Raw genomic sequence first — 57671 nt, forward strand, 5'->3', positions numbered from 1 at the left:
CCGATAAGGACGATATTGTCGTACCCTACGACCGGCATGACCCTGTGTTCTGATCCTTCTCTCAAACCTGTGCCTTCTTTCAGTCACGGGCTTCCAAACAGGAAACGGCGCCTCTGGGGCGCCGTTTCCTGTTGTTCATAACCAGACCGCAAGCAGTCTGGGCAAATGCCAAACCTTATTTGATTTTGGCTTCGCGGAACACGACGTGCTTGCGAGCAACCGGGTCGTACTTCTTCAGTTCCATCTTGCCGGTGTGGGCACGGGCATTCTTCTTGGTCACATAGAAGTAACCGGTGTCCGCCGTCGAGACGAGACGAATCTTGATAACGTTGGTCTTGGCCATGACTTCCTCAGCAGCACATCGTAACGGGACCAGACAACACGGCCCCTAGGTGTTCAAGTGTCGGCAAAATGCGCATAGACGATGAAAAGGTCAAGCTTTCTTGCAGCAGACACCCCACAAGACCACAAATAATCAGCCAATCATCCCCGCCACGCCACACTGACCGACACACAGGCAGGGTATGCCCGACCCATGCCAACAAGACCCGACACCCGCGACCACGCACCGGCAACAAGTTGAATCGTCAGGCTTTACATTGACAAAAAACAAGAACCTACATAGAACAAAAAGAAACACGACAGTGCTACTTTACTCATGACTTGCCGGGGGCGAGATGCTGACACGCAAACAGCACAAGCTGCTTCTTTTTATTGACTCGCACCTCAAACAGACAGGGTTTTCCCCCTCCTTTGATGAAATGCGCGAAGCCATGGGCCTGCGCTCCAAATCGGGCATTCACCGCCTGATTTCCGGCCTTGAGGAACGGGGCTTTCTCCGCCGCCACCACCACAGGGCTAGGGCGCTGGAAGTTATCCAACTGCCTGAAATTACCGAAGACCTGCCCTCCAACGTTATCCGTGGCAGCTTTGCGCGCCAGAAGAGCGAAATGCTCAAGGTGCCGCTTTACGGCCGTATTGCCGCAGGTACCCCGATTGAAGCTCTGGCAGACCCCGTGAGCAGCCTGAGCGTGTCCTCCGACATGCTGGGCAGTGGGGATTACTATGCGCTGGAAGTCGTGGGCGACTCCATGATCGAGGCCGGTATTCTTGACGGAGACCAGGTTATTATCCGCAAGACCGACAGTGCCGAAAACGGGCAGATTGTCGTAGCACTGATTGACGAGCACGAGGTCACGCTCAAACGTCTGCGCCGCAAGGGGGCCATGGTTGCTCTTGAACCCGCCAACCCGCGTTACGAGACACGGATTGTCCCGGCGGAAAAACTCCGCATCCAAGGGCAACTGGCCGGGCTTTTGCGTCAGTACTAACGACTCACACACCGGGAGGGCGCGGACACAAACGCCCCCCACGTTACCCATCAGCCCCACCATCACGGGGCATCCCGCTGAGAAAGTGGGGTTTCAAACCCTTCCATCTCAGCGGGCAGACTGAATCACATCAGCCCAGGTCGGCAGGCGCTTTGCCAGATTATCCACTGTCTGGGGCGTGATATCCGCACAGTGTGGAATTTCCGCCAGAACGCGCACCCTGCCCTTTTCCTCAATCGTCAGCCGGTTTTCAGGGTTTTCGGGGCCGTTGAGCACAACGCCTGCAACCGCTATGCCCCGGGCACGCATGGCCTCAAGGCTCAGCAATGTGTGGTTGAGCGTGCCAAGCCCACTGCGGGCTACCAGCACCACCGGCAGCCCCCACATGATGGCCAGGTCAATCATCATCAGCTCAGGTGTTGCAGGGACCATCAGGCCCCCAGCCCCTTCTACGACCAGAGGTGTCTGAGCACCCGCCCCCGGCAGCGTTAACCGTGCTGGGTCCACCTCAACCCCTTCCGCACGGGCTGCGGCCTCGGGGGAAAGAGACGCCTGACATGCCAGAGCAGGCGGAAAACACACCGGGTTGCCAGCGAGCCATTGTACGGTTGGTGTATCACCTGCCTCGTCCGCCAGCCCACTTTGTAGGGGCTTCCAGTATTCAGCCTGCCAGCGCCGGACAAGACAGGCTGAAACCAGTGTCTTGCCCACGCCTGTATCCGTACCTGTCACAAACACACCCGCCCTGGGGGGCTTGCGAAAGCACCCGTAAGCCAGTTCCCACGTAACAGCCGCCCCTGCGGCATCCAGCCTGCGTACTGCGCGGCGGAACTGCCCTGGACCGAGAGCAACAACATCTGCACGCGGCACGGCAGCCCCTGTCGCCTTGAGGTGCCTTACAAACTCCAAGCTTGATGCAAACGGCTGCACACAGCTTTCCTGCTGCCATACCCCCGCACAGGGATACGGTACAATAGCCTGCATGCTGGTCAGGCTTGGATACTCGGGCGTTGCGGCCTGCCCCCCTTCTGCCCGGCAGGCAGCCTGCCATTGAGCAAATGTTCCCTCCAGCAAGGTAGACACCGCCAACAGCCCACCGGGCGCCAGCAGGGCTGACAAGTCCTTGAGAATCTGCCCGGGCTCGTCCATCCATTGCAGCACAAGATTGCCGCATACGAGGTCAAACGGCCCGTCCACATCCAACCGTGTCAGATCCATACGCTCAAAGCGCACCCGCTCCAGCCCACGCTGTTGAGCACGCTCAAGCATGCGGGGGGCATAGTCCGTGGCCACGATCTCGGCCTCTGGCCATAAACCGCGTAGGATTTCTGTCAGAAAACCTGTTCCACACCCCACTTCCAAAATGGTCCGGGGGATCTGCCCGCCAAGGCTCTGGCTGATATGGGCGCCAAGCCTCCTGGCTGCCAGCCGCTGCACTGTGGCGGCACTGTCATAGGCCACAGCCGCGTCAAAACTCGCTTTTATGCGTTCGTTGCGGGTCATCTGTGTCATGCAGAATGCTGCTCCATGCTCTGGCGTATGGTCTCAAGGTAAGCGGCACATTCTGCCGGGTGGGTTTGAGGCAGCAAGTGCCCGCCCTCCTGCCATGCTAGCGGAACACCGTGCGGCACTGAGGCCTCAGTCATGTCAGGCGGCACCAGCCCATCCTGCCGCCCACCCAGCAGGTGCACATGTTCGGCCCTTTCACGCAGGTTTTGGCGAACATCACCTGTTATCAGCAGGTCCAGCCCATGCTGCAAAGCCTGAGTGTGTGGCGTGACCCCGACTGGCAAGGTGGAGGCTCCACACCGCTTCCGAAAGTCATCCACCACTGTAACAGCATCAGCCGCAAGCCCGCGCCGCATACGTTGGAGCACTCTGACCGGCACACCCTGCTCAAAGTCTGGTGCAGCGGCGAATCGTCCAAACGCATTCACCCCCACCAGCATGCTCCCCGCTGGCAGGGCCGCCTGCCCGGCCAGCCACAGGAACCCAAGCGAGTGCCCAACAGCAAGCACCGGCCTGCCTGCCTGCCGCAACCTGTCGAGCGTTGGCTCCGCCGTGTTCCCTGTTGCCCCGACAAACCCCAGGTCCGGCGCGCACGTGTTTGTCCAGTTCAGGGTATCCAGCACCGGCTGCCAGAAATCCGCGCCAAACCCCCAACCATGCAAGAAAACGGAACAAACCTGTGGCATCAGCCCCTCTCGTGTTGGGCGGCCAGAATGGCGGTGGCCAATGCCTCCATCTGCTCTGTCGTGTGGTGCGCATGAAAAACCACACGCAGGCGGCAACTCCCCGGTGGGACTGTAGGGGGGCGGATGGCCACAGTCAGAAAGCCCGCATGCTCTATCGTGCGCGCCAGATTCAGCGCCTCATGCTCTGCCCCAACCAGCACAGGTACAATCTGCGTGGTGGAAGGCCCGACATCCATGCCACCAGCAGTCATGCGCACCCGAAACTGCTGGGCCAAGGTTGCAACATGGGTCCGCTCCTCCTCCATACCCGGCAGGAGGTCCAGAGCAGCATCCGCAGCCCCCCAAACCAGCGGAGACGGAGCGGTTGAGAAAATAAAGCCGGAAGCCGTGTTCTCAATCCAGGTGCAGGCTACCTCGGACCCTGCGACAAACGCCCCCATGCCCCCGAGTGCCTTGCTGAATGTACCCACCACAAGGTCGGCCAGCCCACAGGCCAGCCCCTTGCCGCCGTCGCCCAGAATACCGGTTGCATGGGCCTCGTCCACGCACAGCAGGGCATTATGCGCATGCGCCAGAGCATGCAGAGCCTGCATGTCCGCACGATCACCATCCATGCTGAAAACACTTTCCGTCAGGATAATGCGTAGGCCATCTCCCTTATGGCTGGCCAGCAGTTCGGCCAGATGGACCATGTCGTTATGTCGGAACCTGACCGGCCGTAGCCCGGCGGCAGCGCACCCCTGATACAGGCTGGCGTGCATGAGGCGGTCTGCAAAAATGGTCGCCGGTGCCCCTGTCTCCTGCACCGACAAACGAGCCAGGGCGGGCACGAGTGACGCATTGGCCTGCCAGCCGGAGGAAAAAAAGCGGGCATCAGGCATGGCTTTCAGGGCCGCCACGCGCCGCTCCAGCATCCGCATCTGCGCTGTGGTGCCCGTCACCAGCCGGGAGGCACCGCTGCCACTGCCATCATCCTGCGCGCACAGAGCTGCCCGCTCAGCCAGCAGAGGGTGTGTGCGCAACCCCAGATAGTCATTGGAGGAAAAATCGACCAGTTCTGCCCCGGTCTGGACACAGCGCACCAGCCCCGGACCAATGCCCTGCAATGGCCTGCACGACCGCAGACGCCCCTGGCCTGCCAGGCTGTTCAGCCCTTTGTGAAAAAGTTCATCAAACCGTATCATGGCATAAACTGGTGCCGGAGCCCGCGCCTTCGGTCAATCATCAACGGAAAAAGCGACAGTATGACGGCTCCCTCTCCCACTCCCGACTGGTACCAGCAAGGGCTGCCCCACATCTGGCTGCCCTATAGCCAGATGCAGACAATATCCCCCCCCATTGCCGCAGCAGCCACCCATGGCAGCCGGATTACCCTTACCGATGGGCGGGAGCTGATAGACGGGGTCGCAGCGTGGTGGACAGCCTGCCATGGCTATAATCACCCCCATATTCGCACCTGTGTGCAGCACCAGCTTGAAACCATGCCCCACGTCATGTTCGGCGGCATGGTGCATGAACCGGGGCTACGTCTGGCCAAGCGCCTGTGTGACAGGCTGCCCGGCGACCTTGAGCGTGTCTTTTTTACCGATTCCGGGTCTGTCTCGGTGGAGGTTGCCATGAAAATGGCCATCCAGAGCAGGCTGAACAAAGGCGAAACACGCCGCACCCGCATACTGGCCTTTCGGGGCGGCTACCACGGGGACACTCTGGCCACCATGGCAGTGTGCGACCCGGAGGAAGGTATGCACCACCTGTATGGTGATGTGCTGGCACAGCAGATCATTGCCCCTCTGCCCTGTGATGACGCCAGCACACAGGCCTTTCACGCTATTCTGGAACGCCACGCCCATGAACTTGCGGCGATCCTTGTCGAACCACTGGTGCAGGGAGCCGGAGGCATGCTGTTCCATGCCCCCGAAGTCCTACGCCCCCTGCGTGAGGCCGCAGACCGCTACGATGTGCTGTTGATCCTGGACGAAATTTTTACAGGCTTTGGCCGCACCGGCACTTTTTTTGCCTGTGAACAGGCCGGTATTGTGCCCGACATCATCACCCTGTCCAAAGCGCTGACAGGTGGCACCATGGCGCTGGCGGCCACAGTGGCTCGCCGCCATGTTTTTGAGGCTTTTCTGTCCGACAATCCCGAACACGCGCTGATGCACGGGCCAACCTTTATGGCCAACCCTCTGGCCTGTGCCAGTGCCAATGCATCGCTGGATCTGTTCGACACCGAACCACGGCTGGAGCAGGTGGCAACCATCAACACCGCCCTGACAGACGGCCTGAAAGCCTGCCGTACATTACCCGGCGTGCGCGATGTACGTACACTCGGGGCCATAGGCGTTGTCGAACTGGACCGCATCAGCAACCCGGACAGACTCCGGCAGGCCTTTATTGCTCAGGGCTGCTGGGTGCGCCCCTTCCGCAATATCGTCTATCTGACCCCCGCCTTTACAATTAGCGAGAGCGAACTGCACACGCTGACACGTGGCATCCATACTGTCCTCAGCGCCTGAGGACAGGTCTCACTCATATATGCCCCCAGCATGACGGACGCATGAAGCCAAACAGGCGCAAAAATAGGGAATGTCGCCGTCCCTTAATGACTTGGGGTAATTGTGTGCCCATCACGCACAGTGCTGGCGGTGCCATCAGGGTTGATGACCGTCATTGTGCCGTCCCCATTGGGGATAACAATAGGGGCAGCCGCCCTTAGGCGGGGCGTGGTTGCGCCCTTGGTTGTTTCTGCCGACAGGGGCTGAAGAACGGGGGCATCCGCCAGAGGTGCACCTTTACGGATACTTTCCTTTTCCCCCAGGCTCATTTCCTCCCCATCATGCAGGAGTGGGCCTGTGGCGGGGCGCGTATCACTTATAGGCAGGCCGTCGCGTTCACGCTCTGCATCTTCCAGCGTGGGCAGGGGTTCGGGCGGGCCGGGCCAGATATTGCCGTTTTCCGGCAAAATTGGCTGCTCCGCTGCGGACAGTCCCTGCACCCTGCGCATGTTCAACGCCTGCCCCGCAGGCGCGTTGGGGTTTTCCCCCGGCAGGGTTGCCGTGTCGGAGATAAATTTGTCAAAACCGGTGCAACCGCTCAAGACCACACACATACCCATAAGGGCGGCTTTCCGCATGCCCTAACTCCGACTCATCCAGCACGCAGCACAGACTGCCTGCTCTGTCCGATATGATAGCGTGAAAAAACTAAGTAACCGTTTGCAGACCCATGCCACAGCAAGGGCTGGGTCTCAGCCTTACAGTTCAACGTAGCGCAGCCCGGTGGTCAGGTAATCCCAACCGGTGATCAGGGTCAGCACCGCTGCGATCCAGAGCAGGCAGGCCCCCGTCATGGCCACATGCAGCCAAGGCATTTGCAGCAACAGCCCGGTGCCATCCCCCGCAAGCAGGAAGCCTATAGCTGTCATCTGGAAACCGGTTTTCCATTTGGCAAGACGGGTCACAGGCAGGCTGGCCTTACGCTCAGCCAGGTATTCCCGCATGCCGGACACCAGAATTTCACGGCACAGGATAATAATGGCTGGCCACAGGCTGGCGTACGGCAAGCGGGCATAACCGGCCAGCACCATCAGGCAGGCCCCCACCAACAGCTTGTCGGCTATGGAATCAAACATCCGGCCAAAGTCGGACAGTTGCTGGCGTGAACGCGCCAGCTTGCCGTCCAGATAATCTGTAATCCCTGCCAGAATAAACAGGATGCAGGCCAGAGCATCCCCCAGCGGCGTACCCCACGCAACACAGCCCACCACCACAGGGATGGCGACAATTCGCGACATGGTCAGGACATTGGGCAGATCGGTCAGCATCGCGAGTATGCTAGCGCATTCCGCCGGGAACGGGAATGGCTTGTCCCCCGCGAAAATGCCCATAGGCTCCCATCTCGCTGTTTTTTCAATCTGGCGTCCAGTCCGGGTGGAAATGCCCATAGACAGCCCGGGCCGTTTCCCGGCTGATCCCCGGTGCAGCTTCCAGCTCTGCCAGCCCGGCCTGACGCACCGCCCGTGCTGACCCGAATGTGTTGAGCAGAATTTTTTTACGGGCGGGGCCGACACCCGGCACCTCATCCAGTTCAGACCGCACCAGGGTTTTGGAACGCCCGGCCCTGTGGGTGGTAATGGCAAAGCGATGGGCCTCGTCACGAAGGCGCTGGAGATAGTACAGTACAGGATCACGCAGATCGAGTTGGAAGGGCTCAGAATCCCCCGTGTAAAACCACTCCCGTCCGGCATCCCGGTCCGGCCCTTTGGCAATCCCCACCAGCTTGACGCCGCTGACACCCAGATCATCCAGCACACTCCGCACGGCGGAATACTGGCCTTGCCCACCGTCAATCAGCAGCACATCGGGCCAGTTGGCGGTGTTTCCTTCATCCGCTTCCTTCAGGGCACGACCAAAGCGGCGCTCCAGCACTTCGCGCATCATCCCGAAGTCATCCCCCGGTGTGACCGGGCCTTTGATGCGGAACTTGCGGTACGCCTTGCGGTCAAACCCCTGCGAGCCTCCGACAATCATGACCCCATAGGCGTGAGAGCCCTGAATATGGCTGTTGTCGTATACCTCAATCCGCTCTGGTGGAGCCTCCAGCCCCAGCACCTTTGCCACGCCCTCCAGCAGGCGGGCCTGTCCGGCACTCTCCGCCAGCTTACGCTTAAGGGCATCGCGCGCATTGGTCACGGCATGGGCCAGAACCTGTTTTTTCTCACCCCGCTGAGGGGTGATAATTTCCACTTTCCGTCCCCTCCGCAGGGACAGAGCTTCGGTCAGCAGGTCATGTTCCACCAGTTCATGGCTGACAAGGATGCTCGCAGGGCATGGCTTGTCATCATAAAACTGGGCGATAAAGGCGCTGAGAATATCCCCTGCGGTTTCATCCTGCGTATGAGCCGGAAAGAATGAGCGGCTGCCATTGTTGCGCCCCCCACGGATGAAGAAGACCTGAATACAGGTCTGTCCCCCTTCCTGCCACAGGCCCAGCACATCTGCATCCGGCAGGGAGCCGGGGTTGATCACGCTGGATTCCTGCATCTGCGCCAGAGCGCGGATACGGTCACGCACCATGGCGGCACGCTCAAAATCCAGCGCCTCGGCCGCCTCGTTCATTTCCCGCCCCAGTGTTTCGCGCAAGGCCGTGTCCTTGCCGGACAGGAAATCCCGCGCCTGATCGACCAGATGCCCGTAACTGACCCGATCAATCCGATCGACACAGGGGGCCGAGCACCGCTTGATCTGGTGCAGCAGGCAGGGCCGGGTGCGGCTGCTGAACACAGCATCCGAGCATGAGCGTAGCAAGAATACACGCTGGATCAGGTTAAGGGTCTGGTCCACCGCCCAGGCCGAGGCAAACGGCCCCCAGAGGGTTGCCCCCTTGGGCGCCTTACCGCGATGGCGGGTAATCTGGGGAAACTCATGCCCATCGGTCAGCATCAGCCAAGGGTAGCTTTTGTCATCACGCAGCAGAATGTTGAAGCGGGGCTTCATCCGCTTGATGTAGTTGGCCTCCAGCAGCAGGGCTTCGGCCTCGGTATGGGTGGTGACGATTTCCATCGCCACCGTCTCCGACACCATCCGTCGCAGGCGTTCGGGCAGGCGCGACAGATGCGTATAGGACGCCACCCGTTTTTTGAGCGCCAGTGCCTTGCCAACGTACAGCACATCCCCCTTCTCACCCAGCATGCGGTAAACACCGGGGGACAGCGGCATGGTCAGCAAGGCGTACCGGATGGCCTCCACCCCCTTGAGGGTGGGAGGAGACGGCAGGCTACCATCATCTTGGGGCGTGGGTGTCGGGGGGCTGTTGTCGGTCGTCATACGGCGCTCTGGAAGGGCTTGTGCTTTCATCCACCGTTTGTGTGGATAACTCTGTGGAACAGCTGGGGCGGACTCAGCGCAAACCGCAGATTTTCAGCCCTTTCATCGAATTGCCTTGTTTTTAGGCAGTCCATCTAATCGCTTGATTCTCAATGAAATTCCATGCGTCTGCTTGCAGCCCTCTGATGCGGTTTGAAACTTTTGTTAAAAACAGAGGATGTCAAGAGAGAAGTGGACAAAATCTTTTCCCTTTCCCTCTTCAATTGATCTCACTTTGTTCTCCGGCCTGCTGCTCGGCCTGTGCCAGAAGCCGCAGGAAGTTGCCACCCCAGAAGGCTGCTATTTCGCTTTCGTCGTATCCCCGGCGCAGCAGCTCCGCCGTGATGTTCACGCCCTGTGTGGCATCCTGCCAGTCTTCCAGCGCACCGCCGCCATCGAAGTCGGAGGAAATCCCGACATGCTCAACACCTAACCGGCGCACCACATAGTCGATATGGTCAACAAGGTCGCTGACAAACCCTGCCCGCTTGCCTTCCTCCGGCTTGGGTTTGAGAAAAGCAGGCATGGCCGTAATCTGGATCAGCCCGCCACTGGCCCCCAAGGCATCCAACTGCCCGTCATCCAGATTGCGGGGGTGGTCGCACAGGCTGCGCACGCAGGAATGGCTGGCCACGACGGGGGTGGCTGACACCTCTACCGCCTGCATCATGGTCTGTCTGGCTGCGTGAGAGACATCAACCAGCAGGCCAAGACGATTCATCTCGGCAACAGCCTCACGGCCCAGAGCAGACAGGCCACCATGCCGCTGTGGTGTATCCCCAAGGCTGGGGCGGTGAATGGCGGAATCTGCCAGCGCATTGTGCCCGTTATGGGTCAGCGTGACATAACGCGCCCCCTTCTGGCGAAACAGTTTGAGCATGCCGGGGTCTTCCCCCATGCCATATCCGTTTTCCACCGCCGGGATAACGGCAAGAATACCCGCCGCATGGGCTGCCCGAATGGCAGCAACATCCGAACAGACCTTGGCCTGCACCCCATTCCGCGTGCCCTGCATACGGTTTATGGCATCCAGCATGTCCAGACACTGCTGTTGCGCCTGGGCGTGGCCCTCCGCTGTGACTGGCCCCTGCCCCATATAGGCCACAAAGCACCCTGCTGACATGCCGCCCCGCTGCATTTTGGGCAGGTCCACACGGCGGTCAGGAGTATCCTCAAACGCATCGTCACGGTCTGGCCAGGGAATGTCGATATGGCTGTCCAGAGTCAGCAGCGCATTGTGCAGGTCCTGGGCGGAAGAAAAGCCTACGGCGGCCGTGGTGCGTGACATCATGACGGAAAAATGGTCCTGATCATTTGAATTACAAGAGACTGGGGCTGTCTCTTGCGGGTATTCACCGTTTTTGCTTGCCCTGCAAACCACAATGAGTCATCCCCCTGCCCATGCGACTTGTCACCTGGAACATCAATTCCCTGCGCCTGCGCCTGCCTTTGCTGGCACGCCTGACCTCCGACCTGCGGCCAGATGTGGTCTGCCTGCAGGAAACCAAGGTGCCAGACCCGCTCTTTCCCGCTGACGACCTGCGCGCACTTGGGTTTGAGCACCTGCACTACAGCGGCATGAAGGGGTATAACGGGGTTGCCATCCTCTCCCGCCACCCGCTTGAGCCTTTATCCGACCTGCCTGTCTGGTACGAAAAAGCCGATTGCCGCCATGTTGCGGCCCGTGTGCTGGCCCCGTCTGGCAGCGTGGAACTGCATGACTTCTATGTGCCCGCTGGTGGGGATGAGCCCGACCCGGAAGCCAACCCCAAATTTGCCCACAAACTCGCGTTTGTAGAGGAAACAGCCCGCTGGTTTGCCAACCGCCCCAACCAGCGGACCATTCTGGTAGGGGATCTGAACATCGCGCCGCTGGAACATGATGTCTGGAACCACAAGCAACTGCTGAAAATTGTCAGCCACACCCCGCCTGAAACAGAGCGCCTGCAAACATGGATACAAAGCGGCTTTGTTGACGCCATGCGCCAGTTTGTACCACCCGAGGAAAAGCTCTACACGTGGTGGTCTTACCGCAACCGGGACTGGAAGGCCTCCAACAGGGGCCGCAGGCTTGACCATGTGTGGGTCACGCCAGACCTGCTGCCGGAACTGTCAGGCATGACCATTGTCGCCGAGGCTCGAGACTGGCCCTCCCCCTCCGACCATGTTCCTGTGGTGCTTGACCTCGCAGAGTAAACGCTGTCGGCAGGGAACGAGCGTGTTTTTACGCCAGTTCTCTGCCACATTATCGGTCCTGCACTTTAGAGTGCGATACCGCCAGTTGCTCACTGGCCATGGCACCTCAGTAGGGTGCCACTCCCCTGCCGGGCTTCAGGGCAAAATGCCAGAAGAGGTCTGGCTGCTATCTCTCTGAGTGCCCCGTTCTGGAAAGTCGCCCGATGTCCCGCCTCATAGGCAGGGACAAGGTGCGCCATTTAGTACCGATACTGCCACATCAGCCCAACGCTGCTGCCCGGATCATTTTCCGGCGTGGTAAAGCCCGTGACCGTGCCGCCTGTGCCAACCGTGGTATTGAGCTTGAGGTGCTTGGTCAGATCGACCTGAACCTGAGCCTGCGTACCCGAGCCAGAGGTAGACTGCTTGGCACCTACATAGACCCCCTTCATCACGTATTTTCCGGCTTCCACACTGGTGCCGCCATTCCCAACGCCGGAACCCCCAGCAATGGTCAGGCGGTCCAGATGGAGGGTTTTACGCAAGACCCCCATGGGGTCGAACGGGGTCAGGCCTGTCAGCGTTGCCACTGCGGCCCCCAGTTCTATCATCTGGGTGGAGGAAAGGGAGCGCGCGTCCGTGCCAAACAGCAGCATGGCCAGAACTTCCTCCTGCGGGCGGGGCGGCAGGGAGTCGAAACTGATTTTGGGAGAACTGGCATAACCCTGTACCTTCAAGCGTGCAGTTTCCCCATTCACAGCCCGGTCCGCCTCAAAATCCAGCGTGGGGTCCAGACTGTGGCCAACACCGGCCCCGTTGAAGGCAACACGACCTTTGGTGAAGTTGAGGGAAATACCCGCCAGATCAAAGTTCCCGCGTTTGAGGTCAAATCCGCCCGTCAGCAACGGTGCCTGTGCAGTGCCTGTCACATTCAGCCTGCCTGCCATTTCAGCATCCAGACCATGCCCACGCACAAAGAACTTGCCGGGGGAAATGACCGCAAGGTCCAGCCCCACCACCATGGCGTGCGCACTGGCGGCGCGTTCCTGATCAACCTTGTCTGTCTTTTCCCCCGGCCAAACCACATCCAGCCGTGCAACAGATGTGGGCAGGGAGTTGGGGATATTGACCTCAACACGCCGCAGATTGACCTTGCCAGCCACATCAACGCGGCTCTGCACCTGCCCTTTAACCGCCACATCCGCATCCAGCACGGCAGTGATCAGGTCGCTGGAGACCGGCCGCGCCCCACGAGCCGTCAGTTTCAGGTCAACCGGCATGCCGGGGGCGGCAATACCGAGCGAGCCGGCAACGTCCACCTTGCCTTCCCCCGCTCTGGCACTCAGACCTTCAATAACCAGCCGGTCCTGCGCGCCACGTACCCGGCCATTGATGTCGGCAAGGTGGATGCCAGAGGCAAAATCCTGAAAATCGGCATTCTGGAGGTCAACCGCACCGCTGACCTGTGGGGACAGCAAAGTGCCCTGCGCCCGCAGGTCCATTCTAGCCACCCCCGTCACCTGCCGGGCCTGCACCCCCAGCACACCATTGGCAATGGACAGGTCCACCCGGCCATCGGCCCGCAGGTCCAGCGGTCCTCTGGCCCCAAGAGGGGCCACCCCGGCAACCTGCATGGCCAGCTTTGGCCCGGCCCCAAGCCTGACCTGCACCTTGGCCGCAGTGCGCGCCAGTGTCGCCGTGGCCTCCAGCCCTAACGCGGGAAAGGACGCCGCAGCGGAACTACCCATGACCCGCAGCCGGTTGCCGTCCAGCCGCACTGTCCCTTCCGGCTGGGCAAGCGTGCCGGACAGCCGGGCCGAGGCGGAAACCGTTCCTTCTGCATCCAGCTTGGGCATAAAGGGCCGGGCCAGTCCGGGGGTCAGGTTTCTGATATCGGCACTCAGCGCCAGAGTGGGTTTGACACGCCCGGCAACATCCACTGTCGCCACCGCACTGCCCCGGCTGGCCAGCGCAAGGCGTAGGCGGTCAACCCCCATGGTCTGCCCGAAGGATATAAGGGCTGAGCCTTGCAGACGCAGGTTTTCCTCCCTTGCCGTAGCATTCAGCTTTTGCAGCTTAACCTGCTTGTCCTTCAGATCCAGCAGTGCCGCCATATCCAGCAACAGGGGGCTGCCCCCCCATTGGGCGGGACCAATGGCGGCTGTCAGCACCATGGCGTTTTCCGGCCCCTTGGCGGTCATGCGGGCCTGACCTTCCACCCCGGCGACCGATATACCCGTCAGGCGCAGGGCCACGTCGGCATCCGGGTGAGCCACCGGGTCACGCACGCTGCCTGTCAGGGCCAACGTGCCGACCCGCATGCCCGGCTTGGCCACCGTACCCCCCAGCTTGACGCTGACAACCGGCACATTTTCAACCATCTCGGACTTGAGACCCAGCGACAGGTTCCCCGTCAAAGCCTGCCCCAGCATGGCGCGAAAATCTGCCAGACGGTCGATGCCGATATCCAGCTTGCCCAACGGCACGACCTGCCCCGCAGGCAGGGTGAGCGCACCCTGCCCGTGCAGGGTGTTCCAGGACAGGGTGTCGAGCGTCAGACTCCGGTCACCGGCTTCGTTTTCACCCGCAACCAGGTTCAGCTTCAGCGGTGCACGGTCAACCGTGCCATGCAGGTCAACCTGCCCCTGCGGGGCACTGGGCAGGTGCTTCATGCTGGCCGCCAACGCCACCGGGCCGGGGGCCATGGTGGCTGTGCCGGGGCTGCCATGAGCCTCCAGCGAAGCTTCAAAATCCTTCAAAGCCCCTTTGGCGGTCAGCGCCAGTGTCGTATCCCCGCGCAGCGAGGGCAGAAGTTTGGACAAATCCGGCAAGGCCAGGCTGGCGGACAGGTCCATGTCCCTGTCCAGTGTCAGCCCCCCCTGTGTTTTCAGGTGCAGAGCCTGCCCGTCTACCGTCAGGCTTTTAAGGGCCACATGCTGGGTCGCTGGCGCTGTATGGGTGGCGGCAACCGGCTGCATCCCGACATCCAACGCAAAATGCCCAGTCGGGCCGATCAGCCCTGCCGCCTGCGCCTGCCCGCCGGTAACGGCCAGTGTGCCTTCACTGGTCAGGTGGGTTTCACCGTCCGCATGTTCTGGCCGGGCAAACTGCGCGCTCATACCCGCGTTGCCGTGCAGGATAACACCTCCGGCCTGCCCCACGGGGAACAGGTCTGGCAGGGTCAGGGTCAGCCTGCCCTTTTGCGGCGCCGCCGTGCGGGCCGATCCGGCCACAGCAAACACAGGATGCGAAACCGTAAAGTCCAGCGGCATACCCTGCCCCTGGGGTGCCCATGTCGCATCCAGCACCATCGGGGCCGCAGCCAGCAGAGTCGGGGCTTTGCCCGGCACTTTCAGGCCATCAGCCTCCAGCGTCAGGCGCAGGGCCTGGGCTACACCCTTATGGGCATCATCCCCCGTAAAACGCAGCTTAATGGTATTGGCAGCAGCCCCACCTGCGGCAAGCTGCGCCACGTCCAGACTGGCCTGCCCCTCTGGCGCGGCCATACGCCCCTTGAGGGAGGCATCGAGCGCCATGCTCTCCCACCCCAAGGCCGGGCTCAATGTCATGCGCGGCGCCTGAGCCTTGATGGTCAAGCCTGCCATGGTGTTGCCAATCAGGTCCAGCACACCGGCCATACGTGTGCTGACGTTACCGGCCTTGCCATCTAATCCCAGTTTAGCAGCAGATACCGGACCTTTGAGGTCAAATTGCAGGGCAACAGGTTCCAGTTGTGGCAACCCGAGTTGGGAAGCCACAAAGCCATCACCCTCCTCTCCAGCGTCCAGATGCAGGGCCAAAGTCCGCTTGCTGGTATGTGCCGTAACGGACAGATGCCCCGGCTTGTCCAGCCGTCGAACGGCCAGAGCAATATCCGCCCCGGGAAGAGACGGCAGGCTCAGCCCATTCAGCACAGGGGCAATGCTGGCAACACTGGCATGGCCCGACAGGCCAAAGCTTGCAGCCTCCCCCGCCAGCGGGGCACCGACATTGATACGCTTGACCGCAACCTGGCGGATGGCAACGCCCAGATTGAGTGATGAGGGCTCACTCGATGTTGTCGTCTGCGCCTCGGACACCGGCAGACGGGGGATATCCAGTTCCGCCGCCGTAAAGCTGTTGATCCGCGCCGTCAGGCCGACCAGAGCCAGAGGAGACCAGTCCAGCCGGACATCCTTCAGGCTCAGCCACACCCCGTCCCGGTCGCGCACGTCAATCCGGCCCACACCAAACTTATCGGGAAAGCGACCTTTGATGTCCGCAATGGTCACCATACCGCCGGTCAGCTTGGCGGTTTCCCGCACCAGATAGTGGCGGCCCGGATCGGTATTGGCAGCGACCAGCAGGCCGGACACCGACAGCACGCCCAGACCAGCCAGCCCACCAGCGACATACAGCACAACCCGCCCCACACGGCGCCAGCGGGCACGGGCCGGAACAGTCTCGGATGCGGCCATCAGAATGTCTCCCCCAGCCCGATGTAAAGGTCCCACTTGTCACCATAGGCCGCACGGTTGACCGGCACGCCCACATCCAGCCGCACGGGGCCGATGGGTGTATAGTACCGCACACCCCCGCCAACACCGACCCGTAGGGTGCCTGTCAGCGGTGTGGAGGAATTACCGACCTGCCCGGCATCAACAAACGCTGCCATACCAAAACTGCTGAGTATTCTCTGTCGGTATTCGACCGTGCCCGCGTCCATGGAGGTACCCCCAATGGCGTAGCGTGTATTGCGGTACTGCGGCCCAACCCCCTGCCAGCGATACCCACGCACCGTAGCACTACCACCGGCGTACATGCGCTGGTCAGGCGGGATGCTCCATGTGCTGGCCCCCTGAATACTGCCAACAGTTGCCCTGAACGCCAGAATACTGCGGCCGGGTTTACTCAACCCGATATTATGCAGGTCAAAATACGTCGCGGCAGACGCGCTCATGATCGTGAAGAAGGAGACACCCTGCCCCTTGCTGCCAACAGAGAACGAGGGGGTCACATTGATATTGCCCCGCACGCCGTGGGTGGCCGGTTCTATGGGGTTATCGACCCCTGTGTTGTCATACATGGCCGCCAGCGGGGCTGAAAAAATTGTATAGTCGCGGGTCACACCAAACTGTTCGATCTTTTCTTGCTCGGCCATCAGGCCAAAATTGCCTGTCCAGTTTTTGGCCAGAGGCCGCGTAATACCCCCGCGCAGCAGCACCGCCGTCTGCCGGTAAGACCACAGCAACTGGCGCAGCCCTTCAATCCGCGCACTCAGGTTCTGATTACGCTGGAGGAAATCGGGTTTGAAGAAGTCCGCATAGACATCATACCCCAACCCTTGCTGGGCCGATCCGCCAAGCCCGGTAATCAGGGCGGTCAGGCGCAGCCGTTCGGCATTGCCCAGCAGGTTATAATCGGTCCAGGTCGCCCCCACCCGTGTGCCCAGGTCTGTGGAGTACCCCAGTTCAGCCCCGACAGAGTGCCGCTTGCTGGCCTGAAAAGAAAAATCCAGCGGCATGGTGCCGTTAACCGCTGTTTCCGAACCATCCTGCACCACAACGGATGAAAACACGCCCAGCGACAGCAGATCCTGCCGGGCGGATTCGATCTTTGTCGGCTGGTACAGCTCTCCCTCATGCAGGTCCATGCGGCGGCGGACAAAGGCCGGTTTGACGGTTTTGAGGTCTTTGAGCGTAATCTGTCCGATATTGAGCACCGGCCCCGGAGACACCGGGTAGACAATATCCAGCGTATGGGTTTGCGGGCGCACATAGGCGGTGGGTTTTTCCACCTTGGCCAGAGCATGACCATCTTCACGCAAAGCTTCCAGCAGTTTGCCGCCTGCCCCCAGTACGGCCTCGGCCACAGCGGGTTGCCCCTTGGCCAGAGCAAACGCTTTTTCCTGCCCGGGGGTGAGTGCTGGCGGGCTCCCTGCCTTGCCGTTGACCAGGGTGATCCTGCCCAGATGGAACAGCGGCCCTTTTTCTACCGATACATCGGCCGTAATGGTCTTGCCCTTGGGGATGGCCTCCAGCCATGTGGAGAGTGCTTGCGACCGGCCATCGATCGTCGCAGCCGCAGTTGTTCCGTCCCCTGAGCGCAGCACGATATGCACTGTGCCATCGTAATAACCGCAGCTTTCCAGCGCTGTGCGCAGGCGCGTGTAGTCACTGCGCACACGGCCCGCCAGAGCGAACGGCCCGACCGCATGCGTGGACTGGAGCGACAGCAGATCGGACGAGGCCTGCAACGCCGTGTCCAGACCGGCCTCCCCCGTGCTGGCCAGTTTGGTCACATATGGCTGCGGGTCGGCTGACCAGCCAGCCCCGGTGCTGACCCCCCACAATGTGGCCCCTGCCAGAATCCGATTCGTCGCCACGACAAGTCTTGTAAGGAAGGCTTTGTTCTTTACCGTCACCACGCCTCGTCAGTCTGCTGTCAGTCCGGCCTGTAGCATAGTCTGGCCACCGGGCCTCCGTTGCACGCTATTGTGCTTTATTACCCTCATATCATGCCAAAAATAGGGTCAGGCAGGAAAAACGGACACAAGACACGGATTGTTCCCACCCCCTGTTCGCGTTATGGAGCAAATGTTTGTGTGTTTTACCAGCCTGGCCGCCATGGCCTTTGTCCGGCAGACACGCGTCTGGCAGAAACAAGGACCATGATCCGAACTGTATCTGACCGCCCAGGACGGCGCCCGATTTCTGGCACGAAAGACCAGGCCACCCTTCCCCCCATGCCCTTACGTCAGCTTTCGCTCCGCTACACGCAGGCCCGTGCAGTGGCGCGCCTGTGCGCGCTTGTTGTCTGGATTCCGCTGTCTGTTGGGTTCGAGGCCTGCCTGCTGCCGGTACCCGGCACAGCCAAAATCCGCTGGACACGGGTGATCTGGGGCGGATTGTGCAAAATCCTTGGCCTGCGCACCCGCGTTATCGGCAAACGAGCAGGCACGGTTGGGGGCATTGCGGCGCGCAAGCGCGGGGAAAGACCTGTCATCTATGTCTCCAACCACATGTCCTGGCTGGATGTGCCCATTCTGGGCACGTTGCTGCCATCGGTCTTTGTGGCCAAAGGGGATATCGAGAAATGGCCGGTCATGGGGCTGATTTCCAAAATCGGCCGCACCATTTTTGTCAGCCGCCAGCGCAGCACAACCGGGCGTGAGCGTGATGTGATGATCCGCCGCATGGTCGAAGGGGACAACCTTGTCCTGTTCCCCGAAGGGACATCCTCCGACGGTTCACGCGTGTTGCCGTTCATGTCCGCGTTTTTTGCCATCGCCAAGCTGCCCAAACTGCGTGATGACCGCGACACCGGGCAGTTCCCCCCGCCTTATGCGCCTGGCATGACCCCACTGATCCAGCCCATCTCCCTTGTATACGACCAGTTGGATGGCCTGCCGATCAGCCGCCTGCGCAGGCCGGTTTTTTCCTGGTACGGGGACATGGACCTTGGCCCCCATGTCTGGCAGTTGCTGCAATGGAAACACGGCCGCGCCACCGTGCTGCTGCATGAACCGCTGGACCCCGACCTCTTTCCCAGCCGCAAGGCGCTGGCCCAGGCGGCGTGGAAAGCCGTTGTGGATGGTGCGGCAGAACTGCGCCAGAACCGCGAAGGGCGCATCCAGCCCGGCCGCTTTGACCCCGCCACCCTGCCTGCGGCTTTCCTGCCACCGTATGTCAGAAAAACAAAAGCCTTACTTGACAGGATACGGTCCTTTTTTGCTTCATCTAAAAAGCAGGACTAACCTGCCGGAGTGCAGGCCTGAACCTGCCCCCGCAAGCCAGTGGAGGCCTTGTTCTGACCATCCTGTTCGGCCGCACCCTACCCCCGGTTGTGAGAAAAGAGGCTTGACCTGCGTGGCTTCACGCCCGATTTCCTCCTCCCGCCGTATGGAATGGTCCTGCGGCAGAGTGGAGTGCCCGCAACCATGACCGCATTACCCGCCGCCGCGCAGACACCCCCCACCCGTGGGCTGCATGTTATCACCTGGGGCTGCCAGATGAACGTGTATGACAGCGCCCGTATGGGGGACGTGCTGCGCCCGCTGGGTTTCCGGCCCGTGGACACCCCCGATACCGCGGACATGATTATCCTCAACACCTGCCATATCCGTGACAGGGCGGCCGAGAAGGTCTTTTCCGAACTGGGACGCCTGCGCCTGGTCAAGGAAGCGCGCAAGACCTCCGGCCAATCCACCATTATTGCCGTGGCAGGCTGTGTGGCCCAGGCCGAGGGTGAGGAAATTCTGGCCCGCGCCCCGTATGTTGACATCGTGTTGGGACCGCAGACCTACCACCGCCTGCCCGAAATGGTCGCCCGCGCGGCCCGTGCTGGCGGCGCAGTGATCGAAACCGATTTCCCCGCCGAACAGAAGTTTGATTTCCTGCCCGAGAGCGAAGCACCACAGACACCGGGCAATCTGACCGCTTTCCTGACCATTCAGGAAGGGTGCGACAAGTTCTGCTCCTTCTGCGTCGTGCCCTACACACGCGGGGCCGAGAACAGCCGCCCGGTCGCCTCGGTCCTGGCCGAAGCCCAGCGCATGGTGGCCAGTGGCGTGCGCGACATCAGCCTGCTGGGGCAGAACGTCAACGCCTATCATGGCGTGGGGCCGGATGGTGACATCTGGGGTCTGGCCCGCCTGGCCTATGCTCTGGCCGAAATTCCCGGCCTTTCGCGCATCCGCTATACGACCTCCCACCCACGGGACATGGATGACGCGTTGATTGCGGCCCACCGTGACCTGCCGCAGCTTATGCCGTTCCTGCACCTGCCTGTGCAGTCAGGCTCTGACCGCATCCTGCGCGCCATGAACCGAGGCCACACCGCCGACGACTATCGCGACATTGTCCGCCGCCTGCGGGATGTCCGGCCTGACCTTGCCTTGTCTTCCGACTTCATCGTCGGTCACCCCGGTGAAACTGACGAGGATTTTGAGGCCACCATGCAACTGGTGCGCGATGTCGGGTTTGCGCTGGCCTATTCCTTCAAATACTCCCCGCGCCCCGGCACACCCGCCGCAGGAGCAGGCATGCAGGTGGCCGAGGATATCAAAGACGCTCGCCTGCAGGCGTTGCAGAAACTGCTGCGTGAACAGCAGGATGCCTTTAACGCAACGCTTGTCGGCCAGACCGTGCCGGTGCTGTTTACCTCCAAGGGCCGCAAACCGGGGCAGATTGCCGGGCGTTCCCCCTGGTTGCAGCCTGTGCATGTCAGCGGGCCGGAGCACCTGATCGGGCAGGAACTGCCTGTCCGTATTACCGAACGGCTCAGCAATTCGCTGGGCGGTATCTTGGAAGAGAAGAAGGTTTACGCTTGAACACAGCGCACACGCCCCATTCCCTCTCCCCCGAAGGTAACGGGTTGGCCGATGCCCCCGTTACCCTTCAGTTTGACAACAACGCCCTGCTGGCCCGCCTCGTTGGGGACCATGACAGGCACCTCCGCTGCCTGGAAGAAGGGCTGGAGGTCGAGGTGGCCCGCCGCGGTAACCGGATTTCGATCCGCGGCGTGCCCACCCTGACAGCGCTGGCCAGAACGGCGCTGAGCACCCTTTACCAAAAGCTGGCCAGTGGCGAGACCATTGACATCAGCACCATAGAGGCGGCCATTCGCATGTCCCGTATGCATGAAACCCGCGCCACGCCCGTAGCCAGCGCCCCCTCGCCCCTGCCCCCCCGCACCGATGACAGCATGCCCGCCCTGCGCATGCGCCACGGCACAATCGAGCCCCGCTCCCCCGGTCAGGCGGCCTATATGGAGGCACTGGCCAAAAAAGAGCTGGTGTTCGGAATCGGTCCGGCAGGCACGGGCAAAACTTACCTGGCGGTGGCCCAGGCCGTGGCCATGCTGCAAGCCGGGTCGGTTGACCGCATCATCCTCTCCCGCCCGGCTGTGGAAGCTGGAGAGCGCCTTGGCTTTCTGCCCGGTGACATGAAGGACAAGATCGACCCCTACCTGCGCCCGCTGTATGACGCGCTGCACGACATGCTGCCCGGCGAACAGGTCATGCGCCGCATGAGTGCGGGGGATATTGAAGTCGCACCGCTGGCCTTCATGCGTGGGCGGACACTCTCCCATGCATTCGTCATTCTGGACGAGGCGCAGAACACCACCATCGCCCAGATGAAAATGTTTCTGACGCGGCTTGGCCCCGGCTCACGCATGGTCATTACCGGCGATCTGACCCAGATTGACCTGCCCGATGGCACCACATCAGGCCTGCGCGACGCAGTAGAAACCCTGGAAAATGTCAAAGGGGTCACCATTTCGCGCTTTGAGGCAGCAGATGTGGTGCGCCACAGGCTGGTCGCGCGTATTATTGAAGCCTATGATGCCAAGGCGACGGTCAGCAAGGGACTTCCCCGCAAGAAGGGCCGTCAGGAGAACAATGGAACCGCCAAGTAGTTCAGACCACATCCACCCGCAGGATGTGGCGGCCCAGGAAGACAGGTTTTTTCCTGAGGCTCTTTTCTCGGACATTCAGGCCGACGGGCCTGAGATCATGGTTCAGGACAGGCGCTGGCGCTGTTATGTCCCCGCAGCCGAAAAGCTGGTCTGGCGCACGCTGGCCGCCTGTTCCAGCCATGGGGGGCTGCCTGATACGGTTGTACTCTCAACCGACAGGGACGTACGCACCCTCAACGGTCGGCACCGGGGCCGCTACAAGCCCACCAATGTGCTGACCTTTGACCCACCACGCGGGATGGACGGCGGGGACATTATCCTCGCGCTGGAAACCGTCGTGCGCGAAGCCCAGAAGGCAGACAGACCGGTTGCCGACCATCTGGCCCATCTGATCATCCACGGCAGCCTGCATCTGGCCGGGTATGACCACCACCACCCCGGCGATGCCCGCCGCATGGAAATGCTGGAATCCGCCCTGCTGTCACGCATAGGCGTTCCCAACCCCTGGAAACCACGGTCATGAGCGGGTCTGACGGCACGCCCTCCCCCCGCCATGACCAGTCGTCTGGTCGGGGGTTTCTGTCCCTGTTCCACCGCCGCAAACAGCCTGCCGACCTGCGCAGCTCCATCGCCGCACTGGTCCAGCAGGCCGCCGACGCTGCCGACGTAACCCCCAATGGGGAACAGCCCGAGCTGGACCGACAGGAACGCGCGCTGATTGCCAACGTGCTGCGGCTCCGCAATATCTCGGCCGATGATGTCATGATCCCACGGGCCGACATCGTGGCCATGCCCGTCTCCATTAGTCTGGACGAAGCCCTGGCCATGATGCGGCGGGAAAACCATTCCCGCATGCCGGTCTATCGTGACCAGTTGGATAACGTGGTGGGCATGATCCATGTGAAGGATCTGATCGCCTATGTGGGCACCAGCGAAGCCTTTGATCTGGAAAAACTGCTGCGCCAGCCCCTGCTGATCGCCCCGCAACTGCCCATCCTCGACCTGATGCTGCAAATGCGGCAGCGCCAGACCCATCTGGCGCTGGTGATTGACGAATATGGCGGTATCGACGGCCTTGTGACTATCGAGGACCTGATCGAAACCATCGTGGGCGATATTTCAGACGAGCATGACGAACCCGCCGCCGTCATGATCACCCCCCGGCAGGATGGGTCGTTTGACGTGGATGCCCGCTGCCCTGTGGAAGAGTTCGAGCGCCAGATCGGCCCGATTCTGACGCAGGAGGAAAGCGAGGCCGAGATCGAAACCATTGGCGGCCTTGTCTTTCGCATGGCCGGGCATGTGCCCACTCGGGGGGAAGTGCTGACACACGCCAACGGCTACCTCTTCCGGGTGCTGGATGCCGATGCACGCCATATCCGCCGGGTGCGGGTACGCCCTTTGCCAGCACAGGCGGATGAGCCCGGCAGCCCGACCGCGCCCGCATAAACAATGGGTTGACGCCTTTGGCTTCTGCCGTCATGCCTTTGTAACGTTATCTGTCACTCTACCTGGAAGGCTTGGGGTTCATGTCTTTTTCACGCCGCACGTTCCTTGCCACCTCCGGGGTGGCTCTGGCCCTAGGCAGCGCCCACCGGGTGCTGGCGGCAGATGCCGTTGATACAGCCTTTACCCCGCGTGAACTGGGCAATCCGAACGCCCCCATCGTGGTGGAGGAATGGTTTTCCCTGACCTGTATCCACTGCGCGCATTTTGCTGAAAACACGTTCCCCGAGGTTAAAAAGAACCTCATCGACACCGGCAAGATCCGCTACGTGTTCCATGACTTCCCGACCGACCAGACAGCCGTTGCCGCTGCCATGGTGGCCCGCACCCTGCCGCCGGAGCGTTATGTGGCGTTCTGCACGTCCCTGCTGACCAATCTGGACCGCTGGGCTTACCGTCAGGATGGCAAGCAGGAAGAAGAGCTGAAGAAAATGGCCGCCTTCGCAGGCATGCCTGCCGAAACCTTCGACAAGGCCATCGCCAACCAGAAGCTAATGCAGTTTATCCTGAATGGGCAGAATGACGCGCAGGACAAATACCACATCGATTCCACGCCCACCTTCCGTTTCAACAACAAGGTGCAGGTGTCCAGCGCCCTGACGTATGACGACTTTCTCTCAAACATGAAAAAAGCCGCCTGATCCCGCGCGCCAACCCGTTCAGGCCAGAAATTCCACCTCAATGACTGTACGCTTCACCCGGCTGTCAATCGCCGGTTTCAAGAGCTTTGCCGACCCCGTTACCGTGGATATTCTGCCTGGGCTGACTGGCATTGTCGGCCCCAATGGCTGCGGTAAATCCAACGTTGTGGAGGCCCTGCGCTGGGCCATGGGCGAATCGTCTGCCCGCTCCCTACGTGGTGGAGAGGCGGATGACCTCATCTTCGCAGGCACCACAGGCCGGGCAGCCCGGTCTGTGGCCGAGGTCACCATCACCATTGATGGGGCAAAGGGCCTTGGCCCTGCGCAGTTTGCAGAACTTGATGAACTGCAAATTACCCGCAAGGCCGAACGTGGCTCCGGCAGTGACTACCGCATTAATGGCCGCCCTGCCCGCGCGCGTGACGTGCAGACCCTGTTTGCCGACCTTGCCTCCGGTGCGCGGTCGTCCGCCATGGTCAGTCAGGGCCGGGTTGCGGCACTGGTCAGCGCCAGACCGGAAGAGCGGCGCAGTATTCTGGAAGAAGCCGCAGGCATTACCGGCCTGCACGCCCGCCGCCACGAAGCGGAACTGAAACTGCGGGCAACCGAAAGCAACCTGACACGCGCCGAGGACAGACGACAGCAACTGTCCTCCCGACTGGATGAACTGGCCGACCAGTCCCGCGATGCCGCCCGCTACAGGGAACTGTCGGCCAACCTGCGTGATGCGGAAACCGACCTGCTCGCCCTGCTGCATGCCCGCGCCCGTCTGGCCGTGGAGCGCACCACCGAGCAGAGCCTGCGCGCCCGCCAGCACCTGACCACGCGCGAAGAAGCAGCCGAAACCAGCATTATTGCTGAATTTGAGGCCAACAAAGCCCTCCCCACCGTGCGGGAGCAGACAGATACTGCCCGCACAGCGCTGGAACGCTGCCGCATTCTGGCCGAAGGCATGGCGCGGGAGGAAGAACGCGCACAGGCTCTGGCGCAGGAGGCCGCAGCCCGTCTGGCCCAGCAGCAAGCCGACATGCTGGCGGCACAAACCCGCCTGGATGACGCCAAGACCACGCTGGAGCGCCTGCAGGCTGAGGCCGCCGAGGCCGCAGAAGCAGCCCGCACCCTGCCCGACCGTCAGGAAGCCGCCAGCCAGCAGCACAGCCAGACCAGCACACAACTGGCCGAAGCCGAGCAGGCGCTGGCGCAGCTGACCACCACCCTGGCAGAAGCGCGCAGCCGCCACGACCGCGCCGCCTCGGAGGCCGAACAGGCCCGCCTGCGGCACGAAAAAGCCCAGCAGGCTCTCCAGACCACGCAGGACACTCTGGCAACCCTGCAAGCGCAGATTCCGTCCCAGCAGGTGCTGCACACTGCCCGGCAGGCCGCCGAGACAGCCGCTGAGGAGGCTCGCAGCGCCGCAACCGCACGTGACGCAGCAGCCCGGCAGCATGCCCAATGCACGGTGGACCTGTCCGTTGCCCGCAACAATGCCGAAGCCGCAACCCAGGCCGAGACCGAACTGGCCCATACGCTGGCACAGGCCCGCCAGCGCCACGACGCCCTACGTCGGGAGCTGGAACAGGTTGAAAAGCGCCATGCAGAAGCCTTGGCCGCGCGGGTCGAAGCCAGCACCCTCCTCCGCCTGAAACAAGAGGTAGACGCCGCAGAACTGGCTCTGGCACAAGCGACGGAACAGGTGGACAGCGCCGAACAGGCCCGCCTGAAAGCCGACACCGCCCTTGCCGAAGCCAGCCGCACCACGCAGGAGGCCCAGAGCCGCCACAACAGCCTGACCGAAGCTGCACGGGCTGCCGACAACAGGCTGCGCCGCGCCCGGCAGGAAGCAGAAACACTGTCCCATGCTTTGGCCCAAGCCAAGGCAGCCCTTGTGGACGATGCCCTGCTGGAGCAGGCCCGCGCCGCACGGGCCGAGGCTGAAGCCAAGTTGACCGCCACTGGCACTGCGCTGGAAGAAGCCGAACACGCCCAGACCCACAACCGGGACCAACTCAAAGCGGCGTCCGACACTCTAACGGCCATCCAGGCCGAGATCACCCGCCTGCGCGCTCAGTCCGAAGGGCTGGCGCAGGCACTGGGTGCTGAGGAAAAAGCGGCCTCTTCGGACACGCCCGTTTCAACCCTGATCACGGTTGCCGAGGACTACGAAACAGCCCTTGCGGCTGCTCTGTCTGACGAGTTGGAAGCCCCCGCCAGCGCCACCAGCCAGCACGGCTGGCGCAAGCTGGAGCCCTGTGTGGCCCCGCCCCTCCCTGCTGGCACACAGCCGCTGTCATCCTGCGTTACCGCCCCGCCGGAGCTGGAGCGTGTTCTGGCCTTTACCGGGCTGATCCCCGACGGTGCCGATGGGGCCGCCCTGCAAACAGCTTTGGCACCGGGACAGAACCTTGTCTCCCGCGCAGGCGACCTATGGCGGTGGGACGGCTTTTACGCACGGTCCGGCACCGCAGGGGCAGCAGCGGCCCACAAGCTGGCACAACGCCGCCTGCTGCGCGAAACACAGGCCCGCATGGCCGTGATTGAAGCACAGACCCCGGCTGTGGAAACCCAGGTCCAGAACGCTGCCCAGGCGTTGAAAGAGGCCGAGCAGCACGGCAACACCCTGCGCCAGACCCGCCGCACGCAGGAGCAGGCCCTCCAGCAGGCCCGCACACACGAAAGCAGTCTGGAACGTAGCCACGCCACAGCCCGCGCCCGGCTGGACACGGTGGCCCCCCAATACGACCGCGCCAATGCTGCCCAGACCGAGGCACACACCGCCAAGGAACAGGCCGAATCTGCCTTGCAGGCGCTACCCCCTCTGGCCACCCTACAGGACGCGTTAAAACAGGCGCGCCACCAGCAGAATACAGCCAAGGACGCTGAACAGACGGCGCTGACCCGCAGGAAACAGGCGCAAGCCCAGCTCCATACCGCGCGGGAGGCCCAGTCCAAAGCCGAGCAGCAGAATGCAGCCGCGACAACCCGGCTGGAAACCCTGACCCCGGAACAGGACCGCCTGCGCCAGACACTGGACGGCGAAAGCACAACCCTTGCCCGCCTGACCGATGCGCTGGCCGCCAGCAAAGCCAATCAGCACCCCCATCAGGCCCTGCTGGCAGCCCAGACAGCCCTGACGGAAGCCACCAGCACCCTGCAAGCTATGGAGGTGGCCGCCACACAAAGCCAGAACAAGGCCGAAGCAACCAGCCAGCATAACAGGCAGTTGCATGATCAGGCACAGGCCGCCCAAAGCCGCCTGGACGGTCTGGCCCCCCGGCTTGAGGAAGCCACCCACCAGCATGAGGAAGCCCAGTCCGCTCTGGCTGCGGCACTGGCTACGCTGGAAGCTGCCGCGGCTGCCATTCCTGCCGACGCGCAGGAGGTGCTGGACCTCAAGCAGCAGGAACGTACCGCACTTCTGGCGCAGTTGGACAACCTGCGCGACCTGCGCGCCGCCCTACAGGCCGAATCTGCATCACTCGCCAGCAGCCAGATCACCCGCGCCACCGCGCAGGAAGAATGGAGCACCCGCGCCCAGGCTGCCCAGACCGAAGCCGACACAACACGCCAGCGGCTGGAAGCCATACAGGCCGACTATACCCGGCTGGCCGAACTCCCTGCCGAGACCCAGCACCACAAGCAGGAAACCCTGAAAGCTCTGGCCGAAGCCCAGGCCCGCTATGAGCAGGCCGATCAGGCCCGCACACAGGCGGAAACAGCCCAGACCGCAGCCGCGGCCCAGCGCCGCGTAGCAGAAACCGAACTGGCCGAAGCGCGTGAAGGTGTGCTGAAGGCTGAAAGCCGTCAGGAGCAGGCCAACGCTATCCTGAACCAGTTGCTGGTGGAGCACCCCAACCCGCCCCTGCGCACACAGATGGATATGACCGACAGCGCCGAATCCAGCCTGCGCCGCAAAATCACGCGCCTTGGCCGCGAGAGGGAGGACATGGGGCCGGTCAACCTGCGGGCGGACCTGGAAGCGCAGGAGGCCTCGACCCAGGCCCAGACCCTCGCAACCGAGATGGAAGACCTACACGCCGCCATTGCCCGGTTGCGCGGGTCCATCGGCAGCCTGAACAAGGAAGGGCGCGAGCGGCTGATGGCCGTATTCACGCAGGTTGATCAGCATTTTCAAGCACTTTTCACACGGATGTTCGGCGGTGGGCGCGCCCACCTGGGCCTTGTCGGCAGTGATGACCCGCTGGAAGCCGGGCTGGAAATTTACGCCCAGCCCCCCGGCAAAAAACTGGCCACACTCTCCCTGCTGTCCGGGGGCGAGCAGGCGCTGACCGCACTTTCCTTGATTTTTGCAGTTTTCCGCTGTAACCCTGCGCCTGTTTGTGTACTTGATGAAGTTGACGCACCGCTTGATGATGCCAATGTCGAACGCTTCAGCGCCCTGCTGAACGACATGACGGCGGAAGCAGGCACACGCTTTCTGGTGGTGACTCACCACCAACTGACCATGGCCCACATGGACCGACTGTTTGGCGTTACCATGCAGGAACGCGGTGTCAGCCGCGTTCTGTCAGTCGATCTGGCGCTTGCTGCCTCCATGACGGGCCAGAAGGAAAAGGAAACTCCGAATGTCACATCCTGATAAGGGAGCTGACATCTCAAGTAGTTGCACCAGTGTGTCACCGCGTCGGTGTTTGATGGGCATTACCCTTGCCATTACGCTGTGCGTAAGCGGGGGAACGGCGCTGGCTATCCACCACTCACGCTCGCATGGCCTGATGGCCCATATCCACCACGGGCTGGTTGTCTGCACGGCTGACAGCCGCAATACTCTGGCCCAGACAGTCTCGCAGCCTCACCCGGCAATGGTGCGTATGGCGGTTTCCAGCGGGCCGGATGGGCAGATTATCGCCGGACCGCAGGCGGCCCCCCTCGCCTCCGTTCTGACATCAGCCTACAAGGCTGACACATTGCTGATGCTGGACCTGAACCAGGCCAACGCTCGCAACGTGACCCAACTGGTCCGCAAGGCGCACATGCGCGACCGCGTGATTTTGGTGACATCAACACGCAAAAGCCTGGAAGATGCCTTTACAGCAGACTCTCAGGTGATGATCGCAGTGCCCATCCATTCCGAACAGGAAGCCCATGCGGTGCATCGCCTTGCCAAGCACCACCCGTATGCAGCCTATCTGTCCGCCTCTGCGACACCCGACCTGTTTGCCGCCGCCCATCGTGGCGCGGAAGCCATTATCACCGAGCCCCCGGTAACCTCCAAGGTTTCCACGGCTGATTTCCTGGCCGACAAGCCTGTGGATATTGTGGTCATGCATCCTTCGGCCACCCTGCCCCGGACAGAAATTGCCAGCAGTCATAGCTGAACGCGGCGACCCCTGATCAGGTTGCACAGTGCCGACAATAAAAAGGCCCGGCCCCAATAGACTGGGGACCGGGCCTTTTTTATGGGCTGTCTGCTACCAGCTTAGGGCAGCATGGAGCCTGTTTCCACAAACCGCTGGTGCCAGGACAGGGCTTCGTTCAGCAGGTGCGGGGTATGCTTGCCAAAGGAGTCCTTGAGCGCACGGTCCAGATAATCCTGCAGCATGGGCTGGTAGTCAGGGTGCGCGCATTTGGCAATAATGGTCTGTGCTCGCTTGACGGGGGACAGGCCACGCAAGTCAGCCAGACCCTGCTCGGTCACAAAAATCTGGGTGTCCTGCATGATGTGGTCAACATGCGCCGCCATAGGCACAATGGCGGAAATCTTGCCGCCCTTGGCTGTGGAGGGAGACAGGAAGATGGACAGATAGGAGCTACGAGCAAAGTCACCCGAACCGCCGATCCCGTTCATCATCTTGGAGCCCATGACGCGGGTGGAATTGACGTTGCCGTAAATATCCGCCTCGATCATGCCGTTCATGGCAATACAGCCAAGCTGACGGATAACCCCCGGTGCGTTGCTGACATCCTGCTGCCGCAGAATGATCTTGCTACGGAAGAAGTCCATCCGGCGGTTGATCTCTTCCGCAGCTTCCGGGCTGAGGGAGAAGGATGTGGCCGAGGCAATACGCATCCGCCCGGAATCCAGCATGGCCAGCATGCCATCCTGAATGACTTCGCTATACCCCACCAGGTTTTCAAACGGTCCTTCGTTCAGCCCGTCCAGCACCGCGTTGGCCACGTTGCCAACCCCGGACTGCAACGGCAGCAAGGACGGCGGCAGGCGGTTCTGCTTGACTTCATGTTCGAAGAAATCGAGCAGGTAGCCCGCAATGGACTTGGCTGTCGCATCCGGCGTGGCAAAGGGGGCGTTACGGTCGCTGTCGTTGGACTGCACGATGGCGGCAATTTTTGCAGGATCAACCCGCAGCGTGCCCCCACCAATACGCTGGTCCGCACGGCTGAGGGGAATGATATCACGCGTGGGAACACCGCTGATATTGCCGTGCCAGATGTCGTGCGTGCCTTCCAGACCGGGATTCTGCCATTCGTTGACCTCAATGATCACCTTGTCAGCAAGATCAAGGAAGGTCTGGGAATTCCCGACGGAGGATGTCGGCACAATGCCGCCCTCTTCCGTAATGGCTGTAGCCTCGACAACTGCGACGTTGAACTTGCCGTAGTTGCCCTGCTCGGCACGGCTGGCAACCTGACCCAGATGGTTGTCGAAGTAATCCGTCTCGTTGGCGTTAATGCGGTTACGCATGCCCGCGTCGGTGTTAAAGGGCGAGCGGAAATAGACACCGTTGACCTTGGCCAGTTCCCCATCAAGCTGCGGACCGGTGGAAGCACCGGTAATCAGGCTGATGCGGTATTCCTCACCACGATCATGGGCGGCGCCCATGCGCTCGGCCAGCGCCTTGGGCACGGCCTTGGGGTAGCCCGCACCGGTAAACCCGCTGGTGCCGACAACGTCACCATTTTTAATAAGCTCAGCCGCGGCTTCGGCCGGGCAAACCTTGCTGCGTAGCGCTACGTTCCGAATGCGCTGTGTCATGAGAGACTTTCCTGTCTTGTTCTCAAACTATTCCAAACACTCGGAAGGAGGAAACCCTGGCAAGGCCCGTGCCGGCCATCCCGGCCTGGTATCACTGGGCATACGCCGCCCTTACCTCTTCCGTTTTTTTCAGGAGCGGTTACCGCGCCCTGAACATAAGACGTAACCTATGCGCAAACTCCGGGTTCTGGCGCGTCACATACTTGTGCTTGAATAAGCTCTTAGAAAAAAAACACTGATGACATTCCTGTTTCCCCTCGAAAAGCCTACATGAAGAGGAGGATTAATCAGGTGATGGCGGTATGCCGACAGACACACAGCATAACGGAAACGTGAAAAACGCCATGCGTCATGGACTCCGCATTATCGGCGATGTGCATGGTGACCTGGAGGCTTTCCGCCATGCCGTAGCCACCAACCGCTTTATCATCCAACTGGGTGATCTGGTGGATTATGGCCCCAGCAGCGCAGGCACCCTGCGCCTGATGCTTGATGTGCTGGAGGCCGGTCGGGGGCTCTTCCTCATGGGCAACCATGACCGCAAGCTGGGCCGCGCACTGCTGGGCAAAAGACTGCGCTCCACCCCCCATCTGGACGAAACCCTGGCCCAGTTGGACCAGCCCGAAAACCACGATGTCCGCGACGCCATACTGCCCGCCCTGGCCACGGCCCCTGCGTGGCTGGTGATGGACCGGACCGTTTTTGTGCATGGTGCTTTTGACCCGCGCATGCTGCTGGAACCGCCGCCGCCACCGCTGGAGCGGGTTACCTTTCTGCTGTCACGCGCTTTGTTTGGGGAAACCACAAGCCGCATGCAGCCTGATGGTTTTCCCGAGCGGACCCTTAACTGGGTCAACACCATTCCGGCTGGCTATACTGTCTATTGCGGGCACGACCAGCGCTCGACCAATGGCCGCCCCCTGCACCTGCCCGGACGCGCAGGCGGGCAAGCCATTTTTATGGATACAGGCGCCAGCAAGGGAGGACACCTGGCATGGGTGGACCTGCCCGCGCCGCTTGTGGCAGAACAGGGCAACCCCCTGTAAAACCACCCAATACAGGGCATGCAGAGACCGGGCCCAGCCCCACCACACCCAACGCAGGAAAGCCGACACCGTGACAGACCAGCCCTCACCCACCCAAGCTCTTGAGGAACTGCGCCACAGTATCGACAATATCGATGCGGCCCTTGTTTCGATGCTGGCTGAACGCTTCCGCTGCACCAAGGCCGTTGGCGCACTGAAGGCCAACAACAAAATGCCCCCGGCCGACCCCGCGCGGGAGGCCCGGCAGATTGCCCGCCTGCGCAAGCTGGCTGCCGATGCCCGGCTTGACCCCGATTTTGCGGAAAAATTCCTCAACTTCATCATTCATGAAGTCATCCGCCATCATGAGGCTATTGCCGGGGCAACCCAGCCTGGTGAAAAACGCTGACTGACGCCCCCATGCCGCGCCGCCTGATCCTGCTGCGCCACGCCCAGGCGGCTCCGGCCAGCCTGGATGATTTCAGCATTGAGGCGGACATGGCCCGCCCCCTGACTGCTGACGGTCAGGCCGCCGCCCTGCGCTGCGGTCAATGGCTGGCTGCACAGGGGCTACACCCCGATGCCATTGTGTGCAGCCCGGCACGCCGCACCCGCCAGACTCTGGACGCCGTGCTGACCGCCTGCCCCCAGACACAGGGGCAGCCCAGCTTCTGCCCCGATATTTACGAAGCCCAGCCCGAAGCCCTGCTGTCACGCATCCAGCAGACGGAACCGCAGCACCGCACACTGCTGCTTGTCGGGCATAATCCGGGCATTTCCCTGCTTGCCCGGCAACTGGACCCGCTGGCCATGGCACTGGATGCAGGATTCGACCCCGGCTCCATTGCCGTTTTCGTTACGCTTGACGCAGGCCCGCAGTCTGCCACGGCAGACTGGGCCAATGGCGTGCCAGAATGCCTCGTTTTGCACACATTCACGCGACCCTGACACGAGAAAGCCCGGTTTTCCGGCCTTTGCGCGCGCGATAACGCGCGGTTTATCAGGCGGATGCTTCCTGTTTCCTCTGGAATGAGAGACAAAAGGAAACCACCACGAGGCCGCAGTCGCGACCGGACCTTTATAGTAAAGAGGAAAGACCATGAGTGTGTCGCTAAGCGAAGGCAAGCAGACTACCGCCACCATTTCACTCGGTGGCCAAACCGCGGAGATGCCTGTCCTTACGGGCACCCTGGGCCCGGATGTCATTGATATCCGCAAACTTCCGGCGCAACTGAATGTCTTCACCTTCGACCCCGGCTATGGGGAGACAGCGTCCTGCACCAGCAAGATCACCTTTATTGATGGTGACGAAGGCGTACTGCTGCATCGTGGCTACCCCATTGCCCAGCTTGCTGAAGAAGCCACCTTTGAAGAAGTGATCTACCTGCTTCTCAACGGTGAACTGCCCACGGCTGAAGAATACAGCACCTTCACGCATACGCTGACCAACCACACCCTGCTGCACGAACAGATCCGCAACTTCTTCAACGGTTTCCGTCGTGACGCCCACCCCATGGCCATTCTGTGCGGCACGGTTGGCGCTCTGTCCGCCTTCTACCCCGACGCCAACGACATTGCCGTCCCCGCCAACCGCGACCTGGCCGCCATGCGCCTGATTGCCAAGCTGCCCACAATCGCAGCCTGGGCCTATAAATACACGCAGGGCGAAGCCTTCATCTATCCGCGTAACGACCTGAACTACGCGGAAAACTTCCTGTCCATGATGTTTGGCCGCCAGTCCGAGCCTTACAAGATGAACCCCGTTCTGGCCCGCGCCATGAACCGGATCCTGATCCTGCACGCCGACCACGAGCAGAATGCCTCCACCTCCACCGTGCGTCTGGCCGGGTCCACGGGGGCCAACCCGTTTGCCTGTATTGCCGCAGGCATTGCTGCCCTGTGGGGACCCGCCCATGGCGGCGCGAACGAAGCCGTGCTGAAAATGCTGGCCCATATTGGCAAGAAGGAAAACATTCCTGCCTTTATCGAGCAGGTGAAGGACAAGAACAGCGGCGTCAAGCTGATGGGCTTTGGCCACCGGGTTTACAAAAACTTCGACCCGCGCGCCAAGATCATGCAGCAGACCTGCCACGAAGTGCTGTCCGAACTCGGCATCAAGGACGACCCGCTGCTTGACCTGGCGATCGAACTTGAAAACATCGCCCTGAACGACAGCTACTTTGTCCAGCGCAAGCTGTACCCGAATGTTGACTTCTATTCCGGCATCATTCTCAAGGCCATGGGCATTCCCACCAGCATGTTCACGGTGCTGTTCGCCCTTGCCCGCACAACCGGCTGGGTCAGCCAGTGGAAAGAAATGATCGAAGAACCCGGCCAGCGGATTTCCCGCCCCCGCCAGCTTTATATTGGCGAGACGGAACGCAATTTTGTGCCGTTGAACAAGCGCTGAACACACGCCTAACAGTGTCATCCAGCGTTGCATAAGGGGGTGCCCACTGGCTTGGTGGGCACCCCGTTTTGTTTAATACGGTCAACACCCACCCACAGGGCATAAAAAAAACCACTCCTCTTCCACACGGTATGGAAGACAAGCGGTTCCTGAATTCTACGGCCAGTCCCTGATCAGCGCGCTGGGTGCTTCATCAACAAACCGGCGCTGATAGACTTGCAGGCAGGCAACGTTAGCAGTTGCAGCCTGGGGTTTCGCCCGTGCTCTGGCGCACGATGTGGTGGTCGATCCATTCCGACACAAGACGACGTGCTTCGCTCAGAGAGGCTTCGGGGTGGTGGATACGGTACAAGGTTGTGCATGTATCAAACGCCGCGACATCTTCTGTCCCGACATCGCGAAGCTCTCTGTAGGCTGTAATAACCGCCTGTTCGCACCGCCGTGCGATACGGGCTTTCGCGCCCTTACGCACGATCTGAACTTGCTCCATGGTCACATACCACCTTTTATTGATAACCACTCTTAACTTGTTTTTATCTAGCGCCTGAACCCCCTGCGGCGCAAGTTAACAATCCCGTTTCCTGGCCATGACATCATCACAAGTTTTTACACTTTGGTGTTTTTGCAACACTAGACTTGAGCATGCCCGCAAACAGCCCGACAGGCAGGGACAGCACACAACAGGCATGGATTTTCGGCGCCTGTAAGGCTATGCCAAGCACATAATCTCCTTTTTCCAAGTTATTCCAAGGACCATTCCATGACATCACCCGCTGGCATCGGCTCGCCCGCATCCATAGAAAACAGCGAATGGGACCGCGACGCCGCCCTGACGACAGCCCGCCTGCTGCTGGAAATCAAGGCCGTCAACTTCCGCCCCGAAGACCCGTACACCCTGACATCGGGCTGGAAGTCCCCTGTTTACATCGACTGCCGCCGGATCATCTTCTTCCCTCGCGCCCGCGCCAAAATCATGGAACTGGGGGTTGAAAAAATTGGCCGCCATGTGGGCTACGAAAGCATAGAAGCCGTTGTGGGGGGTGAAACAGCAGGTATTCCATTTGCTGCCTGGATGGCCGACCGCATGCTGCTGCCCATGGCCTATGTGCGTAAAAAGCCCAAAGGCTTTGGCCGCAACGCCCAGATTGAAGGCGATGTGCCAGAAGGCATGCGCACCCTGCTGGTGGAAGACCTGACAACCGACGGCGGCTCCAAGGTGCAGTTTGCCAAAGCCCTGCGCAATGCGGGTGCTGTGGTCAACCATGCCTTTGTTGTCTTCTACTACGGTGTGTTCCCCGGTGCGCAGCATACGCTGGCGGAAATGGATGTCTCCCTCCATTCCCTGTGCACCTGGTGGGATGTGCTGGAAGCCTGCTCGACCCGCCCCTACTTCTCCGAGGAAGCCTCGGCCGAGGTGCGCCGCTTCCTTGAAAACCCCTGTGGGTGGTCGGCCCGTCATGGTGGTGTGGCCAGCCTTGAGGAAGCCGCTGCCTTCAAGGCCAACAAAGACAAGTAAGTCATGCAGCTTTCCGGCGTCATGCAGCCCCCTGCTCACCGTATTCTGGCTTTCGATTCCGGAATCGGGGGGCTGGGTATTGTCCGGGCCTTACGGGCCATGGCGCCGGATGTTGATATTGACTATCTGGCAGATACCGCCGTTTTCCCTTACGGCGAGCAGGACGATACCGTGCTGATTGCCCGCATTGTGTCCCTGCTGTCCGATGCTATTGCACGGCTCCGGCCTCAGGCCGTTGTGGTGGCCTGCAACACCGCCAGCACCCTTGCGCTGGACGCCCTGCGCGCCGCCTGCCCCACCACCCCGTTTATTGGCTGCGTCCCCCCCATCCGTTGGGCAGCGCGGCTGAGCCACACCCATGTCATCGGGTTACTGGCCACACGGGCCACGGTGCGCCGCCCCTATCTGACACGCCTGCACACACAATATGCGCCGGACTGCACCCTGATTGCCCACGCGGCCCCCGGTCTGGCAGAACTGGCCGAGCGCGTCTTTCGTGGTCAGCCTGTGCCTGATGCTGATTTTGAGCAAGAATTGCAGGGGCTGTTTGCCCACCCCGATGCAGCCCGGATGGATATGGTTGGCATTGGCTGCACACACTACACATTTGTGCTGGACCGCCTGCGGGCCCTGTCCCCCACCAGCATCACATGGCTGGACCCGGCAGATGCCGTAGCCCGACAGACCTGCACCATCCTACAGGAATGCCCACCTGCCAGCACCATGCGGCTAGAGCCTCCCCAGGCGTGGTTTACCGCTCGCCCGCAAGGGGCCAGCACCCTGCTGGCACGGCTACCGTCCTACGGGTTTGACACCATGGCCCTGTGGTCAGAAAAAACGTTCTGTCCGCAGCCCATAGCCGCAGCAGCCCCCTAAAACACCGGGCCAGATCACGTTCAGTCTGGTCAAAAAGAAATGGCCACATCAGAACGATGCGGCCATGCCTATGTTTTTCCTCACCTCCGTGGTCCAAGAACGCTTAGCGTTCCCGGCTGACGGAGTAGCTGGCGGTATCACGCAGCAGGTCTTTGAGTTCACTCTGCCGAAACAGGTCCAGAGCCTCCCGCGCCTTGGCCGCATAATCTTCCGCACGGGCAAGGGTAATGCCGATGGCATCGGTTGCGGCAATACGCTCCAGAGCTGCGGCCAGATCACCGTCCTGCTGCTCGCTATCCTCAATCACCCTGCGCCAGAAGACACGGTCTTCCTCACTGCCATGCTCGTAGGCTGCCAGGACAGGCAGGGTCACCTTGCCTTCACGGAAGTCGTCACCCACTTCCTTGCCCAGCACGGCCTGATCGGCGGCGTAATCCAGCGCGTCATCCACAAGCTGGAAGGCCATGCCGAGGTTGGCGCCATAAACCCGCAGGGCCTCACGCTGTTCTGCGCTGGCCTCACCAATCACGGCACCGGCCTCACAGGCGGCAGCAAACAGGGCTGCTGTCTTGCCGTAGATAACCTGAAGATACTGCTCCACCGACGTGGACAGATCATTCTGGGTTGTCATCTGCATGACCTCACCTTCCGCCAGAGTGGCGGAGGCAGCGGACAGAATCGCCATGACATCGAGCGAGGCATCAGCCGTCAGGATCTGGAACGAGCGGGCAAACAGGAAGTCCCCCACCAGAACAGATGCCTTGTTGCCAAAAATAGCATTGGCGCTGGCAAGCCCGCGCCGGAGCTGGCTTTCATCCACCACATCATCATGCAGCAGCGTGGCAGTGTGGATGAACTCCACACAGGCAGCGATTTCAACATGCCGTAACTGCCCATCCCGCGTGTCGTAACCGCACAGGCGGGCTGCCGCCAGTGTCAGCAACGGGCGCAGGCGTTTGCCCCCCGCTGCGACAAGATGCGCGGCCAACTGCGGAATGAGTGGCACAGAGCTTTGCATGCGCTCGACAATTACGCGGTTGCACGCCTGCATGTCAGAGGCAAGATAATCGGCCAGCCCCTTAAGACCGGCTTCTCCTGGTTTGGTCACTGAAACTCCAGATCCATCCTGGCTTGTGGTTCTGCCTGATTCTGTCAGGCTGACTGCAACACCCAAACGCTATTCCCCCAGCCATGGGATGAGTTGACGATCTCTTATATGCGAGGCACCAGAAAAACGGTCAAGCGCCAACAAATTCAAGCCTGCCAGATACAGAAATGCACACACTCCCCTTGCCCTCCCTTCCTGCCACGACCCGAGGAACACTTCTGCGTGGGCGTCTGTGCTACAGCCAGTTCGCGCAGGGCTACCGTACAGGCCTGGAACCCGTGCTGATGGCCGCGGCCATTCCCGCCAAACCGGGCCAGAATATCCTGGAAATCGGCTGTGGGGCGGGGGCTGGCCTGCTCTGCCTGTTCCAGCGTGTTGCCGGGCTGTCCGGCACGGGGGTGGAGCAGGACTCCGCCACAGCCGAACTGGCCCGCCTGAACCTGCATGCCAACGGCCAGCACAATACCCGCATCCTCAATGCCTCATTCCCCGATGGGCTGGACCTGCCCGACAGTTTTGACCACTGCATGGCAAACCCGCCGTGGCATCCGGGCAACAGTTCGGCCTCGCCCACGCCACGGCGCGATCTGGCGCGGCGGCTGGGGCCACAAACGCTTAACCTGTGGGTGCGTGGGAGTGCTGCCGTATTACGCCACAAAGGCAGCCTGACCCTGGCCCTGCCTGCGGCTCTGGCAGATCAGGCCATGATGGCCATGCTAACTGCCGGTTTTGGAGGGATTATGCTCTACCCCTTCTGGCCAAAAGCCGGGCGGGAGGCGCGGATCGTGCTGGTGCAGGCGCGGCTGGGTGTCCGCAGCCCGTCACGGGTCATGCCTGGGCTAGTGCTGCATGAAGCGGACGGAGCGTTTACCACCATAACCCGCAGTGTTCTGGAAGACGCCATGCCCCTTCCAGAGCTTTAAACGCGATCAGAGACCCCGCGATGTCAGGGCTGGCGACTCTTGTCGTTTTGCCCCGACAGACTCCTGACAGGGCAGGCAATACCTACCCCTGCCAGAAGGCATTCACACCGCGTTAGCTGAAGACAGAATTTTCAAACGCTTCTTCCCAGGTACCACTGGTCGAGGCGCGGCTGTATTCCGTCGAGCGGTTTTCAAAGAAATTGGCGTGTTCCACCGCGTTCAGCATATCGTCCAGCCATGGCAGAGGATTGACCGTGGTGTTGTACACGGGGTCCAGACCAAGCTGAGTCAGGCGGCGATCGGCAATAAAGTGGATGTAGGACTTGACCTGCGCGGCATCGAGCCCTTCCACAGCGCCCATTTCAAACGCGAGGTCAATAAAGGCCTCTTCATGCTCGACAATGGTTTTGCAGATATCTGTCAGCTCGTTACGGAGCTTCTCTGTCCAGATTTCCGGGTTTTCCTGAATGAACACATGGAAAAGACGGATGACGGACAGGCAGTGCAGCGTTTCATCACGCACCGACCACGACACAATCTGCCCCATGCCCTTCAGCTTGTTGAAGCGCGGGAAGTTGAGCAGGATGGCGAAGGACGCAAAAAGCTGCAAGCCTTCGGTAAACGCCCCGAACGCCGCCAGTGTCTTGGCGATTTCATGCTTACTGTCCACCGTGAACAGCTGCATGTAATCGTATTTGTCCTTCATTTCCTTGTACTGCAGGAAGGCCGAATATTCGGCCTCCGGCATGCCCAGCGTATCAAGCAGATAGCTGTAAGCGGCAATGTGGATGGTCTCGATGTTGGAGAACGCCGAGAGCATCATCAGCACTTCCGTGGGTTTGAACACACGGCTGTAGTGCTTCATGTAGCAGTTGTTCACTTCCACATCGGACTGGGTGAAGAAGCGGAAAATCTGCGTCACCAGGTGGCGCTCGCCTTCGTTCAGCACCTTGTGCCAGTCCTTGACGTCATCCGCCAGGGGCACTTCCTCTGGCAGCCAGTGCAGCCGCTGCTGGGTCAGCCACGCATCATACGCCCACGGATACCGGAAAGGTTTGTAAACCGGGTTTGCCGTTAGCAGGTCAAAATGTTCCTGCGGGCCTTCCTGTGCTGCATTATGCTCGCTCATGCCATCCCCCTCTGGCGGTCCGGGCAGACCGCCAATGTTTTGACTTTAAAAACAGTTGCCAACAGCCAGTGCCTTACTGGCAGGCAAGGCATTCCTCATACGTAGGCTCACTCGGCGCGGCTGGGGCCGAGGCACTGCCATGCTGCTGCACGTCAGACTTGTTCACCACGTTGCTGACCGTATCCGCACGCTGGATGGACAGGCTGCGGCAGTAGTAGAGGGACTTCAGCCCCTTCTTCCATGCCTGGTAGTGGATCTGGTGCAGGTCGCGCTTATGCACATCCGCAGGCAGGAACAGGTTGACCGACTGCGCCTGGCACACATAGGGCTGACGGTCGGCCGCATGTTCAACCACCCACCGCTGGTCAAGCTCGAACGCGGTTTTAAAGACATCCTTCTCCTGCTGGGTCAGGAAGTCGAGGTGCTGCACACTGCCTTTGCTGGTGGTGATGGACGACCAGACATCGGGCGTGTCGTAGCCCTTTTTCTCCAGCAGCTTCTGCAGGTGCCGGTTACGCACGGTAAAGGAGCCGGAGAGTGTTTTCTGCAAGAATACATTGGCCGCAATCGGCTCGATCCCAGGGCTTGCATTGCCCGCAATGATCGAGATCGAAGCCGTGGGTGCGATGGCCATCTTGTTGGAAAACCGTTCCATCACGCCGTATTCTTCCGCATCGGGGCAGGCACCACGCAGTTCGGCCAGATGCCGGGATGCAGCATCGGCCTGCTCGCGGATATGCTTGAAGATCTTACGGTTCCAGACCTTTGCGATCACGCTTTCAAACGGCACATCACGGGCCTGTAGGAAGGAGTGGAACCCCATGACACCAAGCCCTACCGAGCGCTCACGCATGGCGGCATATTTGGCGCGTTCCATTTCCTCTGGCGCACGGTCGATAAAGTCCTGCAGGACGTTATCGAGGAACAGCATCACATCTTCAATAAACTGGGTATCACCCGACCACTCATCCCAGGTTTCCAGGTTGAGGGACGACAGGCAGCACACCGCCGTGCGGGCCTTGCCGTGGTGGTCGATGCCGGTCGGCAGCGTGATTTCGGAGCACAGGTTAGAGGTTTTAACCTCCAGACCCGCCAGCTTGTGGTGTTCGGGCCGGGCGTTGTTCACATGGTCGGAGAAAACAATGTAGGGCTCACCCTGTTCCATCCGCGCGGTCAGAATACGGATCCACAAGCCACGGGCCGAAACCTTGCGAATGACCGAGCTATCCTTGGGGGAGAGCAGCGCCCATTCCTCATCCGCTTCCACCGCACGCATAAAGGCATCGGGCACCAGCACGCCATGGTGCAGGTTCAGCGCCTTGCGGTTGGGGTCGCCCCCGGTGGGGCGGCGAATCTCGACAAATTCTTCAATCTCGGGGTGCCAGACGGGCAGATAGACAGCCGCAGACCCACGCCGCAGCGACCCCTGAGAGATGGCCAGCGTCAGGCTGTCCATAACCCGGATGAACGGGATAACGCCGGAGGTCTTGCCGTTGCGGCCGACATTTTCCCCAATGGAGCGCAGGTTGCCCCAATAGGAGCCAATGCCGCCGCCCTTGCTGGCCAGCCACACGTTCTCGTTCCACAGGTCAACAATGCCCTTCAGGCTGTCGTTGGCCTCGTTCAGAAAGCACGAAATGGGCAGACCGCGCGTGGTGCCGCCATTGGACAGCACAGGCGTTGCGGGCATGAACCAGTGCTTGCTGATATAGTCATAAATACGCTGGGCATGCGCCTGATCGGCCCCGTAGCGCGATGCCACGCGGCCAAACAGATCCTGATAGCTCTCATCAGGCAGCAGGTAGCGGTTGTCGAGTGTGGCCTTGCCAAACGGTGTCAGCAGAGAATCCCGCGACCGGTTGACGTGAACCTGAAAATATCCGGGCAGTTGCACCATATCCTGTGTGCTGCTGCCTTCGAACAGGTCGCCCTCACCCACCAGGTCTGCACCACCTGCGAGCGGGCGATGGATGTCATTCTCATGCGCATCACTCAGACTCATGGCTTGGGCTCTCCACGTTATAATGTTCAGATTCAGGGTAACAGTGCGCTTATGGGCTGCTGATCCGCAGCACGTCGGCAGCCACTACATTTCGCGCTTTTGCTCCATTCGGCACACCATATCTAGCGTTTTTTTTGCTCTCAGGCATCGAAAAAAAGCTTGTATTCGCCAATGCCCCGGATTTTCCTCGGTTTTTCAGACCGATCGTATCAGACCCGAAATTTCCATCAGCCGACGGGAGTCGGATATCCCCTGCGTGACCGCCAGCGCCGCCGCCAGGGCCCGCCGACCGGCCATGGCATCGACCACCACAGGTGCGCCATGCAGGCAGGACGCCACAAAAGCCTGATGCTCCGCCAATAGCGAATCCTGTTCCTTCCAGCTCACGTGTTCGCGCCGGAATCCACCCGTGCCCGGCAGGGGCAGACCACGCTCCCGCCCGATCATGCTCAGCTCGCGCTTGACGAAGTCAGCGGACAGGTAACCCTCCTCCGAGAACAGGCGCATCCGCCGTTCGGTCTTGAGGGAGATACGGCTGGCCGTAATGGTGGCCACACATCCGTTTTCAAAACGGACACGGGCGTTGGCAATATCCTCATGCGCGGAGCTGACAGCAGCCCCCAGCGCATCCACCTGCACAATGGTGCTGTCCACAATGGCCAGCACCAGGTCCAGATCATGGATCATGAGGTCGAGAATAACCGACACATCGGTCCCACGCGGCTTGTAGGGGGCAATCCGTGTGGCCTCGATATACAGCGGGCGGGTAATGCGCTGGGTTATGGCATCATGCTCCGCCGAATAGCGCAGAAGATGCCCCACCTGACAGACAAGCCCTGTCTGCCCTGCCAGCGCCACCAACTGGTCAGCCTGCTCCAGCGTGGCAGCCACCGGCTTTTCCACCAGCACATGCTTGCCAGCCTGCAATGCCCGCACTGCCAGATCAAAATGGAACTCCGCCGGAGCCGCAACAACGACCGCATCGGACATGGCCAGCAGGCTGTCTACATCCGGGGCCACGGGGCAGCCTGCCTCAGCCGCAACAACGGCCGCACGGGCCGCGTCGGGGTCATACACCCCACTGAGCACCTCCTGGGGGACCAGACCGATCTTGAGGGCATGGTAGCGCCCGAAATGCCCGGCCCCGATCACACCCACACGCAGAATTCCGCTCATCATTCCCTGCCTTTGCCATGGTGGCCGACATAGCCGCACCCGGCCTGCCCTGCCGCCCGCAAGGGGTAGCAGGCCCACACCGGAATGCAAACCAACGCCCCCCGCCAAGACGGCCCGGCAGGTGTGCTCCCCCCGCGACATGGGGCCACCAACTCGGCCCCGGACATGCGTGCGTGACAGTGAACAGTTGCAACATGCCAGCCGGAACGGCATGTTCCGGGCAACTGAACTGCAAGTGATCTGGTGAGAATGTATTACAGCCGCCTCAAACTGGCCTCGGTGCTGGGTGTGTGCCTGCTGGGCCTGCTGCTATGCTTGCCCAACGGCCTGCGCAGGCCCCTTCCCTCGATACCGTGGCGACAGGTCCATCTTGGGCTGGACCTGCGCGGTGGTTCCTACCTGCTGCTCCAGGTTGATCTCAAGAGCCTGACGCATGACAGACTCCAGACACTGTCCGAGGCTGTGCGCGACGCGTTGCTGAAGGAACACCTTGGCTACCGCGATATTGCGGTCAATGCTGATCAGGCCAGCATTACCTTCCAGCCGCGTGACCCGTCGGAAACACAGGCTGATCTGGATGCGCTGAAGGCGCTCCCCCATGCCACGGCCAATGAATTCAGCATTACCCGGCAGGACAATGGTGCCATTGTGCTGGCCCTGTCGCCCGAATCCATTCGCCAACGGGCGCATGACGCCATTACCCAGTCCATCGAGATCGTGCGCCGCCGTATTGACGGCACTGGTGCTGTCGATCCGCAGATTACCCGCCAGGGTGATGACCGGATTGTGGTGGAACTGCCCGGCATTAGCGACCCTGACCGCATCAAGGCGCTACTGGGCACCACCGCGCGCATGACCTTCCGTCTGGTTGACCCCAACGCCCTGCACGCCACCTACCCGCCGCCGGGTGTCAGCCTGCTGCCCATGGCCAGCCCTGCCGACGGCGGCCCGCTGCCCGTGTTTGACCACGTGGATGTGGATGGCAGCGACCTGACCAACGCGGGCGCCGTCATTGATCAGCAGACCGGGGAATGGGCTGTCAGCTTCTCCTTCGATTCTGTAGGCACCCATGCCTTTGCCACGGTGACCAAAGCCAATGTCGGCCACCGCTTTGCCATTGTGCTGGACAACAAGGTGATCGAAGCCCCCGTCATCCGCACCGCCATTACCGGCGGCAATGGCCAGATTACCGGCGGGTTTGACGCCCAGAAAGCCACCGACCTTGCGCTGATGCTGCGTGCAGGCGCCCTGCCTGCCCCGCTGAGTGTTATTGAGCAGCGCACCATTGGCCCGTCACTGGGGGCGGATTCCATCCGTGCAGGCATGATCAGCCTTGCGGCTGGCTTCCTGATGGTGGTTGTGTTCATGGCGCTGTTTTATGGGCGCTTTGGATGGTACGCCAACGCCGCCCTGCTGGCCAACCTGGTGCTGATGATCGCGATCCTGTCGCTGTTTGAGGCCACACTGACCCTGCCGGGCATGGCGGGCATGCTGCTGACACTGGGTATGGCGGTGGATGCCAATATCCTCATCAACGAGCGTATCCGTGAAGAGGTAAACCGTGGGCGCACGCCCCTTGCCGCCATGCAGGCAGGCTTTGAGCGTGCCACATCCACCATTGTGGACAGTAACGCCACGGCCCTGCTGGCCCATGTCATGCTGTTTGTGTTTGGCACCGGCCCGGTACGGGGCTTTGCCCTGACCATTACCATCGGCATCGTGACAACCCTGTTCACGACCCTTCTGCTTTCCCGCATGCTCATGACCCGCTGGTACGCGCGCACGCGCCCCACCAGCCTGCCGGTCTGAAACGAGAGGCGCATATGTTCGGACGACCTCTTCTGCGCTTTGTCCGCAAGGACACGCATATCAACTTCATGCGCGGCCGCCATATGGGGCTGATCGTTTCTGCCGTGCTGTCCGTGGCTTCGCTGATCCTGTTCTTCCACCCTGGGCTGACCCTGGGGCTGGATTTCAGGGGCGGCATTGTCGTGGAGGCCAAGACCTCTGGCCCGGCAGACTTTGCCAAGCTGCGTGCAGCTCTGGCCAGCCACGGCATCCAGCATGCCTCGCTCCAGTCCTTTGGCGGCGCGGATGATGTGCTGATCCGGCTGGACACGGGGGAAGGCCAGAATACGCAGGCCATTGTGGACCAGGTACGCCACACGCTGGACCAGACCCTGCCGGGCACCACCATCCTGCGGGCCGATGCGGTGGGCGCTTCCGTCTCGGCCGAGCTGTTCCGCAACGGTATTCTCGCCCTTGTGCTCAGTCTGGCGATGATCCTGGTTTACATCTGGGTCCGCTTTGAATGGGAGTTTGCGCTCAGCGCCGTTGTCACTCTGGTGCTGGACCTGACCAAGACCATGGGCTTTCTGGTGCTGACCGGCTTTGAGTTTGACCTGGTCATGGTGGCCGCAATCCTGACCATTCTTGGCTATTCCACCAACGACAAAGTGGTGGTTTACGACAGGGTGCGTGAGAACCTGCGCCGTTACCGCAGCATGCCGCTGATTGACCTGATCAACCTGTCCATCAACGAAACGCTAAACCGTACACTGGGCACATCCTCCACCGTTTTCCTCGCCTCATTGCCACTGGCCTTGTGGGGGGGCAGCACACTGTCAGGCTTTGCCTGGACCATGCTGTTCGGCATTGTGGTTGGCACATCGTCATCCATTTTCATTGCCGCGCCACTGCTGCTGTTCATGGGGGAAGGCCGCCTGAAGCGCGATGCCAAAGCCCCCGCAGCCAGCAAAGCCTGACAATAACAAAGGCATCTGCCACACAACTGGCAGATGCCTTGTCTAGCACCCGAACACCCTGCCCCGCCCGACGGAACTACGCCGGCTATAACGCCTGTATTAGCGGGCTACGGCCTGTGGCTGCGGCACGGTGCCTACCGGTGCTTCTATAACCCCAATAAAATCTTCCACCTTCTGCCCTGCCTGCAACAGGGTAAACTGGCTTGGATGGTCCTGAAAAAGCAGGAGCGCGCCCAGGGTCTCCCGATCCGCCTTCAGGATCGCCTGCACCTGTGCGTTGGGTAACGGCCCGGCCATAAGTCGCCCCCGTGCCATGCCGTTTGTAATGACATAGCTGTACAGGACGGTATGCGGGGTCTGATAAAGGGGGAGCCCCTGCGGCACGGCCTGGCAGGCTGCCACACACCCCACAAAACCAAACAGGACAAGCCCCCGCATAAGGGGCCGGAAGCGAAGGACAGGATACTGCATAGGCAAATGCTAGCCTATCTCTCGCCGTCCTCAAATACAGCCTCTGCTCTGACTGTGCGTCTTGTGATGGGGATACCCGGACTGGCCGGAGAGAGCCCTCGGTTTGAGGGTGTGCCCCATGGGGGCCTGTTACCCTACGCGCCTGCTCCGGGAGCACCGTGCTGAAAACCCGGAAGGGGCTTGTGGCCCCTTCTCCCCGATTCAGGCGCGGTGGCTTGCACGAGGCAATGCCCGATTCAGGGTTGGTCTGTGGTGTCGTGGTTTATTTGGTGCTGGCGGCGTTTTTGGCAGCCAGTTCATCGCGAATCTGCTCCAGCAGCACTTCGGTGCGGCTCGGCTCAGCCGGGGCTGCGGGCTTGGCGTCTTCACGCACATGCAGGCGGGTCAGCGCCTTGACCAGCCAGAAAATAGCCAGAGCAACGATCAGAAACTGGATAACAGCGTTCACGAACATCCCGATATTAAGGGTAACGGCCCCTGCCTTCTGGGCTTCGGCCAGGGTTGCCATGTGTTCACCCTTGAGGGTGATGAACAGATTCGAGAAATCAATGCCCCCGATCAGCAAGCCCAGCAGCGGGTTGAAAATATCCTTGACCAGACTGTTGACGATGGAGGTAAACGCCGCACCGACGATAACACCCACCGCCAGATCAACAACATTGCCGCGCATGATAAAGCCGCGAAACTCAGCAATCCATGCGGGCGTGCGCACGTGTGAGGTAAGATCAACCATTCCCATAAATTCCTATTTTCAAAAACTTGTGGCTCCAGACACTTCATTATGTATCCGCGCTGTCACCAATTCCTCAACGCGGAAAGGTCATGGTCCACATTATTTCTTTTCTATGGTGCGGTTTTGTCATTCCGTCCACGACCCATGTGGGTGAAATGAAGTGTTGATCCTGCGCAGCCGTGCCGTTATATGCTCGGCCAATATGGCCCGGTCGGTATCGGGCCCTTTCCGCTGTAAAGAAAGACCAGTTGCATGAAACCCGGCATTCACCCCGACTACCACGAGATCACCGTCATCATGACCGATGGCACGGAATACACGACGCACTCCTGCTACGGCCAGCCTGGCGACACCCTGCGCCTGGACGTTGACACCAAGTCCCACCCGGCGTGGACGGGCGTGCAGCGTATTCTCGACACCGGGGGCCAGGTTGCCAAGTTCAACAAGCGCTTTGCTGGTATCGGCACCCGCACAAAGGGCTGATCTTACAGCCACGGCGTGCAGAAAGCCCCGCACTCTTGAAAGAGGGTGCGGGGCTTTCCATGTTCAGGGTATGCCAGTGCCCAACCGGGGCTGGCGACACACCTGCCCTGTCAGGCTGCCGACCCGGAGCCTGCCGCATGAAGGGCAGAACCTTGCCGAGTAAAGAAGGTTCCTGACCATGACATATGACTTTACCCCCCTTTTCCGCACCGCCATCGGCTTTGACCGCCTGGCCCAGGTGATGGACACCGCGGCACGCACCGCAGGCACGTCCAGCTACCCTCCCTATGACATCGCCAAAACCGGGAGCGACAGCTACGCCCTGACCATGGCCGTGGCAGGCTTTGGCCCCGATGACATTGAGCTGGTCGTGCAGGACAACACGCTGGTTGTGTCCGGCCGTGTCAACGCACCACTGGAGGAAGGGGAAATCCTCCACCGGGGAATTGCCCGCCGCGCCTTTGAGCGGCGCTTTGCCCTGGCCGACCATGTGGAAGTCACCAGCGCCGACATGCACAATGGTCTGCTGCGGATCATGGTGCGCCAGATTGTGCCCGACGCCCTCAAGCCCCGCCGTATTCCCGTCGGGGTTGGTCAAAACCGCAGTGCCAATGTCGCACCTGCCAGCGCCCAGCCCAACCTGGCAGCGCAGGTCGAGAACACACCGCCAGTCGCCACCGCGGCCTGACACACGCCCCCGGCGCCACCAAAAGAGGGAAAGCCCCGGCTTTCCCTCCCCCGCCTGTGCATTTGCAGCTTGACCTGCATAGGCCGCACCCGCCATACCGTGGGCAATGATTGCGCGTCGGCAGGCACGCAGGCTTCCGGGGCGGTGCCCCTGGCCATCAACTCTCGGGTGCCTGCGTGAATGCGGCCCGATGACAGGATGGAAGCCATGACAACCTTACCGTTGATGCCCAAAGCGACCGCTGTGTGGCTCATTGAAAAGACCGCTCTGAGCTTTGAGCAGATCGCCGCCTTCTGCGGCATGCATCCGCTGGAAGTACAGGCTATTGCCGATGGCGAAGTCGCGCAGGGCATTGTCGGCTACGACCCCATTGCCAACCATCAGCTCACGCGTGAGGAAATCCGCCGGTGTGAAGGCACACCTACCGCGCGCCTCAAGATCATGACCGTCAGCAACCCTGTGCGCCGTCGCTCCAAAGGGGCACGCTATACCCCTGTGGCCAAGCGCCATGACCGGCCCGATGGGATTGCCTTCCTGCTGCGTAACTACCCGCAGCTGAGCGACCCGCAGATTGTCAAGCTGCTGGGCACCACCAAGGACACCATTGCCAAGGTGCGTGACAAGCAGCACTGGAACACGCCCAACATCAAGCCGCGTGACCCCGTGACAGTTGGCCTGTGCAGCCAGACGGACCTGAACGCCGCCGTGCACGACGCCAATACCCGGCTTGAGCGTGAAGGCGCAGACATTCCAACCCCTGTCATCGACAGTGTGGATGTGGGCGCTGGCGTGGAATTTTCTGAAGACTGATAACAACACACGCGGCCAGCACTCAGCATGGCCGCGTGTGGGACTAGCGGCTTAGTCCGCCAGCCTTTCTATTTCTTCCTTGATACGCAGCTTCTGTAGCTTCAGGCACATCAGGACACGTTCGTCAGGTCTTGGTCTGCCACCTTCGGTACTGATTTTCTGATCAACCCGAAAATGACGGTTCTTGAGACTTTCAATCCTTGCAAGGCGCGACATGGCTACCTCCTTACGGTTGACGACCCGATGACGGTAGCGTACAGCCTGTCAAAAATTTCATGCTAATTTCATATCTCCCCACATGCTGACATGCGCTGTACACATGCAACTTTTTTCGCACGCCGGGTCTGGCCTCGCGCAGAAGGTTGGTGAACACTCGCAACCACATGGATCAAACGCCCATAACAGCGTAAACGAGTCCTATTGTGCCAGGGGGAAATACCATCATGCTGACTGATCGGAACATTGTGCTGGGCCAGCTTCATGAACTCCGCAGCGAACATCGTGACCTGGATACCATCATCTACCGCATGACATGCGAGCCCGCTTTTATCGACCAGCTGTACCTCCAGCGCCTGAAAAAACGGAAACTTCTTCTCAAGGACCGTATAACAAAGCTTGAAAGCCAGCTGATCCCCGACAATATTGCCTGAGTTTTCAGCCAATACAGACTGACCGGACACACTGCGACCGTGAGCACACCAGACCCCCAGCCATCCGCCCCCCTTCCGACACAAGACATGGCCACGACCACCAGCCCCCGGGTTGGTGTGATCATGGGCAGCCAGTCCGACTGGGAAACCATGCGCCATGCTCAGGATATCCTGAACACGCTGGAAATCCCGCACGAGGTCAGCATTGTCTCGGCCCACCGCACCCCTGACAGGCTGGCGGACTATGCCCGCAATGCCGCAGGCCGTGGGCTGTCGGTCATTATCGCGGGGGCGGGCGGGGCTGCCCATCTGCCGGGCATGTGCGCGGCCTGGACCTGCCTGCCTGTGCTGGGCGTGCCGGTGGAATCCCGCACGCTCAAAGGCATGGACAGCCTACTATCCATTGTGCAGATGCCCGGTGGCGTGCCTGTGGGCACACTGGCCATTGGCTCAGCCGGAGCCAAGAACGCAGCCCTGCTGGCGGCCTCCATCCTGGCCCTACAGGACCCTGCCCTGTCCGCCCGCCTGGAAACATGGCGCGCTCTCCAGACCGCCTCGGTCGCCAACACTCCTGTTACCGAAAACGAATGACCCAGAGCACAACCGCACTGGCCCCCGGCGCAGTCATCGGCATTATGGGCGGTGGCCAGTTGGGCCGCATGTCCGCTGTGGCTGCCGCCAAGCTTGGCTTCAAGGTGCATGTTTTCACCCAGAATGTCACCGACCCGGCGGTAGAAGTGGCGCACGCCGTCACGCTCGCCCCCTATGACTCCCCCGAAGCGCTGGAAAGCTTTGCCCGCGCGGTGGATGTTGTCACCTTCGAGTTCGAGAACATTACTGCCGATGCGCTGGACCTGCTGGCGCGCCACTGCCCTGTCCGCCCGTCGGGCCGGGTTTTGCGGACGAGTCAGGACCGGCTGGAAGAAAAAACTTTTCTGGCGTCCATCGGCATCCCTCTGGCCCCCTGGCACCCGGTCACGGCACGGGCCGACCTCCAGACCGCCATGGACACGCTGGGCCTGCCGCTGATCCTCAAGACCGCGCAGGAAGGGTATGACGGCAAAGGCCAGCGCCGCGTACACCACCCCGATGACCTGAACACCGCGTTTGATGAGCTTGCCCCCCACCCGCTGGTGGCGGAAGGTATGGTCGACTTTGCCTGCGAGCTGAGCGTGATGGTCATACGCGGGGTTGATGGCACCATCCGCTGCTTTGACACGGTGCAGAACCGCCACTGGCACGGTATTCTGGACATGACCCTGGCTCCGGCCCCGGTCATGGAAGAAACCGCCCGCAAGGCGCAGGAACTGGCCTGCCGTGTGGCCGAGGCCTTTGACCTTGTTGGTATTATGGGCGTGGAAATGTTCCTCGACCACACCGGCGCGCTGCTGGTCAACGAGGTTGCCCCCCGGCCGCATAATTCCGGCCACTGGACCATGAATGCCTGCCCGCAGGACCAGTTTGACATGCATATCCGCGCCGTTGCGGGCCTGCCGTTGCCACAGGCCACACGCCACGCCGATGCTGTCATGAAAAATCTGGTCGGCCCGGAAGATATGGCTCTCTGGCCAGAAATCCTGAAAACACCCGGCCATATCCCACATCTGTATGGCAAGGCGGATGCCCGTCCTGGCCGCAAGATGGGCCATGTGAACGTACTGTTTCCCTTTGGCGCACTGCCGGGGGAATTCGGCGTGCAGGATGCTCTGGGCGCATTGGCCACAAAAACAGCAGCCCCCGCTGATATGGAAGCCATAGACTGACACATTGTCTGAAGGAGGAAGGGCGGCCCTAAAGCAGTCCTTCCTCCTTCATGCTCAGCATCCGTCCTGCCCCAATAATCACGTGGTCCCACACGGTCAGGCCGACAACGCCCGCAGCCGCTACAATGCGGGCAGTCATGACAATATCTGCCTCTGACGGCGTAGGGTTGCCGCTGGGGTGGTTATGGGCCAGCACAAACCCTGCGGCCCCCAACTGCAAAGCACGGCGGACCAACTCCCGCGGGTAAACAGGGGCCTGATCCACAGTCCCGCGCGCCATGACTTCGTCCCGCAGAAGATACTGCTGGTCATTGAGGAACAGAACACGGATCTGCTCCACTTTTTCATGCCCCATGACACTTTGCAGGTAGGCATGCACCTGCGCCCTACCAGACAGAAGATGCCGCTGGCGCATGGCCTCCCGGTGCAAGCGCTGCACCGCCTCACGCACAAGCAGGAGCAAGACACGCACGGCTTCGGGCTGGCGCTCCAGCACCTCCACCCCCTGACCGGCCGCAGCCAGAAGGGCGAACAGGCTCCCCGCTTCCGCCAGCAACTGCGCTGCCAGAACCTGCTCGGTGCCAGATGGAACAACCGCCGCCAGCAGTTCTGTCAAAAGCTGACTGTCCTGCCCGGAGGTAGCCTTGCCTGCCGCCACTTTTTCCGGCCAAGTCCGCAGCAACACCTCCAAACTGCCCGTAAGCATACCCCCGGCATCCTCCAACCCTGTGCCATCAGTGCCTTTGCCTGCGTTCATCCCCCAGCCCCATCGTGGGTAAAGCTGCGCCAACCCCCTTGCCCGATCACAAGGTGGCCATAGGCATCCAACGCCAGCAAGGGGGCTGCCTCTGCCACACCAGTGGCAAAGGCTTTGTCATGCGCCATCATGGCATCAACCCCTTTCCCCCCGCAGCCCAGCCGCACTGTCACCACAGCACAAGCCTGATGCACCAAGGCGCGCCGGATAATCTCGGTTACACTCTGCTCAAGACTTGCCCCTACCTCAGGCTCTGACAGAGCATCGTCTGCCAGCAGATGGTTCTGACTGTTCAGAAACAGAACACGCAGGTGCGACCCCACCACGTCACCGTGTCGGGCTGTGCAATAGCGGACAATGCTGTCCCAGTTTTCCAGCGCCGTGCGTTCAGGCTCGGCCCCCTGCGTGCTGTTGCGTGCGATGGTCGCCACCACGCCAAACAGGCGGGCACTTGCAGCATTTGCCCCTGCCGCGCGCAACTGATCGGCCGACGCCCCCAGCACAGCCGACAGAGAGCCAAACTGGTTGATCAACGCCTTGGCCAGCGGTTTGGTGTCCCGCCGGGGTACTCCGGCAAACAGCAGCATTTCCAGCACCTCGTAATCCGCCAGCCCGGATGTGCCATTATCCAGCACCCTGCGGCGCATACGCTGCCTGTGCCCACGCGGGCCAGTGCTTGCAAAAACCGGCCGACCAGCCCCCGAGGGAGGCACTGCTTTGCCCCGCACCTCTGAACGCTCTTTTGGTGGCCCCTGTTCCATCGCCCTACTCCGATTGGCTTAATGCCCGCATCATTCTATAAGGAAGGGGTGTCAACTTCAGAACCCTTTTCCGACCCGTCGTTCCCGGCGGCGGCAGGCAGCGATGACAGCTATCTCGCCCGCCTGAACCCCGAACAGCGCGCCGCCATCGAAACCACCGATGGCCCCCTGCTGGTTCTTGCCGGTGCGGGCACTGGCAAAACGCGCGTGCTGACAACCCGCTTTGCCCACATCCTGCTGACAGGCCGCGCCAGACCATGGCAGATTCTGGCTGTCACCTTTACCAACAAGGCCGCGCGGGAAATGCGTGAGCGCATTGGCACCCTGCTGGGCAGCCCGGCCGAAGGGTTGTGGCTGGGCACCTTCCACGCCCTGTGCGCGCGCATGCTGCGCCGCCATGCGGAAGTCGTCGGGCTGACACAGAGCTTTACCATCCTGGATACCGATGACCAGCTGCGCCTGCTCAAGCAAGTTATGGAGCCCTGGCGTATTGACACCAAACGCTGGCCCGCCCCTGGGCTGCTGGGGGCTATCCAGCGCTGGAAGGACCGGGGGTTAACCCCCGCCCGGGTCACCCCGGCAGAAGACACGGACTTTGCCAATGGTCATGCCCGCGCCATTTACGAGGCGTATCAGACCCGTCTGCGCCAGCTTAACGCCTGCGACTTTGGCGACCTGATGTTGCATGTGACGGAAATACTGCGCTCACAGCCCGATATTCTGGCGCAGTACCACCGCCTGTTCCGCTATATCCTGGTTGACGAATACCAGGACACCAACACCATCCAGTACCTCTGGCTGCGTCTTCTGGCCAAAAACTCCTCCGGCCAGTCCAACATCTGCTGCGTGGGGGATGACGACCAGTCGATTTATTCCTGGCGTGGGGCGGAGGTGGAAAATATCCTCCGTTTTGAAAAAGACTTCCCCGGCGCGCAGATTGTCCGCCTTGAGCGCAATTATCGCTCTACCCGGCATATTCTGGGGGCTGCCGCAGGCCTGATTGCCCATAATGGGGAAAGGCTGGGCAAAACCCTGCGCTCCGGCCGGGATGATGCCGAAGGGGACAAGGTTTCCGTCACCGCTGTGTGGGATTCCGACGCCGAGGCCCGGGCTGTTTGTGACACTGCCGAACGCCTGCGTGGGCAGGGACATTCGCTGGCTGAAATGGCCATTCTTGTCCGGGCGGGCTTTCAGACCCGCGCGTTTGAAGAACAACTGATCCAGAGCGGTCTGCCTTACAGGATTGTCGGCGGCACGCGCTTTTACGAACGCTCCGAAATCCGCGATGCCATGGCCTACCTGCGGGTGCTGGCCCAGCCTGCGGATGATCTGGCGTTTGAGCGTATCGTCAACGTGCCCAAACGTGGCATGGGGCCTGCGGCCCTGCAAAAACTGCATGCTGCCGCCCGGGCTGATGGAGTGTCGCTGGCAATCGTCACCCCTCGCCTGCTGGACAACGGCACCCTCAAGGGCCGCTCGGGCGAGCAGGTCCGTGCGCTCATGAACGCCTATGCCAGCACGCATGACATCCTTGCGCGCGAGGGCCATGTGGTTGCCGCCGAACACCTGCTGGAAGAAAGCGGCTATCTGGACATGTGGCGGCAGGACCGCTCGCCCGAAGCGCCGGGGCGGCTGGAAAACATCAAGGAACTTATTCAGGCCCTCGCAGATTTTCCCACCCTTGAAGCCTTTTTGGAACATGTCGCCCTGGTGATGGAAAAGGATGAAAATGCGCAGGATGCGCGCCTGTCCATCATGACCCTGCACGGTGCCAAAGGGCTGGAGTTTGACTGTGTGTTTCTGCCCGGTTGGGAGGAAGGGGTTTTCCCCTCCCAGCGCACCCTTGATGAAGGGGGGCTGAAAGGCCTGGAGGAGGAACGCAGGCTGGCCTATGTGGGCATAACCCGCGCACGCAAGCTGGCCATGATCTTTCACGCGGGCAGCCGCCGCATTTATGCCAACTGGCAGCCCTCGATGCCCAGCCGCTTCCTTGAAGAACTGCCTGACGAGCATGTCAGCCGCCACACATCAGGGGGCAGGCAGCAACGCGGCTTGCAGGCGGCACAGTCCCTCTTTTCCGACGGGCCGGTTGTCGCCAGCCGCACCAGACGGCCCAGCAACGCTGATACCCCTGCTCCTTTCCAACCTGGTGACCATGTCCGCCACGCCCGCTTTGGCGTTGGCATTGTCCTGTCCGCCGACCGCCACCAGGTCGAAATCGTGTTTGAAACCGCAGGCACCAAACGACTTCTGTCCTCTTTTATCGAGAAACTGTAATGGCCCTTTCCACCCGCCGTCATGCCACCACACTTGAGACCATTGCCGTCACCGTTCCTGAAGCGGCTGTTGAGTTTTATGAAAACGCCATTGGCAGCATCTGCGCCACGGTTGGCCTGTTTGAAGCCAACCCGGAAGGCACGCTGTGGCGGGTTGAAGGTGTAAAGGACAGCGGCCATAAGGAAGAAGAACTGGCCGCAGCCCTGATGCTGGCCGCACTGGCCAGTGGTGAGAACGCCACACTGGAACGCACGGAAACCGAGGCCGAAGGCTGGCTGGCCCGCACCTACGAGGCTTTTCCCGAACAGAAGGTCGGTCGCCGTTTTGTCGTGCGCGGCACTCATTTGCCCGATGCCACCGACCACACACGCATTGCCCTGACACTGGATGCAGGCGTGGCCTTTGGGTCGGGCGAGCATGGGTCCACCCGCGGGTGCCTGCGCGCGCTTGAGCGCATGGCCTACCGCCGCCCCCGCCGTATTCTCGACCTTGGCTGCGGCACCGGTATTCTGGCCATGGCCGGGGCGGCCCTGCTACACAAGCCTGTGCTGGCGGTGGATATTGAACCCTGGTCCGTGCGGGTCGCTGCGGAAAACGCACAGCGCAACCAGCTTGGCCGCCTGCTGACATGCCGCCTGGGCAATGGCTGGCGCACCCCCGCCATACGCCGTGCCGCACCGTTTGACCTTGTATTTGCCAATATTCTGGCCCGCCCCCTGTGCCTGATGGCCAAGGACCTGGCCCAGAACCTGAGCCCCGGCGGCACGGTTATTCTGGCAGGGCTGCTGCGGACCCAGGTCCGTATGGTGCTTGCCGCCCACCGCAGGCAGGGACTGCTGCTGGAGCAAACCCTGACCGAGGGCGACTGGGCCACTCTTGTCCTGCGCAAGCCGGGCACTCCGTAACCCTCCCCCACCCACCGAGGAAAAGCGCCACACCATGACAGCCCCTACCAGCCCCCACCTGACAGCCCTGCGGACCCTGCTGGAGCAGGAAGGGCTGGATGGGCTTATCATCCCCCATGGTGATGAATATCTGGGCGAATACACGCCCGACTGCGCCCAGAGGCTGGCATGGCTGACAGGGTTTACCGGCAGTGCAGGCACCGCCATTGTGCTGAGCAATACAGCCGCTGTTTTTTCTGACGGGCGCTACACAACCCAGCTTGCCCAGCAGGTTGATCAGGCTAGCTGGCAGTGCCTGCATAGCCTGAATACGCCCCCAGCCACATGGCTGGGCCAAACTGCCCCGGCCCACAGCCGGATCGGCTACGACCCAAGGCTGATGAGCCAGGCAGAACTGGCTCCCTATCAGGCTATTACCAGCATAGAGCTTGTACCCACCCCCGATAACCTGACAGACAGGCTCTGGGTGGACCGGCCTGCCCAGCCCATGGCACCGGCCTGTATCCACACTCTGGACCATGCGGGAGAAAGTGCCACCAGCAAACGCACCCGCTTGGCGCAGGGGCTGGCAGACGCGGGTGTGGCAGCGGCAGTGATCAGCGACAGTGCCTCCATCGCGTGGCTGCTGAATATCCGGGGCAGCGATATCCCCTGTACGCCTGTCGTGCTGGCGTTTGCCATCCTGCATGCTGACAGCACGGTGGACCTTTTCCTGCCCCTGGAGAAAATCCCCCCCACCGTGCAGGCATGGCTGGGGGCAGAAGTACGCCTGCATGCCCCCGAGGCGCTGGAACACAGGCTGGCAGAGCTGGCTGGCCAGACCGTTGGTGTGGACCCCGCCAGCAATGCGGTCTGGTTCAGCCAGACCCTGACCCGGCACGGCGCACAGGCCCGCCCCCTGCCCGACCCCTGCCTGTTGCCAAAAGCCTGCAAGAACACCACCGAGCAGCACGGCATGCGTACCGCCCACCTGCGCGATGGTGTGGCCCTGTGCCGCTTCCTGCACTGGTTGGACACACAGGGCCGCGGCACGACGGAAATAGCGGCAAGCGAGCGTCTGGCTGCCTTCCGCGCAGAGCAGGAGGGCTACCGCGAGGACTCATTCCCCGCCATTTCCGGCGCGGGGCCCAATGGTGCCATCATCCACTACCACGCCACCCCCCAGAGCAACCGTATTCTGGCGGAAAACGAGGTCTATCTGATCGACAGTGGCGGTCAGTACCCCGAGGGCACGACGGATGTCACACGCACCATCTGGACCGGGCCGGGGTCTGCCCCCGCCCCTTTGCGTGATGCGTTTACCCGTGTTCTCAAAGGCAATCTTGCTCTGGGCCGGGCGCGTTTTCCTGCTGGCACCAAGGGCTTTGCGCTGGATGTGCTG

51 protein-coding genes (2 of these 51 cut by a window edge) are annotated in these 57671 nt (G+C 61.2%); 30 read left to right on the forward strand and 21 right to left on the reverse strand.

All coding sequences use genetic code 11. From position 1 onward, the window contains the following. A protein-coding gene (locus FLP30_RS12355; protein ID WP_149280071.1) for an FtsB family cell division protein crosses the window boundary here: on the forward strand, nt 1-53 show its 3' end. Its footprint begins 277 nt before the window's first position; only the last 53 of its 330 coding nucleotides appear in the window; its start codon lies off the left edge, out of view; the stop codon is at nt 51-53. Nucleotides 54-175: 122 nt separating this feature from the next. Here FLP30_RS12355 and rpmG read toward each other — a convergent pair whose 3' ends face one another. Beyond that, complete coding sequence (gene rpmG, locus FLP30_RS12360; protein WP_003623017.1) at nt 176-343, reverse strand: 50S ribosomal protein L33; 168 nt, start codon at nt 341-343, stop codon at nt 176-178. A gap of 334 nt (nt 344-677) precedes the next feature. Here rpmG and lexA point away from each other — a divergent pair, with 334 nt between their 5' ends. Further along, a complete protein-coding gene (gene lexA / locus FLP30_RS12365) occupies nt 678-1331 on the forward strand; it encodes a transcriptional repressor LexA (RefSeq protein ID WP_149280072.1) in 654 nt (217 codons plus the stop codon). A gap of 108 nt (nt 1332-1439) precedes the next feature. Here lexA and bioD read toward each other — a convergent pair whose 3' ends face one another. From bioD to FLP30_RS12380, 3 genes are read right to left on the reverse strand one after another with little or no spacing between them, the layout of a single operon-like run. Further along, on the reverse strand, nt 1440-2843 hold the full coding sequence (bioD, locus tag FLP30_RS12370) for a dethiobiotin synthase (RefSeq protein WP_149280073.1): 1404 nt from the start codon (nt 2841-2843) through the stop codon (nt 1440-1442). Further along, nucleotides 2840-3526, reverse strand: coding sequence for an alpha/beta fold hydrolase (locus FLP30_RS12375; RefSeq protein ID WP_149280074.1), 687 nt, complete (start codon nt 3524-3526; stop codon nt 2840-2842). Before FLP30_RS12375 ends, bioD begins: the two co-directional genes overlap by 4 nt. Further along, nucleotides 3526-4710 carry an aminotransferase class I/II-fold pyridoxal phosphate-dependent enzyme gene (locus FLP30_RS12380; RefSeq protein WP_149280075.1) on the reverse strand — a complete coding sequence of 395 codons (1185 nt, stop codon included), beginning with the start codon at nt 4708-4710 and terminating at the stop codon, nt 3526-3528. Before FLP30_RS12380 ends, FLP30_RS12375 begins: the two co-directional genes overlap by 1 nt. Before the next feature lie 60 nt (nt 4711-4770). Here FLP30_RS12380 and FLP30_RS12385 point away from each other — a divergent pair, with 60 nt between their 5' ends. Further along, complete coding sequence (locus FLP30_RS12385; RefSeq protein ID WP_149280076.1) at nt 4771-6042, forward strand: adenosylmethionine--8-amino-7-oxononanoate transaminase; 1272 nt, start codon at nt 4771-4773, stop codon at nt 6040-6042. A gap of 83 nt (nt 6043-6125) precedes the next feature. Here the strand turns inward: FLP30_RS12385 and FLP30_RS12390 are convergent, their stop codons facing one another. The 4 genes from FLP30_RS12390 to FLP30_RS12405 form a co-directional block, all read right to left on the reverse strand. Continuing rightward, nucleotides 6126-6659 carry a hypothetical protein gene (locus FLP30_RS12390; protein ID WP_149280077.1) on the reverse strand — a complete coding sequence of 178 codons (534 nt, stop codon included), beginning with the start codon at nt 6657-6659 and terminating at the stop codon, nt 6126-6128. A 120-nt stretch (nt 6660-6779) separates the two neighbouring features. Next, nucleotides 6780-7349: a CDP-diacylglycerol--glycerol-3-phosphate 3-phosphatidyltransferase gene (pgsA, locus tag FLP30_RS12395; protein WP_149280078.1), complete on the reverse strand. Its 570-nt coding sequence runs from the start codon at nt 7347-7349 to the stop codon at nt 6780-6782. An 85-nt stretch (nt 7350-7434) separates the two neighbouring features. Then, nucleotides 7435-9351, reverse strand: a complete 1917-nt coding sequence (uvrC, locus tag FLP30_RS12400) for an excinuclease ABC subunit UvrC (protein ID WP_149280079.1) — start codon at nt 9349-9351, stop codon at nt 7435-7437. Nucleotides 9352-9610: 259 nt separating this feature from the next. Then, complete coding sequence (locus FLP30_RS12405) at nt 9611-10681, reverse strand: dipeptidase (RefSeq protein ID WP_246856531.1); 1071 nt, start codon at nt 10679-10681, stop codon at nt 9611-9613. 110 nt (nt 10682-10791) lie between these two features. Here FLP30_RS12405 and FLP30_RS12410 point away from each other — a divergent pair, with 110 nt between their 5' ends. Then, nucleotides 10792-11586: an exodeoxyribonuclease III gene (locus FLP30_RS12410; RefSeq protein WP_149280080.1), complete on the forward strand. Its 795-nt coding sequence runs from the start codon at nt 10792-10794 to the stop codon at nt 11584-11586. 239 nt (nt 11587-11825) lie between these two features. Here the strand turns inward: FLP30_RS12410 and FLP30_RS12415 are convergent, their stop codons facing one another. Together FLP30_RS12415 and FLP30_RS12420 are read right to left on the reverse strand one after the other, a co-directional pair. Then, a complete protein-coding gene (locus tag FLP30_RS12415) occupies nt 11826-16022 on the reverse strand; it encodes a translocation/assembly module TamB domain-containing protein (RefSeq protein WP_149280081.1) in 4197 nt (1398 codons plus the stop codon). Beyond that, nucleotides 16022-17929 carry an autotransporter assembly complex protein TamA gene (locus tag FLP30_RS12420; protein ID WP_246856532.1) on the reverse strand — a complete coding sequence of 636 codons (1908 nt, stop codon included), beginning with the start codon at nt 17927-17929 and terminating at the stop codon, nt 16022-16024. The genes FLP30_RS12415 and FLP30_RS12420 overlap by 1 nt, the downstream gene beginning before the upstream one ends. 360 nt (nt 17930-18289) lie before the next feature. Here FLP30_RS12420 and FLP30_RS12425 point away from each other — a divergent pair, with 360 nt between their 5' ends. The 8 genes from FLP30_RS12425 (at nt 18290) to FLP30_RS12460 (ending at nt 29446) form a co-directional block, all read left to right on the forward strand. Continuing rightward, nucleotides 18290-19300 (forward strand): lysophospholipid acyltransferase family protein, encoded by a 1011-nt coding sequence (locus FLP30_RS12425; RefSeq protein WP_246856533.1) that lies wholly within the window; start codon nt 18290-18292, stop codon nt 19298-19300. A 150-nt stretch (nt 19301-19450) separates the two neighbouring features. Continuing rightward, nucleotides 19451-20875, forward strand: coding sequence for a tRNA (N6-isopentenyl adenosine(37)-C2)-methylthiotransferase MiaB (gene miaB / locus FLP30_RS12430; RefSeq protein ID WP_149280083.1), 1425 nt, complete (start codon nt 19451-19453; stop codon nt 20873-20875). Continuing rightward, nucleotides 20872-21963, forward strand: a complete 1092-nt coding sequence (locus FLP30_RS12435) for a PhoH family protein (protein WP_210419289.1) — start codon at nt 20872-20874, stop codon at nt 21961-21963. Before miaB ends, FLP30_RS12435 begins: the two co-directional genes overlap by 4 nt. Next, nucleotides 21947-22486 carry an rRNA maturation RNase YbeY gene (gene ybeY, locus FLP30_RS12440; RefSeq protein ID WP_149280084.1) on the forward strand — a complete coding sequence of 180 codons (540 nt, stop codon included), beginning with the start codon at nt 21947-21949 and terminating at the stop codon, nt 22484-22486. The genes FLP30_RS12435 and ybeY overlap by 17 nt, the downstream gene beginning before the upstream one ends. Further along, nucleotides 22483-23412 carry a hemolysin family protein gene (locus tag FLP30_RS12445; RefSeq protein ID WP_149280085.1) on the forward strand — a complete coding sequence of 310 codons (930 nt, stop codon included), beginning with the start codon at nt 22483-22485 and terminating at the stop codon, nt 23410-23412. The genes ybeY and FLP30_RS12445 overlap by 4 nt, the downstream gene beginning before the upstream one ends. Before the next feature lie 80 nt (nt 23413-23492). After that, a complete protein-coding gene (locus FLP30_RS12450) occupies nt 23493-24110 on the forward strand; it encodes a thioredoxin domain-containing protein (RefSeq protein ID WP_149280086.1) in 618 nt (205 codons plus the stop codon). 40 nt (nt 24111-24150) lie between these two features. Further along, entirely contained in the window at nt 24151-28707 is a 4557-nt protein-coding gene (locus FLP30_RS12455) for an AAA family ATPase (RefSeq protein ID WP_149280087.1), read from the forward strand. 55 nt (nt 28708-28762) lie between these two features. Beyond that, the gene (locus FLP30_RS12460; RefSeq protein ID WP_246856534.1) at nt 28763-29446 is read left to right on the forward strand and encodes a PI-PLC domain-containing protein; all 684 of its coding nucleotides are present in this window, start codon (nt 28763-28765) and stop codon (nt 29444-29446) included. Nucleotides 29447-29547: 101 nt separating this feature from the next. On the opposite strand, the gene FLP30_RS12465 is transcribed toward FLP30_RS12460, so the two are convergent. After that, the gene (locus tag FLP30_RS12465) at nt 29548-31062 is read right to left on the reverse strand and encodes an acetyl-CoA hydrolase/transferase family protein (protein WP_149280089.1); all 1515 of its coding nucleotides are present in this window, start codon (nt 31060-31062) and stop codon (nt 29548-29550) included. A 302-nt stretch (nt 31063-31364) separates the two neighbouring features. On the opposite strand from FLP30_RS12465, the gene FLP30_RS12470 reads away from it, so the two are divergent. From FLP30_RS12470 to FLP30_RS12485, 4 genes are all read left to right on the forward strand, one after another. Beyond that, nucleotides 31365-32108 carry a metallophosphoesterase gene (locus tag FLP30_RS12470; protein WP_149280090.1) on the forward strand — a complete coding sequence of 248 codons (744 nt, stop codon included), beginning with the start codon at nt 31365-31367 and terminating at the stop codon, nt 32106-32108. A 70-nt stretch (nt 32109-32178) separates the two neighbouring features. Next, entirely contained in the window at nt 32179-32496 is a 318-nt protein-coding gene (locus FLP30_RS12475) for a chorismate mutase (protein ID WP_149280091.1), read from the forward strand. Between the two features lie 11 nt (nt 32497-32507). Next, nucleotides 32508-33035, forward strand: a complete 528-nt coding sequence (locus FLP30_RS12480) for a SixA phosphatase family protein (protein ID WP_149280092.1) — start codon at nt 32508-32510, stop codon at nt 33033-33035. A 151-nt stretch (nt 33036-33186) separates the two neighbouring features. Further along, nucleotides 33187-34497, forward strand: a complete 1311-nt coding sequence (locus tag FLP30_RS12485) for a citrate synthase (RefSeq protein WP_149280093.1) — start codon at nt 33187-33189, stop codon at nt 34495-34497. 232 nt (nt 34498-34729) lie between these two features. Here the strand turns inward: FLP30_RS12485 and FLP30_RS12490 are convergent, their stop codons facing one another. Next, complete coding sequence (locus FLP30_RS12490) at nt 34730-34987, reverse strand: hypothetical protein (protein ID WP_149280094.1); 258 nt, start codon at nt 34985-34987, stop codon at nt 34730-34732. Between the two features lie 270 nt (nt 34988-35257). Between FLP30_RS12490 and FLP30_RS12495 the strand changes: the two genes are divergently transcribed. Next, nucleotides 35258-36013 (forward strand): orotate phosphoribosyltransferase, encoded by a 756-nt coding sequence (locus tag FLP30_RS12495; RefSeq protein ID WP_149280095.1) that lies wholly within the window; start codon nt 35258-35260, stop codon nt 36011-36013. Nucleotides 36014-36016: 3 nt separating this feature from the next. Further along, entirely contained in the window at nt 36017-36889 is an 873-nt protein-coding gene (locus FLP30_RS12500; protein ID WP_149280096.1) for a glutamate racemase, read from the forward strand. Between the two features lie 103 nt (nt 36890-36992). Here the strand turns inward: FLP30_RS12500 and FLP30_RS12505 are convergent, their stop codons facing one another. After that, a complete protein-coding gene (locus FLP30_RS12505) occupies nt 36993-38063 on the reverse strand; it encodes a polyprenyl synthetase family protein (protein ID WP_149280097.1) in 1071 nt (356 codons plus the stop codon). Between the two features lie 116 nt (nt 38064-38179). Here FLP30_RS12505 and FLP30_RS12510 point away from each other — a divergent pair, with 116 nt between their 5' ends. Next, on the forward strand, nt 38180-38920 hold the full coding sequence (locus tag FLP30_RS12510) for a tRNA1(Val) (adenine(37)-N6)-methyltransferase (protein WP_149280390.1): 741 nt from the start codon (nt 38180-38182) through the stop codon (nt 38918-38920). Nucleotides 38921-39032: 112 nt separating this feature from the next. Here the strand turns inward: FLP30_RS12510 and FLP30_RS12515 are convergent, their stop codons facing one another. The 3 genes from FLP30_RS12515 to FLP30_RS12525 all read right to left on the reverse strand — a co-directional run bounded on the left by FLP30_RS12515 (nt 39033) and on the right by FLP30_RS12525 (nt 43227). After that, complete coding sequence (locus FLP30_RS12515) at nt 39033-40049, reverse strand: ribonucleotide-diphosphate reductase subunit beta (RefSeq protein ID WP_149280098.1); 1017 nt, start codon at nt 40047-40049, stop codon at nt 39033-39035. A gap of 73 nt (nt 40050-40122) precedes the next feature. Then, nucleotides 40123-42051, reverse strand: a complete 1929-nt coding sequence (locus FLP30_RS12520; protein WP_149280099.1) for a ribonucleoside-diphosphate reductase subunit alpha — start codon at nt 42049-42051, stop codon at nt 40123-40125. A gap of 195 nt (nt 42052-42246) precedes the next feature. Further along, nucleotides 42247-43227: a Gfo/Idh/MocA family protein gene (locus tag FLP30_RS12525; protein WP_149280391.1), complete on the reverse strand. Its 981-nt coding sequence runs from the start codon at nt 43225-43227 to the stop codon at nt 42247-42249. A gap of 243 nt (nt 43228-43470) precedes the next feature. Here FLP30_RS12525 and secD point away from each other — a divergent pair, with 243 nt between their 5' ends. Together secD and secF are read left to right on the forward strand one after the other, a co-directional pair. After that, on the forward strand, nt 43471-45036 hold the full coding sequence (gene secD / locus FLP30_RS12530; protein ID WP_210419290.1) for a protein translocase subunit SecD: 1566 nt from the start codon (nt 43471-43473) through the stop codon (nt 45034-45036). 14 nt (nt 45037-45050) lie between these two features. Next, nucleotides 45051-45992, forward strand: a complete 942-nt coding sequence (secF, locus tag FLP30_RS12535) for a protein translocase subunit SecF (protein ID WP_149280101.1) — start codon at nt 45051-45053, stop codon at nt 45990-45992. Between the two features lie 99 nt (nt 45993-46091). Here secF and FLP30_RS12540 read toward each other — a convergent pair whose 3' ends face one another. After that, nucleotides 46092-46463, reverse strand: a complete 372-nt coding sequence (locus tag FLP30_RS12540) for a hypothetical protein (protein ID WP_149280102.1) — start codon at nt 46461-46463, stop codon at nt 46092-46094. Between the two features lie 262 nt (nt 46464-46725). Next, entirely contained in the window at nt 46726-47196 is a 471-nt protein-coding gene (gene mscL, locus FLP30_RS12545; RefSeq protein ID WP_149280103.1) for a large conductance mechanosensitive channel protein MscL, read from the reverse strand. A 252-nt stretch (nt 47197-47448) separates the two neighbouring features. Between mscL and rpmE the strand changes: the two genes are divergently transcribed. The 3 genes from rpmE to FLP30_RS12560 all read left to right on the forward strand — a co-directional run bounded on the left by rpmE (nt 47449) and on the right by FLP30_RS12560 (nt 49177). Continuing rightward, nucleotides 47449-47679 (forward strand): 50S ribosomal protein L31, encoded by a 231-nt coding sequence (gene rpmE / locus FLP30_RS12550; RefSeq protein WP_149280104.1) that lies wholly within the window; start codon nt 47449-47451, stop codon nt 47677-47679. A 178-nt stretch (nt 47680-47857) separates the two neighbouring features. Further along, nucleotides 47858-48367: an Hsp20 family protein gene (locus FLP30_RS12555; protein WP_149280105.1), complete on the forward strand. Its 510-nt coding sequence runs from the start codon at nt 47858-47860 to the stop codon at nt 48365-48367. A gap of 207 nt (nt 48368-48574) precedes the next feature. Then, nucleotides 48575-49177: a DUF1013 domain-containing protein gene (locus FLP30_RS12560; RefSeq protein WP_149280106.1), complete on the forward strand. Its 603-nt coding sequence runs from the start codon at nt 48575-48577 to the stop codon at nt 49175-49177. Nucleotides 49178-49228: 51 nt separating this feature from the next. Here FLP30_RS12560 and FLP30_RS12565 read toward each other — a convergent pair whose 3' ends face one another. Continuing rightward, complete coding sequence (locus FLP30_RS12565) at nt 49229-49393, reverse strand: YdcH family protein (RefSeq protein ID WP_149280107.1); 165 nt, start codon at nt 49391-49393, stop codon at nt 49229-49231. A gap of 227 nt (nt 49394-49620) precedes the next feature. Between FLP30_RS12565 and FLP30_RS12570 the strand changes: the two genes are divergently transcribed. From FLP30_RS12570 to FLP30_RS12580, 3 genes are all read left to right on the forward strand, one after another. Next, nucleotides 49621-49827 carry a YdcH family protein gene (locus tag FLP30_RS12570; RefSeq protein WP_149280108.1) on the forward strand — a complete coding sequence of 69 codons (207 nt, stop codon included), beginning with the start codon at nt 49621-49623 and terminating at the stop codon, nt 49825-49827. An 87-nt stretch (nt 49828-49914) separates the two neighbouring features. Beyond that, the gene (purE, locus tag FLP30_RS12575; RefSeq protein ID WP_149280392.1) at nt 49915-50418 is read left to right on the forward strand and encodes a 5-(carboxyamino)imidazole ribonucleotide mutase; all 504 of its coding nucleotides are present in this window, start codon (nt 49915-49917) and stop codon (nt 50416-50418) included. Further along, nucleotides 50415-51590, forward strand: a complete 1176-nt coding sequence (locus FLP30_RS12580) for a 5-(carboxyamino)imidazole ribonucleotide synthase (protein ID WP_149280109.1) — start codon at nt 50415-50417, stop codon at nt 51588-51590. The genes purE and FLP30_RS12580 overlap by 4 nt, the downstream gene beginning before the upstream one ends. A gap of 28 nt (nt 51591-51618) precedes the next feature. Here the strand turns inward: FLP30_RS12580 and FLP30_RS12585 are convergent, their stop codons facing one another. Beyond that, nucleotides 51619-52347 (reverse strand): JAB domain-containing protein, encoded by a 729-nt coding sequence (locus FLP30_RS12585; protein WP_149280110.1) that lies wholly within the window; start codon nt 52345-52347, stop codon nt 51619-51621. Continuing rightward, entirely contained in the window at nt 52344-53075 is a 732-nt protein-coding gene (locus tag FLP30_RS12590; protein ID WP_168200108.1) for a JAB domain-containing protein, read from the reverse strand. The genes FLP30_RS12585 and FLP30_RS12590 overlap by 4 nt, the downstream gene beginning before the upstream one ends. Nucleotides 53076-53129: 54 nt before the next feature. Here FLP30_RS12590 and FLP30_RS12595 point away from each other — a divergent pair, with 54 nt between their 5' ends. The 3 genes in view from FLP30_RS12595 to FLP30_RS12605 are tightly spaced (at most 34 nt apart) and all read left to right on the forward strand, a layout consistent with a single transcriptional unit that may run on beyond the window. Continuing rightward, entirely contained in the window at nt 53130-55385 is a 2256-nt protein-coding gene (locus FLP30_RS12595) for an ATP-dependent helicase (protein ID WP_149280112.1), read from the forward strand. Next, on the forward strand, nt 55385-56290 hold the full coding sequence (locus FLP30_RS12600) for a 50S ribosomal protein L11 methyltransferase (RefSeq protein ID WP_149280113.1): 906 nt from the start codon (nt 55385-55387) through the stop codon (nt 56288-56290). Before FLP30_RS12595 ends, FLP30_RS12600 begins: the two co-directional genes overlap by 1 nt. 34 nt (nt 56291-56324) lie before the next feature. Then, nucleotides 56325-57671: the 5' portion of an aminopeptidase P family protein gene (locus FLP30_RS12605; RefSeq protein ID WP_149280114.1), read on the forward strand. The gene runs 435 nt beyond the window's last position; only the first 1347 of its 1782 coding nucleotides appear in the window; the start codon lies at nt 56325-56327; its stop codon lies off the right edge, out of view.

This window comes from Acetobacter vaccinii (genome assembly GCF_008365315.1).
Lineage (GTDB): Bacteria > Pseudomonadota > Alphaproteobacteria > Acetobacterales > Acetobacteraceae > Acetobacter > Acetobacter vaccinii.

Bases quoted from the DNA above. Each gene is read 5' to 3' on its own strand.
- pgsA (WP_149280078.1), bottom strand. From the start codon at position 7,349: ATGCTGACCGATCTGCCCAATGTCCTGACCATGTCGCGAATTGTCGCC.
- FLP30_RS12515 (WP_149280098.1), bottom strand. From the start codon at position 40,049: ATGAGCGAGCATAATGCAGCACAGGAAGGCCCGCAGGAACATTTTGAC.
- FLP30_RS12555 (WP_149280105.1), top strand. From the start codon at position 47,858: ATGACATATGACTTTACCCCCCTTTTCCGCACCGCCATCGGCTTTGAC.
- FLP30_RS12485 (WP_149280093.1), top strand. From the start codon at position 33,187: ATGAGTGTGTCGCTAAGCGAAGGCAAGCAGACTACCGCCACCATTTCA.
- FLP30_RS12525 (WP_149280391.1), bottom strand. From the start codon at position 43,227: ATGAGCGGAATTCTGCGTGTGGGTGTGATCGGGGCCGGGCATTTCGGG.
- FLP30_RS12375 (WP_149280074.1), bottom strand. From the start codon at position 3,526: ATGCCACAGGTTTGTTCCGTTTTCTTGCATGGTTGGGGGTTTGGCGCG.
- mscL (WP_149280103.1), bottom strand. From the start codon at position 47,196: ATGGTTGATCTTACCTCACACGTGCGCACGCCCGCATGGATTGCTGAG.
- FLP30_RS12540 (WP_149280102.1), bottom strand. From the start codon at position 46,463: ATGCAGTATCCTGTCCTTCGCTTCCGGCCCCTTATGCGGGGGCTTGTC.
- FLP30_RS12495 (WP_149280095.1), top strand. From the start codon at position 35,258: ATGACATCACCCGCTGGCATCGGCTCGCCCGCATCCATAGAAAACAGC.
- FLP30_RS12480 (WP_149280092.1), top strand. From the start codon at position 32,508: ATGCCGCGCCGCCTGATCCTGCTGCGCCACGCCCAGGCGGCTCCGGCC.
- FLP30_RS12425 (WP_246856533.1), top strand. From the start codon at position 18,290: ATGCCCTTACGTCAGCTTTCGCTCCGCTACACGCAGGCCCGTGCAGTG.
- FLP30_RS12385 (WP_149280076.1), top strand. From the start codon at position 4,771: ATGACGGCTCCCTCTCCCACTCCCGACTGGTACCAGCAAGGGCTGCCC.
- FLP30_RS12595 (WP_149280112.1), top strand. From the start codon at position 53,130: ATGCCCGCATCATTCTATAAGGAAGGGGTGTCAACTTCAGAACCCTTT.
- FLP30_RS12410 (WP_149280080.1), top strand. From the start codon at position 10,792: ATGCGACTTGTCACCTGGAACATCAATTCCCTGCGCCTGCGCCTGCCT.
- FLP30_RS12465 (WP_149280089.1), bottom strand. From the start codon at position 31,062: ATGACACAGCGCATTCGGAACGTAGCGCTACGCAGCAAGGTTTGCCCG.
- FLP30_RS12520 (WP_149280099.1), bottom strand. From the start codon at position 42,051: ATGAGTCTGAGTGATGCGCATGAGAATGACATCCATCGCCCGCTCGCA.
- FLP30_RS12450 (WP_149280086.1), top strand. From the start codon at position 23,493: ATGTCTTTTTCACGCCGCACGTTCCTTGCCACCTCCGGGGTGGCTCTG.
- lexA (WP_149280072.1), top strand. From the start codon at position 678: ATGCTGACACGCAAACAGCACAAGCTGCTTCTTTTTATTGACTCGCAC.
- FLP30_RS12570 (WP_149280108.1), top strand. From the start codon at position 49,621: ATGCTGACTGATCGGAACATTGTGCTGGGCCAGCTTCATGAACTCCGC.
- FLP30_RS12460 (WP_246856534.1), top strand. From the start codon at position 28,763: ATGGGCATTACCCTTGCCATTACGCTGTGCGTAAGCGGGGGAACGGCG.
- FLP30_RS12415 (WP_149280081.1), bottom strand. From the start codon at position 16,022: ATGGCCGCATCCGAGACTGTTCCGGCCCGTGCCCGCTGGCGCCGTGTG.
- bioD (WP_149280073.1), bottom strand. From the start codon at position 2,843: ATGACACAGATGACCCGCAACGAACGCATAAAAGCGAGTTTTGACGCG.
- miaB (WP_149280083.1), top strand. From the start codon at position 19,451: ATGGTCCTGCGGCAGAGTGGAGTGCCCGCAACCATGACCGCATTACCC.
- FLP30_RS12500 (WP_149280096.1), top strand. From the start codon at position 36,017: ATGCAGCTTTCCGGCGTCATGCAGCCCCCTGCTCACCGTATTCTGGCT.
- secF (WP_149280101.1), top strand. From the start codon at position 45,051: ATGTTCGGACGACCTCTTCTGCGCTTTGTCCGCAAGGACACGCATATC.
- FLP30_RS12600 (WP_149280113.1), top strand. From the start codon at position 55,385: ATGGCCCTTTCCACCCGCCGTCATGCCACCACACTTGAGACCATTGCC.
- FLP30_RS12585 (WP_149280110.1), bottom strand. From the start codon at position 52,347: ATGAACGCAGGCAAAGGCACTGATGGCACAGGGTTGGAGGATGCCGGG.
- FLP30_RS12565 (WP_149280107.1), bottom strand. From the start codon at position 49,393: ATGTCGCGCCTTGCAAGGATTGAAAGTCTCAAGAACCGTCATTTTCGG.
- FLP30_RS12390 (WP_149280077.1), bottom strand. From the start codon at position 6,659: ATGCGGAAAGCCGCCCTTATGGGTATGTGTGTGGTCTTGAGCGGTTGC.
- FLP30_RS12490 (WP_149280094.1), bottom strand. From the start codon at position 34,987: ATGGAGCAAGTTCAGATCGTGCGTAAGGGCGCGAAAGCCCGTATCGCA.
- ybeY (WP_149280084.1), top strand. From the start codon at position 21,947: ATGGAACCGCCAAGTAGTTCAGACCACATCCACCCGCAGGATGTGGCG.
- FLP30_RS12405 (WP_246856531.1), bottom strand. From the start codon at position 10,681: ATGATGTCACGCACCACGGCCGCCGTAGGCTTTTCTTCCGCCCAGGAC.
- FLP30_RS12580 (WP_149280109.1), top strand. From the start codon at position 50,415: ATGACCCAGAGCACAACCGCACTGGCCCCCGGCGCAGTCATCGGCATT.
- FLP30_RS12470 (WP_149280090.1), top strand. From the start codon at position 31,365: ATGCCGACAGACACACAGCATAACGGAAACGTGAAAAACGCCATGCGT.
- FLP30_RS12455 (WP_149280087.1), top strand. From the start codon at position 24,151: ATGACTGTACGCTTCACCCGGCTGTCAATCGCCGGTTTCAAGAGCTTT.
- rpmG (WP_003623017.1), bottom strand. From the start codon at position 343: ATGGCCAAGACCAACGTTATCAAGATTCGTCTCGTCTCGACGGCGGAC.
- rpmE (WP_149280104.1), top strand. From the start codon at position 47,449: ATGAAACCCGGCATTCACCCCGACTACCACGAGATCACCGTCATCATG.
- uvrC (WP_149280079.1), bottom strand. From the start codon at position 9,351: ATGACGACCGACAACAGCCCCCCGACACCCACGCCCCAAGATGATGGT.
- FLP30_RS12380 (WP_149280075.1), bottom strand. From the start codon at position 4,710: ATGATACGGTTTGATGAACTTTTTCACAAAGGGCTGAACAGCCTGGCA.
- FLP30_RS12560 (WP_149280106.1), top strand. From the start codon at position 48,575: ATGACAACCTTACCGTTGATGCCCAAAGCGACCGCTGTGTGGCTCATT.
- purE (WP_149280392.1), top strand. From the start codon at position 49,915: ATGGCCACGACCACCAGCCCCCGGGTTGGTGTGATCATGGGCAGCCAG.
- FLP30_RS12445 (WP_149280085.1), top strand. From the start codon at position 22,483: ATGAGCGGGTCTGACGGCACGCCCTCCCCCCGCCATGACCAGTCGTCT.